Source organism: Thermoanaerobaculum aquaticum, assembly GCF_000687145.1.
GTDB lineage: Bacteria > Acidobacteriota > Thermoanaerobaculia > Thermoanaerobaculales > Thermoanaerobaculaceae > Thermoanaerobaculum > Thermoanaerobaculum aquaticum.
In genome coordinates, this window is sequence record NZ_JMFG01000035.1 from 1 (window position 1) to 55,856 (window position 55,856).

The 55,856-nt window shown below is 61.3% G+C and carries 51 protein-coding genes; 20 read left to right on the plus strand and 31 right to left on the minus strand.

The genetic code is table 11. The annotated features are described in order from the left end of the window. Positions 1–740: 740 nt before the first annotated feature. The 11 genes from cas2 to cas10 all read right to left on the minus strand — a co-directional run bounded on the left by cas2 (position 741) and on the right by cas10 (position 15,022). Positions 741–1,022 (minus strand): CRISPR-associated endonuclease Cas2, encoded by a 282-nt coding sequence (cas2, locus tag EG19_RS10615; protein WP_053335227.1) that lies wholly within the window; start codon positions 1,020–1,022, stop codon positions 741–743. A 27-nt stretch (positions 1,023–1,049) separates the two neighbouring features. Continuing rightward, a complete protein-coding gene (gene cas1 / locus EG19_RS10620; RefSeq protein WP_053335228.1) occupies positions 1,050–2,093 on the minus strand; it encodes a CRISPR-associated endonuclease Cas1 in 1,044 nt (347 codons plus the stop codon). Then, positions 2,086–3,930 (minus strand): CRISPR-associated primase-polymerase type A1, encoded by a 1,845-nt coding sequence (locus tag EG19_RS10625; RefSeq protein ID WP_038050263.1) that lies wholly within the window; start codon positions 3,928–3,930, stop codon positions 2,086–2,088. Before EG19_RS10625 ends, cas1 begins: the two co-directional genes overlap by 8 nt. Positions 3,931–3,993: 63 nt before the next feature. Next, a complete protein-coding gene (locus EG19_RS10630) occupies positions 3,994–5,370 on the minus strand; it encodes a TM1812 family CRISPR-associated protein (RefSeq protein WP_038050264.1) in 1,377 nt (458 codons plus the stop codon). Continuing rightward, positions 5,342–7,219 (minus strand): CRISPR-associated ring nuclease, encoded by a 1,878-nt coding sequence (locus tag EG19_RS10635; RefSeq protein WP_038050266.1) that lies wholly within the window; start codon positions 7,217–7,219, stop codon positions 5,342–5,344. Before EG19_RS10635 ends, EG19_RS10630 begins: the two co-directional genes overlap by 29 nt. Before the next feature lie 120 nt (positions 7,220–7,339). Beyond that, positions 7,340–8,347: a type III-B CRISPR module RAMP protein Cmr1 gene (gene cmr1 / locus EG19_RS10640; RefSeq protein WP_038050267.1), complete on the minus strand. Its 1,008-nt coding sequence runs from the start codon at positions 8,345–8,347 to the stop codon at positions 7,340–7,342. Beyond that, positions 8,344–9,474: a type III-B CRISPR module RAMP protein Cmr6 gene (gene cmr6, locus EG19_RS10645; protein ID WP_161685575.1), complete on the minus strand. Its 1,131-nt coding sequence runs from the start codon at positions 9,472–9,474 to the stop codon at positions 8,344–8,346. Before cmr6 ends, cmr1 begins: the two co-directional genes overlap by 4 nt. A 351-nt stretch (positions 9,475–9,825) precedes the next feature. After that, positions 9,826–10,188 (minus strand): type III-B CRISPR module-associated protein Cmr5, encoded by a 363-nt coding sequence (gene cmr5 / locus EG19_RS10650; protein WP_038050273.1) that lies wholly within the window; start codon positions 10,186–10,188, stop codon positions 9,826–9,828. Positions 10,189–10,199: 11 nt separating this feature from the next. Then, positions 10,200–11,132 carry a type III-B CRISPR module RAMP protein Cmr4 gene (gene cmr4, locus EG19_RS10655; protein ID WP_038050274.1) on the minus strand — a complete coding sequence of 311 codons (933 nt, stop codon included), beginning with the start codon at positions 11,130–11,132 and terminating at the stop codon, positions 10,200–10,202. Positions 11,133–11,144: 12 nt separating this feature from the next. Then, the gene (locus EG19_RS10660) at positions 11,145–12,347 is read right to left on the minus strand and encodes a type III-B CRISPR module-associated Cmr3 family protein (protein WP_038050276.1); all 1,203 of its coding nucleotides are present in this window, start codon (positions 12,345–12,347) and stop codon (positions 11,145–11,147) included. Continuing rightward, positions 12,344–15,022, minus strand: a complete 2,679-nt coding sequence (cas10, locus tag EG19_RS10665; protein WP_161685578.1) for a type III-B CRISPR-associated protein Cas10/Cmr2 — start codon at positions 15,020–15,022, stop codon at positions 12,344–12,346. Before cas10 ends, EG19_RS10660 begins: the two co-directional genes overlap by 4 nt. Positions 15,023–15,103: 81 nt before the next feature. On the opposite strand from cas10, the gene EG19_RS13770 reads away from it, so the two are divergent. Next, on the plus strand, positions 15,104–15,292 hold the full coding sequence (locus EG19_RS13770; RefSeq protein WP_161685581.1) for a hypothetical protein: 189 nt from the start codon (positions 15,104–15,106) through the stop codon (positions 15,290–15,292). Between the two features lie 238 nt (positions 15,293–15,530). Further along, positions 15,531–16,526, plus strand: a complete 996-nt coding sequence (locus EG19_RS10675) for a putative CRISPR-associated protein (RefSeq protein ID WP_081800122.1) — start codon at positions 15,531–15,533, stop codon at positions 16,524–16,526. Positions 16,527–16,535: 9 nt separating this feature from the next. Here the strand turns inward: EG19_RS10675 and cas6 are convergent, their stop codons facing one another. Continuing rightward, complete coding sequence (gene cas6, locus EG19_RS10680) at positions 16,536–17,384, minus strand: CRISPR system precrRNA processing endoribonuclease RAMP protein Cas6 (protein ID WP_038050281.1); 849 nt, start codon at positions 17,382–17,384, stop codon at positions 16,536–16,538. Between the two features lie 90 nt (positions 17,385–17,474). Between cas6 and EG19_RS10685 the strand changes: the two genes are divergently transcribed. Both EG19_RS10685 and EG19_RS10690 read left to right on the plus strand, forming a co-directional pair. Then, positions 17,475–17,939 (plus strand): FKBP-type peptidyl-prolyl cis-trans isomerase, encoded by a 465-nt coding sequence (locus EG19_RS10685; protein WP_038050282.1) that lies wholly within the window; start codon positions 17,475–17,477, stop codon positions 17,937–17,939. Positions 17,940–18,057: 118 nt separating this feature from the next. Further along, positions 18,058–18,825, plus strand: coding sequence for an energy transducer TonB (locus EG19_RS10690; RefSeq protein WP_038050283.1), 768 nt, complete (start codon positions 18,058–18,060; stop codon positions 18,823–18,825). 263 nt (positions 18,826–19,088) lie between these two features. Here EG19_RS10690 and EG19_RS10695 read toward each other — a convergent pair whose 3' ends face one another. Beyond that, positions 19,089–21,137: an alpha/beta hydrolase family protein gene (locus tag EG19_RS10695; protein ID WP_038050284.1), complete on the minus strand. Its 2,049-nt coding sequence runs from the start codon at positions 21,135–21,137 to the stop codon at positions 19,089–19,091. A 92-nt stretch (positions 21,138–21,229) separates the two neighbouring features. Here EG19_RS10695 and EG19_RS10700 point away from each other — a divergent pair, with 92 nt between their 5' ends. Then, a complete protein-coding gene (locus tag EG19_RS10700) occupies positions 21,230–22,354 on the plus strand; it encodes a metallophosphoesterase (protein WP_152544043.1) in 1,125 nt (374 codons plus the stop codon). On the opposite strand, the gene tpx is transcribed toward EG19_RS10700, so the two are convergent. Beyond that, positions 22,351–22,875: a thiol peroxidase gene (gene tpx / locus EG19_RS10705; RefSeq protein WP_038050286.1), complete on the minus strand. Its 525-nt coding sequence runs from the start codon at positions 22,873–22,875 to the stop codon at positions 22,351–22,353. The two genes, EG19_RS10700 and tpx, sit on opposite strands and share 4 nt — an antisense overlap. Positions 22,876–23,141: 266 nt before the next feature. Here tpx and EG19_RS10710 point away from each other — a divergent pair, with 266 nt between their 5' ends. From EG19_RS10710 to EG19_RS10720, 3 genes are read left to right on the plus strand one after another with little or no spacing between them, the layout of a single operon-like run. Further along, positions 23,142–23,795: a succinate dehydrogenase cytochrome b subunit gene (locus EG19_RS10710; protein ID WP_038050287.1), complete on the plus strand. Its 654-nt coding sequence runs from the start codon at positions 23,142–23,144 to the stop codon at positions 23,793–23,795. Positions 23,796–23,808: 13 nt separating this feature from the next. Further along, positions 23,809–25,722: a fumarate reductase/succinate dehydrogenase flavoprotein subunit gene (locus EG19_RS10715; RefSeq protein ID WP_038050288.1), complete on the plus strand. Its 1,914-nt coding sequence runs from the start codon at positions 23,809–23,811 to the stop codon at positions 25,720–25,722. Positions 25,723–25,736: 14 nt separating this feature from the next. Next, a complete protein-coding gene (locus EG19_RS10720) occupies positions 25,737–26,528 on the plus strand; it encodes a succinate dehydrogenase/fumarate reductase iron-sulfur subunit (RefSeq protein WP_038050289.1) in 792 nt (263 codons plus the stop codon). Between the two features lie 62 nt (positions 26,529–26,590). Here EG19_RS10720 and EG19_RS10725 read toward each other — a convergent pair whose 3' ends face one another. Both EG19_RS10725 and EG19_RS10730 read right to left on the minus strand, forming a co-directional pair. Next, a complete protein-coding gene (locus EG19_RS10725; RefSeq protein ID WP_038050291.1) occupies positions 26,591–28,573 on the minus strand; it encodes a hypothetical protein in 1,983 nt (660 codons plus the stop codon). Between the two features lie 176 nt (positions 28,574–28,749). Continuing rightward, positions 28,750–29,232, minus strand: coding sequence for a GAF domain-containing protein (locus EG19_RS10730; protein ID WP_038050293.1), 483 nt, complete (start codon positions 29,230–29,232; stop codon positions 28,750–28,752). An 80-nt stretch (positions 29,233–29,312) separates the two neighbouring features. Here EG19_RS10730 and lpdA point away from each other — a divergent pair, with 80 nt between their 5' ends. Both lpdA and EG19_RS10740 read left to right on the plus strand, forming a co-directional pair. Beyond that, a complete protein-coding gene (lpdA, locus tag EG19_RS10735) occupies positions 29,313–30,716 on the plus strand; it encodes a dihydrolipoyl dehydrogenase (RefSeq protein ID WP_038050295.1) in 1,404 nt (467 codons plus the stop codon). A gap of 36 nt (positions 30,717–30,752) precedes the next feature. Next, entirely contained in the window at positions 30,753–32,156 is a 1,404-nt protein-coding gene (locus EG19_RS10740) for a dihydrolipoamide acetyltransferase family protein (protein ID WP_038050297.1), read from the plus strand. 156 nt (positions 32,157–32,312) lie between these two features. Here the strand turns inward: EG19_RS10740 and EG19_RS10745 are convergent, their stop codons facing one another. Further along, positions 32,313–32,783, minus strand: coding sequence for a DUF6036 family nucleotidyltransferase (locus EG19_RS10745; RefSeq protein WP_038050298.1), 471 nt, complete (start codon positions 32,781–32,783; stop codon positions 32,313–32,315). Positions 32,784–33,092: 309 nt separating this feature from the next. Between EG19_RS10745 and EG19_RS10750 the strand changes: the two genes are divergently transcribed. Together EG19_RS10750 and EG19_RS10755 are read left to right on the plus strand one after the other, a co-directional pair. Beyond that, positions 33,093–34,076: a helix-turn-helix transcriptional regulator gene (locus EG19_RS10750; RefSeq protein WP_038050299.1), complete on the plus strand. Its 984-nt coding sequence runs from the start codon at positions 33,093–33,095 to the stop codon at positions 34,074–34,076. Positions 34,077–34,191: 115 nt separating this feature from the next. Further along, on the plus strand, positions 34,192–35,112 hold the full coding sequence (locus tag EG19_RS10755; protein ID WP_038050300.1) for a hypothetical protein: 921 nt from the start codon (positions 34,192–34,194) through the stop codon (positions 35,110–35,112). A gap of 82 nt (positions 35,113–35,194) precedes the next feature. Here the strand turns inward: EG19_RS10755 and EG19_RS10760 are convergent, their stop codons facing one another. Together EG19_RS10760 and EG19_RS10765 are read right to left on the minus strand one after the other, a co-directional pair. Continuing rightward, positions 35,195–36,442 carry a hypothetical protein gene (locus EG19_RS10760; protein ID WP_038050301.1) on the minus strand — a complete coding sequence of 416 codons (1,248 nt, stop codon included), beginning with the start codon at positions 36,440–36,442 and terminating at the stop codon, positions 35,195–35,197. Positions 36,443–36,703: 261 nt separating this feature from the next. Then, positions 36,704–37,024, minus strand: a complete 321-nt coding sequence (locus EG19_RS10765; protein WP_038050302.1) for a hypothetical protein — start codon at positions 37,022–37,024, stop codon at positions 36,704–36,706. 17 nt (positions 37,025–37,041) lie between these two features. Between EG19_RS10765 and EG19_RS12895 the strand changes: the two genes are divergently transcribed. Both EG19_RS12895 and EG19_RS10775 read left to right on the plus strand, forming a co-directional pair. Beyond that, entirely contained in the window at positions 37,042–37,521 is a 480-nt protein-coding gene (locus EG19_RS12895; protein WP_081800124.1) for a rhodanese-like domain-containing protein, read from the plus strand. Continuing rightward, positions 37,518–37,982 (plus strand): MauE/DoxX family redox-associated membrane protein, encoded by a 465-nt coding sequence (locus EG19_RS10775; RefSeq protein ID WP_053335232.1) that lies wholly within the window; start codon positions 37,518–37,520, stop codon positions 37,980–37,982. The genes EG19_RS12895 and EG19_RS10775 overlap by 4 nt, the downstream gene beginning before the upstream one ends. A gap of 51 nt (positions 37,983–38,033) precedes the next feature. Here the strand turns inward: EG19_RS10775 and EG19_RS10780 are convergent, their stop codons facing one another. Further along, on the minus strand, positions 38,034–39,611 hold the full coding sequence (locus tag EG19_RS10780; RefSeq protein ID WP_152544044.1) for an FAD-dependent thymidylate synthase: 1,578 nt from the start codon (positions 39,609–39,611) through the stop codon (positions 38,034–38,036). 159 nt (positions 39,612–39,770) lie between these two features. On the opposite strand from EG19_RS10780, the gene EG19_RS10785 reads away from it, so the two are divergent. Next, positions 39,771–40,283 carry a hypothetical protein gene (locus tag EG19_RS10785; RefSeq protein WP_038050304.1) on the plus strand — a complete coding sequence of 171 codons (513 nt, stop codon included), beginning with the start codon at positions 39,771–39,773 and terminating at the stop codon, positions 40,281–40,283. A gap of 77 nt (positions 40,284–40,360) precedes the next feature. Here the strand turns inward: EG19_RS10785 and EG19_RS10790 are convergent, their stop codons facing one another. After that, complete coding sequence (locus tag EG19_RS10790; RefSeq protein ID WP_200867152.1) at positions 40,361–41,749, minus strand: PLP-dependent transferase; 1,389 nt, start codon at positions 41,747–41,749, stop codon at positions 40,361–40,363. 236 nt (positions 41,750–41,985) lie between these two features. Between EG19_RS10790 and EG19_RS10795 the strand changes: the two genes are divergently transcribed. Next, positions 41,986–42,474, plus strand: coding sequence for an FmdB family zinc ribbon protein (locus tag EG19_RS10795; RefSeq protein ID WP_053335234.1), 489 nt, complete (start codon positions 41,986–41,988; stop codon positions 42,472–42,474). An 81-nt stretch (positions 42,475–42,555) separates the two neighbouring features. Here the strand turns inward: EG19_RS10795 and EG19_RS10800 are convergent, their stop codons facing one another. Both EG19_RS10800 and EG19_RS10805 read right to left on the minus strand, forming a co-directional pair. Next, entirely contained in the window at positions 42,556–43,431 is an 876-nt protein-coding gene (locus EG19_RS10800) for a cation diffusion facilitator family transporter (protein ID WP_038050305.1), read from the minus strand. Then, positions 43,419–44,030: a hypothetical protein gene (locus tag EG19_RS10805; RefSeq protein WP_152544045.1), complete on the minus strand. Its 612-nt coding sequence runs from the start codon at positions 44,028–44,030 to the stop codon at positions 43,419–43,421. Before EG19_RS10805 ends, EG19_RS10800 begins: the two co-directional genes overlap by 13 nt. 27 nt (positions 44,031–44,057) lie before the next feature. On the opposite strand from EG19_RS10805, the gene EG19_RS10810 reads away from it, so the two are divergent. Continuing rightward, the gene (locus tag EG19_RS10810; protein ID WP_152544046.1) at positions 44,058–44,675 is read left to right on the plus strand and encodes a ribonuclease H-like domain-containing protein; all 618 of its coding nucleotides are present in this window, start codon (positions 44,058–44,060) and stop codon (positions 44,673–44,675) included. A 36-nt stretch (positions 44,676–44,711) separates the two neighbouring features. After that, positions 44,712–45,716, plus strand: a complete 1,005-nt coding sequence (locus EG19_RS10815) for a glucokinase (RefSeq protein ID WP_053335236.1) — start codon at positions 44,712–44,714, stop codon at positions 45,714–45,716. On the opposite strand, the gene EG19_RS10820 is transcribed toward EG19_RS10815, so the two are convergent. From EG19_RS10820 to EG19_RS10840, 5 genes are all read right to left on the minus strand, one after another. Continuing rightward, positions 45,697–46,125, minus strand: coding sequence for a hypothetical protein (locus EG19_RS10820; RefSeq protein WP_038050308.1), 429 nt, complete (start codon positions 46,123–46,125; stop codon positions 45,697–45,699). The genes EG19_RS10815 and EG19_RS10820 overlap by 20 nt on opposite strands. Further along, the gene (locus EG19_RS10825; RefSeq protein WP_038050309.1) at positions 46,122–46,673 is read right to left on the minus strand and encodes a hypothetical protein; all 552 of its coding nucleotides are present in this window, start codon (positions 46,671–46,673) and stop codon (positions 46,122–46,124) included. Before EG19_RS10825 ends, EG19_RS10820 begins: the two co-directional genes overlap by 4 nt. Further along, positions 46,673–48,394 carry a proline--tRNA ligase gene (locus tag EG19_RS10830; RefSeq protein ID WP_038050311.1) on the minus strand — a complete coding sequence of 574 codons (1,722 nt, stop codon included), beginning with the start codon at positions 48,392–48,394 and terminating at the stop codon, positions 46,673–46,675. Before EG19_RS10830 ends, EG19_RS10825 begins: the two co-directional genes overlap by 1 nt. A gap of 3 nt (positions 48,395–48,397) precedes the next feature. Next, positions 48,398–50,191, minus strand: a complete 1,794-nt coding sequence (locus tag EG19_RS10835; RefSeq protein WP_038050312.1) for a tetratricopeptide repeat protein — start codon at positions 50,189–50,191, stop codon at positions 48,398–48,400. A gap of 64 nt (positions 50,192–50,255) precedes the next feature. Continuing rightward, the gene (locus EG19_RS10840) at positions 50,256–51,110 is read right to left on the minus strand and encodes a 3-hydroxybutyryl-CoA dehydrogenase (protein ID WP_038050313.1); all 855 of its coding nucleotides are present in this window, start codon (positions 51,108–51,110) and stop codon (positions 50,256–50,258) included. Positions 51,111–51,233: 123 nt separating this feature from the next. On the opposite strand from EG19_RS10840, the gene EG19_RS10845 reads away from it, so the two are divergent. Both EG19_RS10845 and EG19_RS10850 read left to right on the plus strand, forming a co-directional pair. Continuing rightward, on the plus strand, positions 51,234–53,369 hold the full coding sequence (locus EG19_RS10845; RefSeq protein ID WP_081800126.1) for a prolyl oligopeptidase family serine peptidase: 2,136 nt from the start codon (positions 51,234–51,236) through the stop codon (positions 53,367–53,369). A 65-nt stretch (positions 53,370–53,434) separates the two neighbouring features. After that, positions 53,435–53,659 carry a hypothetical protein gene (locus EG19_RS10850; protein ID WP_038050314.1) on the plus strand — a complete coding sequence of 75 codons (225 nt, stop codon included), beginning with the start codon at positions 53,435–53,437 and terminating at the stop codon, positions 53,657–53,659. 13 nt (positions 53,660–53,672) lie between these two features. Here the strand turns inward: EG19_RS10850 and trmB are convergent, their stop codons facing one another. From trmB to EG19_RS10865, 3 genes are read right to left on the minus strand one after another with little or no spacing between them, the layout of a single operon-like run. Continuing rightward, entirely contained in the window at positions 53,673–54,296 is a 624-nt protein-coding gene (trmB, locus tag EG19_RS10855; protein WP_053335237.1) for a tRNA (guanine(46)-N(7))-methyltransferase TrmB, read from the minus strand. A 4-nt stretch (positions 54,297–54,300) separates the two neighbouring features. Next, positions 54,301–55,425 (minus strand): 6-phosphofructokinase, encoded by a 1,125-nt coding sequence (locus tag EG19_RS10860; RefSeq protein ID WP_200867153.1) that lies wholly within the window; start codon positions 55,423–55,425, stop codon positions 54,301–54,303. Continuing rightward, complete coding sequence (locus tag EG19_RS10865; protein WP_081800127.1) at positions 55,422–55,853, minus strand: deoxycytidylate deaminase; 432 nt, start codon at positions 55,851–55,853, stop codon at positions 55,422–55,424. Before EG19_RS10865 ends, EG19_RS10860 begins: the two co-directional genes overlap by 4 nt. Positions 55,854–55,856: the final 3 nt, after the last annotated feature.

Below are 55,856 nucleotides of genomic sequence, written 5' to 3' on the forward strand. Positions count from 1 at the left end.
GAGGCGGTGATTCCTACCCGGCGAGCCCTTCGAACCCGGCCGGTGGAGATTTAGTCGTAATCCTCTTTTAAGCGAGGCGGTGATTCCTACTAGTTTGGGCGCACTGCGCCCAGGACTCCCAGGGCTGGTCGTAATCCTCTTTTAAGCGAGGCGGTGATTCCTACAGCGGCCGCGAAAACGCCGGCCACCATTGGCCCGTTTGGGCCCGTTCTGCAAACCCGGGAGGGGGTCCAGGCCACCATCGGCCGTCACCCCCGCCGTTCTCGCGTAAGCCATTGCGAATCAACACGTTCATTTTCATCAAACCGCCTGCCATTTTGGCGTGTCAAAGATCGCTGCCGCTCCTCTGGTGAGGATAAAACCTTTGTTTGCGGAAGGCAAGGGAGCGTTCGCACATTGACGGATGTGCGGCGCACGGCGGCAACTTCCCTGGACGATTCACAGGCATCATGTGCGCCTAGACACGGTCGGCGTGAAGTGGGGCTTGGAATGCTAAGGAGGCAAATGGCGCGGAGGCCGCCGCGGAGCGGCGGCCCCACAAGCAGCAGCGGCGGCCCCACAAGCCGGAGCGGTCACAACACGACCAGGAGGAGCGGCGGACGCGCAGAGAGAAATTTGCCGGCAGCCGGCGCAGGAGCGCCGGCCCCACAGAGAAAGATGTGCCGGTAGCCGCCGCGGAGCGGCGGACGCACGGGGACAGCGGCGGCGACACCGGTAAAGCGTGGCGCCAGGGGTGCGCGTTAAATGACCTCATCTTCATTGGAACCTCCGGCAAAGTGCTTCGCAACCCCCAGGTAGTCTATGCTGGCCAAGCAGTGCCCGCAGAGGCGAAGCACCAAGACGCTATCCTCGCTGAGGTTTGTCTCCTGATGAATGCGCTCGTAAATTTGCTCGAGGGTTCGAGCGTCTACCTCGCCCTGGAATACCGACTTTTGGACGCGGTGCAAGAGTTCGGTAAGCCTCTGGGCAAGCCGCACCCGCCGCCGATCGTCCACCACGTCGTAAGCCACGAGAACGTGCATGTGCTCCCCCACTCCGTGCCTAGAGCATCACCGTTGTACAAAGGCTACGTACGGCCCTTCGCCCTTAATGGCGCGGGCAAAACGATAAACCTGACCGCGAATGATGCCCCGCCAGTCGGTATGGATTCCCTCCCGCGGGTCAAAAACTTCCTCCCGCAACCGCGCCAGGAACTCACGGATGAAGATCTTCCGACCGCGTTCAAGCAGGTAGACAGCGCCGCTATCATCTGCATCAGCAATGAGCTGGTCTTGCCCCAAAGCTTCGGAAGGGGAACCAAAATCCGCGGGAACGAGTTGCCGCCGGTTGATGAGGCGGATGGTCACAGCATCCACGATGAGCGCCCGGAACTCCTCGACAATGTCCAGGGCCAAGGAGGGCCGGCCGTACTCCGGCTGATGAAATGCACCCAACATAGGATCGAGGCCGGCAGCCGCCACTTCCCCCTCCACCAAGGTGGTGAGCATCACGTACCCGAAAGAAAGGCAAGCGTTGACGGGGTCACGGGGGGGTCGCCTGGTGCGCTGCGAAAAGCTAAACAACGGATTCTTGATGAGCTTGCCGAAAATGCCGAAGTAAACCCTTGCCGCCGATCCTTCAAGGCCCAGGAGCTCTTCTCGGGTGGCCACCTGCGGCACCTGGTTGGCCAGGACACGCAGCTCCCCCAGCGCTTCGCTCAGGGATTCATCCCCCAGGGTGGCTTGCGCACGAAGGGCCAAATGGCGCTGGTTTTTAATTTTGGCCTCGACGATGTTTTTGGCAATTTCCAGGGAAAATTCGGGGCGGGATAAGTTCCGGTACTGACAGGCCCGCAACTCCACATGGCGGGAAGCACGCCCTAAAAGCCTTCCCCGGAAGGAGCCGCCTTTGGTAAGAAGGACCACGTCCACGCCGCGTTCAAGAAGCGCCATGAGCGCGGCATGGGTTATTTCCACCTGACCAAAAAGCCAAAGCTGCTCCAACTCGGCAAGCTTGAGTGTGCGAGCAAGCTTGCCTGCCCGCCGCAGTTCCAAGACTTCGCCTTTCTGGTGAATTTCGTGGCCGGTTTCGGTAATGGCAACGATCTTACTCATGGGTGGGCGCTTTTTCGATGACCAAATGGTCCACACCGTCCTTGGTTTCCAGACGCAGCGTGACTCCCGCCACCTCCACGAACGGCTGGGTTTCCAACCGCAAGCGTTCGACAATGGCCCGCCGCAGCTCTGCACTGTCCCGAGCCAAGGCAGCCATGCGCGCCTCGAGGCCTAAGAGACGGCGCACCAAGGCCTCAAGTTCGCCCGAAGGCGGTGGACCTGGTGGGGACTGGGCCTCCGGCTGCACGTGAAGCAAAGGGGTGGGATAGAGGTCCTGGGTTTGGGTAAACACGCAGTTACACGGAAGCCGGGAGGTCACCGCCGGAATGCGTGCGCGAATCTTAACGCAAGAGACGGGGTTACCCCTGAGCGGGGATTTTAAGCGGAGGTGCTGGGGCACAGTACCGACCAACGAAAAGAGGTAATTGGCCGCGTTGACCCCGGAGGGAAGGTGGCCAAAGGTGTGAGCAATGATGATGGCTTCGTCATAGCTCAGGCGCCGTTCTTCAATGGCTTTTTGGGTCAGCGTACGCAAAACCGCGCAACCGCCCAGGAGCTGGCGAAAGACCGGCGAGGTTTCAAAGTCGTGAGCGGTCCATGGGGGTGCAGGTGCAGGAGCGGGCGGACTGTCTTTCTCTTTAACCTCCTCGGGCACTGGAAGTTCGGCGGCATCTTCGGATTGGGTGGCCAGCCGGTGCCGATCCAAAACCGCCAGGATGGTCTCCCGGGTGAGCAAGGGAACCGAGCGCAGGTATTCGAACGGCTTCTTTATGGGGGCGCCCTGGGAGTCGAGGAAACAGGATCGCCGACCGGTACGACGGTGAATTCCCAAGGGCAATTTGATCAAGTTGCCCAAACCTTTGGTCCCGGGACGGGAAGCCTTGGGAAACCACTCACAGGCAAAATGCTCGCCTAAAAGTGGTTGGACTAAAGCAATCACCGCTCTCCCCAGGGCCACTAAGGTTGATGCATGCTCCGGGGCAGCAAGCGGAAACCAGAAGTGCCGGCCTTTGTAACCGGAGTCCTCGACGATGGGGGTAAGCCCGGCTTCCTTAAGACGCTGTTCAATCTTAGCGGTGAGCTCCTGCAACTCGCTTTTAAGAAGGGTAGCCAGCGCCTGGCTGCGGCGTGCTTCTTCCAACGCGGATTTTTGAACGTCCACGTCCAGCGCGGCAAAAAGGCAGGTGCCATCGAGGCGGATGGGGTACACGCCGAGGGTAACCTCGCCGAGCAAATGGGCGCGCAGCTCCCGGGGGGTGAGGGGCTGGCGTACCGGGGAGTAGCCTCCCTCACCTTTGCTGGGGGAAAACCACTGGCGGGCGTAAACGTCTTCACGCCCTCCAAAGAGCGCCAAGAAACGAAACAGGTCGGCGTCCTGGGGGATGACGGGTTCTTCGGAGACTGCCGGTTCTTCAAACTTTTTGGTCCGGGGCAAAGGGATGCCCAAGGCTCGGCACTTTTCGGCAAGCTCCAACGCTTTTGGTTCGGCGCCCATTTCCTGGTAGAGGGTGTAAAGGCGCAGTGCGGTTTCGGCTGAGGGTGCAAGCTCGAAGAGCCTGACCAGGAGGTTGACGGCCCTCTCCACCGCCCCTTTTTCTTCAGCAAACTCCACCAAATGTTGAAGCGCCACCACATCGCCGGGGTCATCCCGGAGCGCCAAGTTGAATTCCCGCTCGGCAAGGCCGAAAAGGCCCAACTCTTCCGCCGCCAGCGCCCATTCCCGGTGACCACCCCGCACCTGAACGCGAGACTCGGCACGGCTGCGAAAGAGCGCCCTGGCCTGTTCCAGGTCCCCCTGGGCAGCCAGGTTTCGAATTTCAGTGAGCTCTTCGAACATGGGCGTGCCACCGTTTTATGCCGGAAGCCCGTCCGCAGCCGTCCCGGGAGAAGCCCTTTTCCTTCACGCTTTGCCCTCCCCGCTGGTGCTCAGCTGGCGTGCCAGCTCTTGCCAAGGCTCGTCCAGCTCCAGCAGAGCCTCCAGCTTTTCCACAAGCTCCTCTACGGCCTCTGAAAGCTGCCCCACATCCACCTCGCTTTTACACATGCCGGCATGGGCCAAAGGGTTTCGGCGGTTGGTGATTTCGCGCCACAATGAGCGCAGGACTTTAAGTTCAGGGCTTGAGGGAAGAGGAGGTTCTTCGGGGCGGAAGACGTCGTTCAGTACGGTTTCCGCCTGTTCCCGAATCCCGTGCTCAAGCCAGCTTTCGGGATTCGCGGCAAGCAAAAGGCGGTTAATGACCACCTCCCGGAGTACCAGCAACGCCCTTTCGGGCAAACCAGCCTGTAACCAAAGCTTCAGCAACCGCATCTGGCGGGCGAGTTCCTGCTTGTCCAAAACCAAGGAGGCCTTCGCCGATTTTTTAGCGACCTGCCCGGGGGTTAGCGGATGCAAAGCATCAAACAGCTCCAAGACCAGGCTCTGCTGCGCGGCCACCAGCTTCGTTGCTGCTTTTTCCAGGCTTTCCCTTGTGGTTTGACCCAGCGTTTGGCCCACGTGAACGCCCAGCTCCAGGGGCAATCCGGCGGCAAAATAAGGGCCTGCCAAGCGCGCCGCGCTGATGAGCCGTCGCACCTCGGGAGGCGGGATCATCCCGCTCTGTACAGCCGCGTGGCGTGCTTCCCTTTCGTACTGCTCTAGCAAACCAGCAAGACCGGTGGTGTCGAACCTTTCCCGGAAGGAACGGACGGCCTGCGCCCAGCGCGCCAGGTGCAGGAGGTGGGAAAGGTCAATGTAGGGGGTTTCGGCCTGGCCCTCCTGGAAGACCCCGTAGCCGCACACACCCACGGTGGCCAAGCCCCGTTCCTGAAAGTACAAAGCAATGAGCAAATGGGCCAGGGGGATGGCCCGGAAAGCGTGGGTGAGGTCCAAGTGGAGGACCGGGCCTGCAGCATCGTGATACGCCCTCAAGCGGCTTTCCATGGGTTCAATCATGGCCCACACGTCCTCCAGCGTTTGTGGAAGACCCAAGATCACCGGCGGCGAGATCTTAGAAGGCTCAAGCCCCAGCTCAGCGGCGTGCTTTCTGAGGGCTTCCTGCTTTTGGTTCCAGGCGCTTTCGGTGCAGGCGAACACCACCGCCACCGGTGAGCGCCCTGTGGCGTCCAGCCACTTCCAGAGGGCAAAGCCAGCAAGGGACGTGGGGTACCTGGAGCCATCGGGCATGAGGTAGGTGGTTTCGGCGTAACCCAGGGGGCCTCTTTTGTCCTGCCCCAGCCCAAGGTTGACCAGCAAAAGGTGCGGGCCCCGTTCACCGAGGTTGATGGCTTGCCTTGGCATCGTTTCCATTTTTTTGCTCCGTGTCCGTGGGCACGGGCACCTGCGCCAGCCGCGCCCAAAGGGCCTTGCGCTCGGCCTGGTTGGCAAAGGCCGCCTGCGCTGCGAAAACCTGAGTTTTAAGCACCTCCAGGCGGGTGATGCCCGGACACAGCCGCGCGGTGAGAAGCAGGTTGTCCGTCAAGCTGGCCTGGGAGATGCCCAGGTTGTCGGTGTTAAGCGTGACCGCGACCCCCGCGGCCAAGTATCCCCGCAAGGGGTAGGTCTCGCTCCCCTCCTGTTCTTCATCCAGAGGAAAGCCTTTAATTTGCAGGTTGGCGTAGGGGCAAAGCTCCACCGCAATGCCCCGCTCCGCCACCACGCGCAAGAGGTCCGGGGAACGGGAAAGGTGCAGAGCATGCCCAAGACGGCGGGCGCTGAGCTTGAAAACCGCTTGCCAAATGCCCTCCACATCGTCGTTTTCCCCGGCGTGAACGGTCACCGCCAAACCCACCCGATGCACCGGCTCGAAGTCCGTGGCAAACATCGCCGCCCGGGTGGTGCGATCCTCAAAGCCGGCCAGGTCCACGCCCACCACGCGACAGCCGTTCTTCCAGTGCTCGGCAGCGGTAATGGCCAGAGCCAGGTGTCTAGCAATGCGGGACCGGTCTCCCCCTTCTTCCCGGGTGGCGGTAAGCAGGAGGTTGACGTGGCAACGGCGGTCTTCCGGCGTCTCTTCCATGGCTTGCTGGAAGTGGTTGCGGATTTCCTGGAGGACCACCCACGGCGAGCGGGAGGCGCTGGCGTAATTGGCAGGAGAGCAGCGAATTTCCGCGTAGGCCACATGGTCCGCCAGCAATGCCTCATAAAGCAGGCGGCACTGAGCTCGCAAACAGCCCGGGTCTTTGAGGAGCGCCGATCCGTTGTTGTCCCCCAGGCGCATGTAGCGCTCAAGGCCAATGGGTTCTTCCGGAATTGGCCAGCCCGGTGGCAGGGGAATGGCGCGGACAGGGGGCAAGCTCTCAGGGTTGGCGGCCTCCTGCCTTACCTTGTGGAGAAGTTCTCCATGGGTGGCAAAGCCACCCAGGTGGCAGTGAAGCTCCACCTTCGGAAGGGCTTGCACCCAGGCCTTATCCTGCACCGGGTCCAGGGGCTCGTGGAGCCAGCGGAGGTGGGAGGGTGGCCAGGCGGCCAAAGCGGGGATGGGCAACTCGGAAATCCCCTCCCAGGCGGCGAGGATGTGGCGCGATCGCTCCAGTACGCCCTCCACGTGCTGCCGCAAACGCATGTCGCTTGCCCGCACCCAATGCACGGGCCCTTGGAGCGTGCTTTCCAACGGAAACGAGGGCGCGGAGAGCAGGCGCAATTGCGGCCAACCGGGTTCAGGCCCCAGCCGGACAAAGCGCAAAGCGTTGGTGGCGATGGCCTGTTCCACCTCCTCGAGGGTGGAAGCCTCACGGTTGCCCTGGGGGCCAAAGCGCGGCTCACAAAGCACGTGGAAAACCTCACAAGCCCCGAAAAGCGCTGCAGCTCGCTGCATGGCGGCGGAAATGGTCTTGTAGCCACCGGCAAGGCATATGTAACGGTGGGCTGCCTGGGGAGCCCGCTGCAAGAGCCACCGCCACAGGACTTCCTCAAAGAGCATGTGGTCCTGCTCGCTTCGCAGGTCTTCAAAGTCCTGAACCCGCGAAATGGAAAAGCGGGGGCCCGGATGCATTTCGAAATAGCGAAGCAGCTGCTCCACACCCGGCGATATTTTGGAGCTCGCGGTGGTCAGCACATGCACCTCATCAAACCCCTGGGAGCCTAAAAGCTGCATGGCCTCCGGCACCACCGCCCACGATGTCCCCACCGAACAAAGAAGGATGCGCATTTCGCTATCTCCTTAACCCCAGAGGAGCCGTCATAACCCCCACTCCAAATTTCTCCCGAGACCACACGCCCTTTACGGTAACACCGACGCTATTTTCCAAATCCGTTGGTTTCGTGGACTTCACACCCAGCGCAAGGACTGGAAGAAGCAATTCCACTCCTTTTGCCCTTTCGATGTTTCACTGGAATTACAGATGAAGACTCCAAGAACCCCTTCTATTATCTGGCTTTCGCTTTCCTGAGGCCGCACTTTCAAGATTATGGAAGAGGCTCGTCGGGGGGCTGCAGCGTCACTTCGAGACGACGGCTTCAAAGCTTTGTATTTTTCCCCCAACCGGCCAAGCGTTTCCTTCCAGTCCGATCCTGTCACCTTTCCGATCAAACGGAAACTCGCGAGAGAGGGCCACGGTGTAGGACTAACAGCTGCCGTCGGCTGTGTATCCATCGCCCGCAATTCTCGTCGAGCCTCGTCGAACACCTTCGTGAGCTCGTCCGGCATCTCTCCATCTCTGAAACACACACTGCCCCATCCTTTACGAGATCGGGAACCAATGCCACCTAATTCTAACCACGCTGCAACGGCGCGGACAAGGCCTTGCTCTTGTTTTTTGCCTAAAGATCCCGAACGCCAGGAGAGCCCCAGAACGAACCGTGAACCGGGTTCGAGGGCAGGCCTTTTGAGCAACAAGCCTGTCTTTGCCCTCCCAGTTTGCTCATCGTTGAATTTGGGGTTGTATGCCCGTCCGTCGTTGTCCTTTTCCTTCCTGCTCACAGTGGCTACCGGCCCGTACGCGAGATATTCCAGGGCATCAACTTCGAACTTACCGGACTTAACTTTCAAACCGCTTGCATACGGGCGCTGACCCTGATCCCTGAACGTGGAGCGTTCACACTTCAGAGTAACTGCCACGTTCGAACGAACTCTGATCTCCTTTGCGGCAAAGCCAAAAATGGAGGCCTCCTCCTCTTTTAGTTTGTCGACAGTTAAATTCGCATTTTCGGGGAGAGCCCGCCACCACCAACGGAGAAGGCCCTTGATAGTTTGTGGCCCGAGCTCAGCTGCGTTTTGATCCGCAGTGCTCACAAAGGCGGGAGTTGCCAACTCAAAAACAATTTGGGCATGCCTCATACGCTTATTCCCCCTTTTCTGAGGAGGTCCTTAAAAATAGGGTTCGCTTTGAGCAACCTAGCAAAGAACTCACTGTCTTTGACCAATTCCCAAAGCTGCTTTGCTAGCGCAGCCGCCTCCTCTGCCCGATAGTTTTTGGAGATTTCGTTTGCCACGGACTCAACGTCCTGACGTGAGAAGGGACCACCTCTCGCTAGTCTTGCCGCAACCGGTGCCAGTTTCGAATTGACAACGCCCTGTTGTTCTTGGTTGTAACGGTCTCCGTTCGCGAAAGGACCAGGTTGAGCTTCTTTTTTGCCATCGGCCAGCAAAAAACGCCCATAGCCGATGGAGGTTTTAGCGCCAAAGCCCTGCCACTCCCAGGCAAAGGTAAGCGCTTCAACCACGAGCCGCTTCCATCGTGGTTCCCCATCTACCTTCTCCAGGAAGTGGCTTCGGATTGCTTGGGGCCAGGTAGTCGGGGGCTGAAACCCAACAAAAAAGTTGAACGTCGTCCCAGCAGGCAGTGTGAGGAAAAAAATGGGAACAGGGTCACCCCAATCTCCTGGGACCTGGTTCTTTTGATAGTAATGCCCGTAATGCGGGTTCATGATGTCAACCTTTAGGCCGTCCGCGCAATAAGGCACTACGTCAAAAAAATGAAGGGCACCTTTAACGTGGAGTTGCCTAATTACGCTGCGCTCTGAGTTCTGAGTAAGAGCCCTTTCAATCTTTTCCCGGGGAAGTTTCAGGGCTGTGAGCATAGCACAGAATTCCTTAAAAAGCAGCGCATCCTGGTCACTTAGAGAAGTGAGACGGGTTCTATAGGCCTCTTGCCAACGTTGTCTTTCTTCCCCAATTGTTCCCGCCTCTCTCTCTTTGCGTTTTGCAAAGTACGCCGAATTCTCATCGAACCCGAAAAGCCACCAGACGGTAGGAATCGCCCAGCCGTGGCTGTCTGACTCAAAAAGCGCCAGCTCCTCCGCGGCGCGCCTGACAGAGCCTTTCACCCCGCTACCGGGGAGGTAGGGAATGCCATACGGGTCGAGGAAAGCAAAGCCGTTTTCTAAGGGGTGCTCGTAACCCAATCCGGTGGTAAAAGGCGACGCAGTCACACAGCACACATGCAAGATATCCCTTTTCTTCAAAGCACGCTCCTGCCGTGCAATGATGCTTTTGATTTGGCTTCTCACCTGGGACGAAAGGCCAGCTACGCCGTCCAAGACGTCCTTCCGTTGCGTCTTTGTTAAGCTCCAGGTGCTGTCGTCCCACCCTGCGAAGTAAAGGCGAAAGGTGTGACCTGGAGGGCACTCCTTAAGCGCATCCTGGAACCTTGCAATGTAATTTGGAGCACCCACCCGAAGTCCGGGGCGAAGGCCACGTGTGGGCAGCTGAGGCGTGGCACCACCGCCTCTGCTTTGTCCTGGAGGTCTCTGGCTTCCAGCACCCCTGGGGGCTCGATTACCGGGTGAACAAGGTTGGTTTGGCATAACTACCTCCTACTCACTCCGATCTTTTGCCTGTGCGGCTGCCAGTTGGCGAATCCACTTCAAAATAGCCAAGGCCTCTTCGGTGGCTGATAGGTACTGCTCCGAGCTCATATTCGCCAGCTCATCCATGGCTTCTGAGAAAGAGTTTTTTGTCACCAGGTTTCGCGCAGAAAGCCAAGCGAGCACATGCTGCAAAAGAATAGCGTGATGGCCTTCTTCGCCCTTGGATTTAAGAAAAGCCAGGGTTTGCATTAGCCCGTTACCCATGACGAATGCCGGTGCTGCTTTAGCTAAATTAACGTAGTCAGTGGACTGGCCCTTAACCACCTTCCAAGCAAATGCAGCCCGTTCTTGCTCTAAGCTCTGGGTCATGGTTCACCTCCTCACGACTTTGACACCACACTTAGTGCCACCAAGCCCCGGCCAGTGGTGGCATCCCCCCCAATTTGCACCACCTCGCCGTGAAGCGTCTCCACAAGGGCTTTGAGAACCTCTGAGCTCGTCAATAATTGATCCTCCTCTGCTCCTTTTTTCACTCGTTCCCGCGAAGCCAACACGAGGGAAACAAATAAGGCCTCGGGAGGAACGTTCTCCGTGTAGAAAAGCCCGCCATCATCGGCAGTGCCCGACTCGTCGTTGATTCGTACGTGCGGCTCGACAATTGTTCCGTTTTCTACGTAATATTTAAATCGGGTATCGGAAAGGACGACCAAGTCCTTCTTCAACTTTTCCCTGAAGTAGTGAAAGCCGTCTTCACTCAAGATGGCGCGGTTGGCAAGCCAGGCGGCAACTTTTGCCACTTCGTCGTCGGCTTCCACTTGAAACTCAAATGTTTCAAGAACCAGGCTTTGGCCGGCGCCCTGCCCGCCGCTCCCGAATAGCAACTTGGATTGTGACGAGGTGACCAAACACTGAGAATCGTTGGAGACCTCTGGCACCTGCCAATCAAGGTCGAGCTCACACAGTTGGGCAGCACGTCTTAGCCGGGCTAAAGCAGTTGGAGAGGTTACGTATGCATACGACTCGCGCAAAGAACGCACTGGAAAGAGCACAACCCCGGCATCAGAAAAAGAGACGGCTCCCGCGTGGTCGGAGGCGCTGGCCTCAGGGCCAAAAATTCTTCCCGTCAGTTCGTCACCTTCTTTGGCTTGAAAAACGTCTCGCAGCGCCCCCTTAAGCCCCGAGCCTGCAAAGATGGGGTGGTTCGTATGTCTTTCTCGTTGAATGGGGTTATCCACGACCCCGATGGCTTGCCCGGCGCCCATGTGGACCGGGCTTATGGCGTAAAGGAACATCAAAGCGCGCTTTTCAAACATGATTCACCTCCTTTAATTGTGTTTTGGCCACACCCCGATGAGGGTAAGGTTAAATCCTTCCGCAAGACGTTGCCGCCAAACGTACTCAGCAGGTTTCGGGTCTTTTTCCCAGGCAAGCCACGCCTCTAACCCGGCCATGAACGGCTGACGTGCAGGAACCGGGCCCCGAAAGCAAAAGACTGAACCCTGGGGAATTGCCGGTTGAGCGGGCTTCGGCTGGTGGGCAGCTAAATCCCACCCGGATACAACCTGGGGTCGGGCTACCCGGCAAGCCAGAAGCCGCGGGCCCCCATTGCCTTGCGGCCCTGCCCAACTGGTGGGAAGGGGCGGCAGCCACCCCAGAGGTGAGATACATGGGGTAACGCATAGCGCCAGCCAACCCTCAGCAGGTGGGTTGATCTCAGGCAACTCGCCCTGCCAACGGCGAACTTCCGCGCCGCGACCATCACCGCCGAGACGCACCACGCTGCCCAAGGGCAAAAGCGACGCTTCCACGCCCTCCACACCCACCACAAACCCCAGATCTGGCTTCAGCGCGATGGCCACTGCGGTATAGATCCTTCCCTCCTCGGCGGTATAGCTTTCCCGGGAACGAGCAATACCCAGGCGAAAGTCTGCGGACCAAAGCTCAGCGGAGTGAATGAGATCTGCTGGTTCCGGTGTTTCGCCACGAAGGTAGGTTTCAAGCGCTTTTTGTTTGAGCCACCAGCCCGAGCCCGGCTTGCCCCTGGGAAGCCTGCCAATGAAAACATGGCTAAGCTCTCGGGGAAAAGAAAACGGCAAGCCCTCGGAGTGTTCCCTGCCAAGTGTAAGCTCTGAACGTGCAACCGGCACAAGACGCCGCACGGTCTTTACGACCTTCCTGCCACCGCTTCCCTCTTCTTCCCAAACCAGCAGATCCGCGGGAGCAGGAACAAAAACCTCCCTTTCCGTTCCAAGGGCAACGAAATTAACCCTGAAAGAACCCGGTTTTCGCGGCGTTCCGATAACCTGCCTCATTGTTGGTGACGGCACGTCGTCTTCACGGGTTTTTTCGGTGAAAAACCCAAGGTGAATTTGAGGATCGGATGCAAGGATAGCTGAGCGCAAAGCCCCAGAGAACACCGATGGCCACGGTGGCATGAGGGCCTCGCCGTGTTGGCCGGTATCGCCGAAGGCCTCGTTGCCGCGAAAGTAGAGAACATCCAACGGCTTAAGGAAAAGGAACGTGGTCATTGTCCTCCCCCTTTTCCAGAGTTTCCCAGGGCGCGCCCCTCCCGAGCAAGGAACTCTGCTACTTGAAGCATGTGTGAAAGGTGCTCCGTGACCGATCGCCACCCATCACGGTCGGTATGGGGTCGGCACTGCCCCAAGGCAACGTTCACAAGTGTGTGGGCGATCCTTGTGGCCGGGTCCTCATTGGCCTCCCAATGAATTCCGGCTTTCCTGAACGTTTCGGACCTCATACCTTGTCGCTTGAACTGGTACGCCAAAAGGTCCTCCAGCATGCGTTGGTACTCCTCAGGCTCGAGCTTTCCCGCTTCTGGGTTAGGCGGCATCCCGTTTAACCAAACTAGGGCGTTATACACGGCTCGGCGGGAAACGCCGGGGATGGCCAGGGCATCCCGCAGCTCAAAGAGTGCGCTCATGGGTGAGCGCTCCCTTGCCGAGTAGCTTTTGAAGTTTTCTGGGTCGTAAGGTACGTCGGGGCCGCTGCCGTTGATGCCCCCGAAGCCCCAACGAGCGGTATAGGACAGTGCACCACCGGCCCGTTTGAGGATGCGGATGGAAAATGAATTTCTGCCGTTTGATTTTGCCGCTTTCTCTGCAGCCCGCAGTTGCCGGAGCACGGAAGAAAGCGGCGACATGTGGTGCGCCACCACAGCGCCCATGGAAGCCGTAGCCCGACCACCCATTACCCTCAGAATCGAGCTTTTCCCTTTCCGCACATACCCGCGAGCGATAACGTCGCCTTCCGCCCCCATTTCGTCCTGAATGGCCTTAAGCTGCTCGTAAAGGCTCCACACCGCGTTCCTGTCTCCTGTCGGGAAAATGCCGGAAAAGGCGCACCGAAGCATGAACATGCAGGGCAACAGATCATCCACACTGACCATCGCTAGAAGATCATCGCCACCGCAGTAAATGAGCCGGCCCAAAAACAGTTCCTCCACCACCCAAGGAGCCACCTGTAATGCAAAGGTGTTAAGAGCTCCCGAAAGCGCCTGGTGATGCGACGCTGAGCCCGGCCGAGGACAGTTCAGGAGGTCGAGACCACCCTGAAGCCCCTGCACGTAATTTGCCAGCTTGCTATGCCAGCACTTTTTCAGCGGGATCATGACCTGTGGGTCCCCGGAAACCCATTGACCCATACGGTCACCGTCCATGAGGATCAAGGCGTAGTAGCGTTCGGGCGAGCGGCCCAATAGCGACGTCATTTGCCTCAGGATTTCCCTCTGCCGTTCGCTGGGTTTCTCCTCCTCCCGTTCTTCCAGCAGAGCAGGAAGCCGGCGCACCAACCTTTCCACTTCCCCTTTTCCCTGGAGCTCAACGGCGAGGCTTCTGGGAAGGGCCACCGGCGAGACTCCCTCTGTCGCTTGAACAATGGCTTCCCATGCCCGTTTTTGCTCGGAATCGAGCTTGCTCCATCGTTCCTCGAGAGCTTGCAAATCCCTGGCCAAAGCCATGGTATGAGTGGAAACCACGAAGCGGTGCATCCGCCTGCCAGCCTCTTCCCCACCCTGCCATCGGGCCACCTGCTCCGAAAAATACGCGGGCCAGAAACGCTTAAGGGCACAGCGTCCGCAAAGGTGTTCGCCTTTTCTGCCCCAGATGGGCTTATCTTCCAGCCTCAACCAAATGGTCTTGTTGGCACTGCGTCTTTTACCAGGCGGGACCCCGCGAGTGTGTTCTTCCTCTGGGAGGGATAGCCATTGGCGTTCACCGCAAAGATCACACCGGAAGCCTTCGTGCACCTGCGGGTTAAAATCTCGAACCGACTTGGCCATGGCCAGGTAGTCGTCGGCGAGCTCCCGCAGGGCGGGATAAAGGCTTCCGGGGTTTGGCTGGTACCGAACCGAAAAACCTGTATTCACGTCGGAAATCGCCCACTCCCCGGGACAGCGCGAATCCTTTTTCTCGAGCTTGTCCTCGAGCACTTTCCAGAACGGATGGTCTAAGAAGCTCGATGGCTTACCTTCCTGGATTTCTCGAAACTTTCCGATAAGCTCTTTTAGCCTCTGATACCCTTCGGGATTAATGGACTCCCCCCCGTTCGTGATTGGTGAGAAAGGAACCAGCGCGTATTTCAGCTCGGGAAAGCCTTCAAGGTGCTCCTTTACCTGTACAGCAAGGTAGTTGGTTTTTTCTTCGCTTAATGGTTCTCCGGCATCCTCCAGCAGCCTTTGGACCATGGCCTGAACTATTTCGTCTAACGCTTTGGCCACACTAGCCTGAACTCTGTGCAAGACGGCGTTGCCTTCCTTCTCCGGTACCAACGCCACAAAGACGTTGGGAAGCGCCGCCCGGAACAGCGGGTTGGCGTCGGACTGCATTTCCCACCACGGCAATTCCAGGGGGATCCCTTTTTCGTTTTGCAGCCATACGTCCACCAGCGGTACCCCCCAAAGCGAGGGGTAGATCACGACGTCGGGCCCAAACGCCTCGGCAATGGGCTTTACGGCATACCAGGCCAAATACGAGAGGAGATGGGAGCCGGCCCACAAGTCCGAAAGCGTGCGGGCCTGCTCGATGAAGCTTTGCACGGGCCCGAGACTTACGTGAAGCAGCGCCGGTACGTTGCCGGTGGCGAAAGAGGTGGCGATGGCCGAGGTGAGGGCGAGGTGTTCCCAGATGGAATGGTCGGGGACCCGGCTGTCCGCGGGCAACAACCGCCACAGGTGACCCAATTTCAATTGAGTTGGTCCTTTTTCTGGCGCCAGACGCCAGAGGGCAAGAAACGCTTTCTCATCACTCAGAGGCTCTTTGTGGTTAGGATGAACCTCATTCAGCAGTTTCAAAAGGTGCACGAAAGTGGTCAGCTCGATCCACTCACGGGAATCCTCCCAAAGTTCAGACAAACGGTAGCGATCGCCGGCAAGCGGATGGACCAGTTCCGGTTCTTTCCAAAAATGCACTTCGGGCGGCCAATGCCCGAGTTCCTGAGGGTGCTGGGGGCGGTCTAGCGCCGAGGCCCAATGATCTGCCCGTATGGCAAGTTCCAGCTCCTTTTGGGGAACGTCGTCCAAGTGCAACACCTGCCGCAAATCTTTAACTGCTTCCTCGTGTGGATCGGGGCCACGCATGAGGATAAGAGCCTTTTCGGCAGGGTCATGAGTCCAGGCAACGAGCTTTATGCGCCAAATGTTGCTATTTCCTCCCATCATGGCCTCCTAACGGTTATAAGTTCCAATAGAGCCGTTCATGCCAGTCCTAACCTCCTTTCTCGTTGTTGCCGCAAGCGGGGGCGGCCAAAAGCGGGCTTGGAAACGAACCACTTGGTGGGACACAGACTATAATAGTAGGTGGATGGACAAACGTCAAGGGGGTGACATGCGGGATACATTGGTGGCCACGATTGGAACTTCCGTACTTACGAACTTTCAACAGCTTGCGTCAGCTCAGAAATTTGAGACGTGGGCATCCTTCCAGCCGGCAGGCGAGCAACCAGGCTTGCGGGAGGCTGAAAGCCTGCTGAAAGAAGCCGCCCACGACTTGGCCAAAGAACGACCCGAGAATGCGGCAAAGACGCTAAATAACCTCAGATTTCTTCCAAGGGTGCTGGGGGCAGAGGTGGCAAGCCTCTCCGCGCTGCTGCAGGAGCCCCCCTACGGCGGCCTTAAGCAAGCGATTCTCCTTCATTCCGACACCCATGACGGTGCCTTAGCCGCAGAGTTTCTTGCCCACTTCTTCCATATTCGCTTTGGCCTCCATGTCCAGCCTCGCCGAGTGTTGGAACTTAGGGACGACGTACCCGGGGTTTTTCGCACGTTCGGGCTTCGTAACCTGGTGAAGGAGTTTGCCCGGACCGTTCAGGATTTTGGCGCTGGCCGCTTGGTTTTCGATGCCACAGGCGGTTACAAAGCGCAGGTCGCCCTGGCGGTGGTGGTTGGTCAGGCTTTTGGGGTTCCGGTGGTCTACCGATTTGAGCGGTTTTCAGAAATTATTGAGCTTCCGCCTCTTCCTTTCACTTTGGATTTGGAGTTTTTCTCTTCCGTGAGAGCTCTGCTGGAAAAGGACAAGATAACCAGCCACGATTTAGCCAGCGCCCTGGGTCAACCGCTCACCGATGCCAACCCTGCCTTTGCGCGGCTGTCCGTGGCTTTAGCCGGGCCGGATGGCAACAACGAATACACCCTTTCGCCCATGGGCCAACTCATCCTAGAACTTTTCAAGCTGCGGGAACGAAATGTCTTATGACGGTAGGGCTTAAGCTTCAGGAGTTGGTTCCCAGGCGACTTCCCCAAACCCCATGGTGGTGAGCTTTCCCAAACCCAAAGCCGGCAAAAACCGCAGCCAGGGCCAGGCAAAACTCCATTCCCCGGCAAATTTCAGGGCGCCTTGCAGACCGCCCAGGCGCATAAAGCGTTGCTGTCTTTGAGAGTAGCGTCCCATTTCCACCCAACGGACCGAGGCCGAAGCCACCGTTACGTGGCGGGCCATGTACATTTGCTGTTGGGGAAATGAAAGCTCCACCCCGCACCACGAACGTGCCGCCAAGCGAACTTTGCGCTGAGCGGAGGCAAACACCTGGGAAAAGCTGGGGGCTTGGGTAATGATCGTGCCGCGCTCCTGCAAACGCACGGGGCTTTTGAGCTCCAGCGTGAGGTTCGAGTCCCACCGATCCGGGGCTAGCCTTTCAAACGCGGTCTCATCTTTTCCCAAGACCGTAACCCGGAACCTTTGCCGCCCCAGGCCGCGAAACGCCGCGCTCTCAAGCGCCAAAAGGAACGCCTCCGTAAACTCAGTAGCTTCCCCGAACAGCCGGAAATTTGCCTGTAAATGCGAATCGGCCACATTCACCGTCAGCCGCCAGGGTGGGAGCATCCCGGAGTCCCCTCCCTCCTCAGCTGCAGGGGCAAAAAGCCGGGCAAAAACGCAGCCGGGAAGGTGGGAGCGTTCGCGGCAACGACAGAGAAGAAAACGAAGCGCTCTCCCCAGGCCACCCCTGATGGTGCTTGCCCACCACCGTTCTTCTAAGGCCCGGAAGTCTCTAGGGACGAGCTGGGTGCGTAGGGTCACCACAGGTAAGGCCAACAGCCGCTCCCAGTCCTCCATGCCGGAAGTATACGGGCCTACCAGGGTGTGTGCTACACTCAGCGAGACCTGCTCGGGAAAAAAGCCCAGGTGGGTTAGGAAGGGTGAAGTATGAAGATTGCACAAGATATGGCGGTAACCTTGCATTACACGGTCAAGGGCCCGGACGGGCAGGTCCTGGATTCCAGCTTGGACCGGGAGCCTTTGCAGTACCTGCACGGGCATGGGCAGATCATCCCGGGCTTAGAACAGCAGCTGGAGGGGGCAGAAGTCGGCAGCAGCTTGGAAATCCACGTACCTGCGGATCAGGCCTATGGGCCCAAGCATCCCGAGCTGGTTTTCCCTGTCCCGCGGGCGCAGTTTGACCCCGAGGTCTCGCTGGAGCCGGGAACCCAGGTGATGACCCAGGGCGAGCATGGGCCTCTGGTGCTCACCATCGTTGGCGTCCAGGACGATAGCGTGCTTTTGGATGCCAACCACCCCCTGGCGGGCATGGACCTGGATTTCTCCATTCAGGTGGTTTCGGTGCGGGCCGCAACTCCTGAAGAGCTTGCCCACGGCCACGTGCACGGATAAAGGCAAGACGCCATCACCTGCTCAGTGGGATCTTTTTTGACTGAAGCCGTGAGGGCGCGGCTTTAGTAAAAAGTTGAGGTTTAGCTTTCGCTGTTAAAATGACTGGCGGGAGCTGCGTATGGCACGTTTCCTTTCGGCCTTTTTGGCGATTCTCGTTTTCATTTTGTGGTCGCAGGGGCCAGCTTCTGCCGAAGATCCCAACGCATGGTTTTCGCGGTACCGAAACGAACTCGAGGAGCTGGCCGCGTTGAGTCGGGAGCCGGGAAAGGCGGAGGACGGTCTTTCCCGGGCACAGTCGTTCATCCGGCGCCTCATGGCACAGGAAGCCGGACAGGGCCCGCAGTGTCTCGTTTATGCCCGGGTGCTGCTGCTTAAGGCCATTTTTGAAGGCGAGCTGGACCGATGGGATGAGGCGGTGTGGGATTATCAGGTGGCGGTGAATTTGGATCCAGCCGTGGCTGACTTTCAATTCACCGATTACCCCAACTTAGCTTCCCGCTTTTTCCAGGCTCGAGACGAGCAGGCAAAAATTCGCAATGCGGTTTCCTCCGGCTCCGAGCTCGTGGTTCTTCGGCCGGAGGGTGTGAGCAGTGTGCCTGCGTTAACGTTTCGAAAGGCCAAGCACGTGGACCCCGAATACCCCGTGGCGTTTCGGAAAGCAAACCTCGGAGCTTCCGTTGAGATTCACATCGTCATTGATGAAAACGGCGCCCCTGGTACGCCTGTTTTTTCCGGCGACTGCGCCGTGGCTCCTTTCTACGTAGCTGCCGCGGAAGCTCTCCGCCAATGGCGTTACCACCCGATCACCATCGAAGGGCAAAAAGCCGCGGTCCTCACGAAAACGCGTACGGAGTTTTCGCTGCATCCCGGCGGCGATTTGCCATAGCGGCAACGTCGCAGAAGTGAAAAACCGAAAACGCGGGAGCTGCACTCCGGCACCGCTTTTGCAATAAGCGGGGATAGCCGCCGCGGGAGCGGCGGCCCCACATCTGACGCGGGGGGCCGCTCGCACCCACCCAACCCTCCGCTCGCTTAGCCCCNNCGGGAGCGGCGGCCCCACATTATTCCCGGCGGTACCCCATTAATTGTGGAGGCCCCGCATTTTCCGCGGGGCCTCACATTTCTTGCGGTAAGCGGAAATTTGCTGCGCTACCGCTTCAACCACTGGTCAAGCCAGCCGAGGACCGTTTCGTGCCAGAGGATGGAGTTGTGGGGCTTCAAGACCCAGTGGTTTTCGTCCGGGAAGTACAAGAATTTCGAGGGAATGCCCTTGCGCTGCAACAGGGTGAAGGTGGAAATTCCCTGGGTATCAACGACCCGGTAGTCTCTTCCGCCGTGAATGACCAGCATGGGCGTTTTCCAGTTGGCGGCCAGCTCAATGGGGTTGTGCTTGCGGTAGCTCTCGGGGTTTTCCCAGGGTGTGCCGCGGTGGTCCCACTCGGGAAACCACAGCTCCTCGGTGTCAAAGTAGGCCATGCGCTCGTCCAGGTTGCCGTCGTGGCACACCAGGCACTTGAAGCGATCGGGAGCCTTGCCGGCAATCCAGTTGATCATGTAACCGCCATAGGACGCACCGAGAGCACCCACGCGGTTTCCATCCAGAAAAGGGTACTTTTTAAGCGCAAAATCCAGGCCAATCATGAGGTCTTCAAAAGGCTTGCCGCCCCAATCGTCGTTGATGGAGTCGGTAAACGCCTGGCCGTAACCGGTGGAACCGTGAAAGTCAATCATCACCGCGGCGTAACCGGCACCGGCGTAGGCCTGGGGGTTCCAGCGGTAGTGGAAGTCGTTGCCAAAGGAGCCCTGGGGCCCGCCGTGAATCAGGAAGGCAACCGGGTATTTCTTGTTGGGGTCAAAGTCCACGGGGTACACGATGTAGCCGTAAACCTCATCGCCGTTGGCCCCGGTGAACTTGAACTGCTCCGGTTTGCCGAAACGGGCCTTGGCAACTTTGGCGTCGTTGAGGCGTGTAACCCTCTGAATATCGCTGCCGTCGGCTTTTACGGTGTAAAGCTCGGTGGGACCCAAAAGCGAGTTCATGCCGTAAAGCAGACGGCCATTGCCCAGATCTTGAACATCGGAACAGGTGCCCTCCCCCACCACGATGCGGCTTTGCCCGGTGAGGATGTCCACGGCAAAAACAGCCTTTTGCCCCAGGTGATCGGCGGTGCAGTACAGGGTGCGGCCGTCCCTGGACCAGCGAAGCTCAGCCGGGGAGCGATCGCCCCGGGGTGTGTCGTCCACCCGCACCACGATGCGCTTTTCCCGCTGCGTGACCAGATCCCGCAGCACAATGTCGAAGCGATCGGCTTCGTAGCCCGCCCGGCTCATGGCCAGGTAAGCCAGGGCCTTGCCGTGAGGGGCAAAGCGGGGCTGGGTATCCCACGCCGGATTGGTGGTGATTTTCTTGGGCTTGCCAGGGTTGGCCAGGTCAACCCAGAAGAGGTCAAAGTTGGTGGACCAGGCTTCTTCCCGACCCACGTCCTTGGCTGAAAACACCAGCACCTTGCCGTCGGGGGAAATCGCGAATTCTTCGCTGCCCCCAAAGGGGCGGGATGGGCAGTCGGCGTCCATGTCCTTCATGACATCCCAAAGCGACCCATCCGCCAGCCGGTAGACGAAAAGGTGGTTGCGGCGACCATCCTCCCAGGAATCCCAGTGACGGATGAACAGGCGATCAAAGATCATGCCGGTGGCTTTTCGCTTTTCCTTTTCCTCCAGGCGCTTTTGGGTTTCTTCCGGCGTGGTGCCCGGAAACACCATCATGGAAAACACCAGAAAATCGCCGGTGGGGGAAACCTCCAGGGCGTCCACATCCAAAGGCGCGTTGGTCACCTGCTCGGCCTCCCCGCCCTCCACCGAGATCTTCCAAACCTGCTGGGAGCCCGATCGCGAGGAGACAAAGTAAATCCACTTGCCGTCGGGGCTCCACCGCGGTTGGCTGTCAGACGCGGGATGGGTGGTGAGCCGCCGGTGAAAGGTGCCGTCAGTGGCGGCCAGATGAATATCCGTGCGACGCTTGTTGTTTTCCAGGTCGGTGACGGAAACGGTGAAGGCCACGAGCCGCCCATCCGGGGAAACTCGCGGATCGGAAATGCGATCCATGGCGAGCATGTCGTGAACCGAAAAAGGATGCGTGGCTTCAGCGCTTGCCATGGTCACCCCCAGGGTTGCCGCAAACAAGAGTCCCAGCCACATGAACACCTCCCGCCCGCTGTGGGGCGTCTCCATCCTAGCGCAGGGAGGGGTGAAGCGGAACACTCAAGTATGCGGCCCGTAAGATAGGGCGTATGACGAGCGGGAGGATTGCCGTGTTTTTGCTGACGGTTTTGACGGTCTGGAGCTTCATGCACCTTTACACCTTCTGGCGGCTGGCCAAGCTGCCGTGGCTGGCCACGGTCCCCCGTTGGGCCTGGTGGGCGGCCGGTTTGCTCCTCTGGTTTTCCTACCCCTTTGCCCGTTACCTGGACCGCAACGGCATGAGCTCGGAGTTTGCCCGCCTTCTGGAGCTTTCGGGCGCGGTGTGGCTGGGAACGCTTTTCTTGCTGGTCACCGCGCTTTTGGCCAGCGAGCTCCTCACGGCCTTTGGCCTGTGGAAGGCGGCGGTGGTGCCGGTCCGCACCGGATCTCTGGCGCTTGCGGCACTGCTTTCGGTGGTGGGTATCGTGCAGGGAAACCGCACGCCCCGGGTGGAAAGCCTGGAGGTGCAGTTACCCCAGCTTCCGCGAGAGCTGGATGGGCTGCGGGTGGTGCAGCTTTCCGATTTGCATTTGGGAACCATCCTGCGGGAGGGCTGGCTTTCCGCTCGTCTGGCGCAAGTCCAGGCGCTCAAACCCGACCTGGTGGTGGTAACCGGCGATCTCATTGACGGCAACGCCCGGCACGTGGAGCGTCTCCTGCCGCTTTTGAAAGAACTCAAGGCTCCTCTGGGCGTGTACGCGGTGACAGGCAACCACGAGTTTTACGCGGGGCTTGAAGCGAGCGTTCAGCTCTTCCGGGATGCGGGTTTTACCGTGCTCCGCGACCAAAACGTGGAGGTACGGCCGGGCCTGGTGGTGGCCGGTGTGGACGATCTCACCGCCCGCCGCCAGTACGGCATTAACCATCGTGCTGTGGAAAAGGCGTTGGCGGGGCGACCGCCGGGAGCGTGCGTTTTTCTTTCCCATACGCCCTGGCAGGTGGAGGAAGCCGCGCGTCTGGGCGCCGGGCTCATGCTTTCGGGTCACACCCACGACGGGCAGATCTGGCCGTTTTCTTACCTGGTGCGGCTTTCCTACCCTTACGTGGGCGGCACCTACCAGGTGAAGGGGCTCACCCTTCACGTCAGCCGCGGCACCGGCACATGGGGGCCCCGGCTTCGCCTGTGGAAGCCCGGGGAGATCACGCTCATAACCCTGCGTTCGCCCTCCAGCTAGGAAGCCAGAGCCCGACGGGCGGCTTCTAACGCCGCGTCGTAGTTGGGTTCGTGGCTGGTGTCGGGCACGAGCTCCTGATAGACGATGTCCCCATGGCGGTTGATAACCAAAACCGCCCGCGCCAAAAGCCGCGTTTCCTTGACCAGCAAGCCGTAAGCCAAGCCGAAGCTGGCATCGCGGTGGTCGGATAGGACCTCGAGGTTGGCAATGCCCTCGGTGGTGCAAAAGCGGCTCTGGGCAAAGGGCAGGTCCATGGAAATCACCAGGATCCTGGCGTCTTCCCCCAGCTCGCTGGCCCGCTGGTTGAAGGTGCGCGCTTGCGTGGCGCACACCGAGGTGTCGAGAGAGGGCACCGAATTGATGACCACCACCTTGCCGGCCACATCCCGCAAGCTAAAGGGGCTTAAATCCCGGCGGAGAACCGTGAAGTCCGGGGCCTTTTCCCCCACCTGAACGCGATGTCCAAGCAAGGTTAAAGGTTTGCCTCTCGATGTAATCAAGCCAACGTGTTCTTCTGCCATGGCAGCTCCTCCGCTATTAAGTCTACCCACTCCAAGACGCACAACCCGTCCCCGCCAACGGTTCATTCCTTGGCGCTGCCAACGCAAAACCTTGGACAAGGAACCCGGGGCTTCGTGGCGCGCTGCTGACGGTGCACTTGTGAAAGTTCTTGCTTTGTCGTGGAAGCGGGCTATACTGTACGGCCATGCGGGGAACCGCGTCTCCCACCATTCCAAACAACGTCGTATCGGCACCCTCTGCGCTGGGGGCTGAGGAAGGAGCCATCATGAAGGTCTTGAGCTTTTACTCCACCACCGTGGGCAAAAAGCTGGTCATGGCCGTCACCGGGCTCATCCTGGCCGTGTTTGTGCTGGGTCACATGGCCGGGAACCTGCAAATCTATCAGGGCCCGGAGAAGCTCAACCACTACGCCCAGCTCTTGCGCGTGTCCATGCCGTTGCTGTGGACCGTGCGTTTGATCCTGCTGGTGTCGGTGGTGCTCCATATTGTGGCCGCGGTGCAAGTCACGCTGCAGAATTGGCGCTCCCGGCCGCAAAAGTACGCGGTGAGCGCCTACCAAGAGGCCGACATCGCCTCACGAACGATGATCTGGGGCGGATTGGTGGTGGCGGCGTTTGTGGTGTACCACCTCCTGCACCTAACTTTTGGAACGGCGCACGGTGATTTCAAACCGGGAGACGTCTACCACAACGTGGTGAGCGGCTTCCAGGTGCCCTTGGTGTCGCTTTTTTACATTCTGGCCAATATCTTCTTGGCCCTCCATCTCTACCACGGCATGTGGAGCTGGTTCCAAACGCTGGGGTTTTCCCACCCCAAGTACAACCGTGCCCGCCGCGTGTTTGCCACGGTTTACGCGGTGGTGATTGCGGTGGGCAACATTTCCATCCCGGTTTCGGTGCTGGCCGGCTGGGTGAAGTGAGGGAGGCACTGCCATGAAACTGGATCCGCGCATTCCCGCAGGACCCCTGGAACAAAAATGGACCCGTTACAAGAACACCTGCAAGCTGGTAAGCCCGGCCAACAAGCGCAAGTACTCCATCATCGTGGTGGGAACCGGGCTGGCTGGCGCTTCCGCGGCCGCTTCTTTGGCCGAGCTTGGGTACAACGTTAAGGCCTTCTGCTACCAGGACTCCCCCCGCCGCGCCCACTCCATTGCCGCTCAGGGTGGCATCAACGCCGCCAAGAACTACCAAAACGACGGGGACAGCGTCTATCGGCTGTTTTACGAAACCATCAAAGGCGGCGACTTCCGCTCCCGGGAAGCCAACGTTTACCGCCTGGCTGAGGTTTCGGCCAACATCATTGACCAGTGCGTGGCGCAAGGGGTGCCTTTTGCCCGGGAGTACTCGGGGTACCTGGCCAACCGCTCTTTTGGTGGTGCTCTGGTGTCCCGCACCTTTTACGCCCGCGGGCAAACCGGCCAGCAGCTCCTGTTAGGCGCCTATTCCGCCTTGATGCGGCAGGTGGGTCTGGGGCAAGTCAAGCTTTACCCCCGCACCGAGATGCTCGATTTAGTGGTGGTCAACGGCCAGGCCCGGGGCATCATCGTTCGCGATTTGGTAACCGGAGAGATTTCCGCCCACGCCGCCGATGCGGTAATTTTGGCCACCGGCGGCTATGCCAACGTGTTTTACCTTTCCACCAACGCCAAGGGAAGCAACGCCACCGCCATCTGGCGGGCCTACAAGCGCGGGGCCGGCTTTGCCAACCCCTGCTTCATGCAGATTCACCCCACCTGCATTCCGCAATCGGGGGAATACCAGTCCAAGCTGGTGCTGATGTCGGAATCGCTGCGCAACGATGGTCGCGTTTGGGTTCCCAAAAAGAAAGGCGACACCAGAAAACCTGCGGATATCCCCGAAGACGAGCGCGATTACTACCTGGAGCGCATGTACCCCTCCTACGGTAACTTAGCCCCCCGGGACATCGCCTCCCGGGCCGCCAAACGCATGTGCGATGAGGGCTACGGCGTGGGCCCCGGCGGTCGCGGGGTTTATCTGGACTTTTCCGATTCCATCCGCCGGTTGGGCAAGCACGTGATTGAAGAGCGCTACGGTAACCTCTTCGAAATGTACGAGCGCATTACCGGCGAAAACGCCTACGAAACCCCCATGCGCATTTACCCGGCGCCCCACTACACCATGGGTGGGTTGTGGGTGGACTACGAGCTGATGTCCACCATTCCCGGCTTGTTTGTGGGCGGCGAGGCCAACTTCTCCGACCACGGGGCCAACCGCTTGGGTGCTTCCGCGCTCATGCAGGGTTTGGCCGATGGCTACTTCATCCTCCCCTACACCGTGGGCAACTACCTGGCCAACACCAAGCTGGAAAAGGTAGACACCTCGCACCCGGCTTTCCGCGACGTGCAAAAAGAGGTGGAAGAGCGCGTCAAGAAGCTCCTGGCGGTCAACGGCAAGCGCACCGTGGATGAGTTCCACCGCGCTCTGGGCAAGATCATGTGGGACCTGGTGGGGATGTCCCGTAATGAAGCTGGCCTCAAGGAAGCCCTGGTGAAGATCCGGGCCCTGCGGGAGGAGTTCTGGCAGGACGTGCGGGTACCCGGGGATGCGGCCGATCTCAACCAGGAGCTGGAAAAGGCCGGCCGGGTGGCCGATTTCTTTGAGCTCGCGGAGCTCATTGCCCTGGACGCCCTGGAACGGCGGGAGTCCTGCGGTGGCCACTTCCGCGAGGAGTTCCAAACCCCAGACGGCGAAGCGCAACGGGATGACGCCAACTTCGCCCACGTGGCGGTTTGGGAGTTCACCGGTGATGACAAGCCCCCACTTCGCCACACCGAGCCCTTGGTGTTTGAGGTGGTGGAGCCGGCGCAGCGCAGCTACAAGTGAGGGAGGGAGGTACCATGAAGCTCATCTTGCACGTTTGGCGACAGAAGGGACCAAACCAGCCTGGAAAGTTCGAAAAGTACGAGCTTGACGATGTCAACGAGCACATGAGTTTTCTGGAAATGCTCGATGTGTTGAACCAAAAGCTCATTGCCCAGGGGCAGAAGCCAGTTGCTTTTGATCACGACTGCCGGGAGGGCATTTGCGGGGCCTGCAGCATGGTCATCAACGGCATTGCCCATGGACCGCAGCGGGCCACCACCACCTGCCAGCTCCACATGCGCCACTTCAAAGACGGCGACGTGATTTACATTGAGCCCTGGCGCGCCAAAGCCTTCCCCATCATCAAGGACCTCATCGTGGACCGCTCGGCCTTTGACCGCATCATTTCCGCCGGCGGCTTTATTTCCGTACGCACTGGCTCCGCTCCCGAGGCCAACAGCGTTCCCGTGCCCAAGGATGTGGCGGAGCTGGCCATGGATGCCGCCGAGTGCATTGGCTGCGGTGCCTGTGTCGCCGCCTGCCCCAACGGCGCCGCCATGCTGTTCGTGGCCGCCAAGGTTTCCCACCTGAACTTGCTGCCCCAGGGGCAACCGGAGCGCTTCACCCGCGTAAAGGCCATGGTGGAAGCCATGGAGCGCGAGCAGTTTGGTTCCTGCTCCAACCACCGGGAGTGCGAAGCCGCCTGCCCCAAGGGCATTTCCATTTCCTTCATTGCCCGCATGAACCGCGACTACCGCAAAGCCCTGTGGAAGACCGTGGAGCACCAGGGGGGAAAGGCCGAGGGCATTTCGCAATTTCGGGGCTAAAGCTTTTTCGGCAAAGCGATGCGTTCGCAAAGCACCGGTCCACCATCGGGCCGGTGCTTTTGCTAAGGGCCTTCCCCATGCCTGGGACGTAAGAGCCTGCGGGGTGGGTTGGCAAGCGAAAGCTCAAAAACACCTCCACCCTCCGTGGCAGCCAGGAGGGAGAGAGGCCGTTGCGGCTCAGCCAAGAGCTTTTTGACGTTCCGGCAAGTCAAACCCGCGTTCAGGCCCACCCAGGTTTGCCCGCCATCGAAGCTGATCGCTACCCCGGCGTCAAAAGTGCCGACCACAACCAGCTCTCCGCGATTGCCTGCCAAAACCACCGAGCTCAAGCGGGCGTTTCCCAGGCCCGGCACCAGGGTAAAGCTCTGGCCACCGTCGTTGCTGACCCAAAGCCCCCAAGCTGTGGCCGCGTAAATCCGCTCGGGGTCTTCTGGGCTAAAAACGATAGAGCTCACCGCGCCCCGCTCCCCGGGCAACTGCGCGGCAATCCAACTGCTCCCGCCGTTGGTGCTGCGAAAGATCTCACCGTTGGTACCGCCGGCAAGCAACAGGTGTGGCCTCTGGGGGTGGACGGCCAGCACGCTAACCTCCGGGACCAATGGGCCACCTTCGTACCACTCCAGTGGCACCTCCGAAAGCTCCACCCAGCTCTCGCCGCCATCGCCACTGGCGAAAAGGGTCATTCCCCGGGCCAGGTACACCTTGTTCCCATCCTGCGGGTCCAGGGCCGCAGCGGTGATGTGGACAAACTCCGCCGGGGTCTTGATAGACCAGGAGCTACCGCCATCCACGCTTTTCAGGAGGCCAAGCCCCTGCACCGCAGCGTAAATCGTGCGGCTGTTGTCCGGATCCAGCAGCAATTCCACGCCTGTCCGTTGCCAGTCCAACGGCCGAACTGGGGTCCACGACCGTCCGCGATCGTCGGTCTTCCAAATCGCTCCTTTACCGTAAGGGTCTTCCCGGGCGATGCAGTAAATCGTCTGGGGGTTCTGGGGGTCCACCGCCACCGCATCCACTGTGGTCGCCGACAGGCCTTCAACGGCCAGTGTCCAGGACTTCCCGCCGTTGGTGGTTCGATAGAAGCCCGTTTGGGTGCCCGCATAAACGGTATCCGGCCGCCCAGGGTCCACCGCTAGCGCTTTTACCCAAATGCCTTGCATCCCCAGGTTGGCCCGCTGCCAGTAGCTCCCCGCGTTTTCCGTCTTGTAAACGCCTCGCACTGTTCCGGCGTAAAGGATGTCCGGTTTTTTGGGGCTTTGCGCCAGACACCAGACGGTCTCCCAGCCCAGACCATCGGTGGCAGCAAACCAGGTTTGGCCGCCATCGGTGGACTTCTTCACCCCGCTGTACCCCCCAACGTAAACCACATTGGCGTTCCTCGGATCCACTACCAAAGCCCAATTGGCCGGGCTGGTCAGCGCTGTAATTTGCCAGCTCCACCCGCCGTCCACGCTTTTCGCCACCCCGCTCACGCTTGCGGCGTACACCACCCGGGGGTCCGAGGGTGCAAACGCGAGCCCTTCCAATGACCACCACTGAAACCAACTGGGGACCTTCAGCCAGGAGGCGCCAGCGTCGTTGCTCCAAAAGATACCGGTATTGTTACCGGCAAGAAGGTGGGCGCTTTGCCATGGATCCACCGCCACCGCATCGATCGCCTCCCGGCCTAAGCCTTCGCCAACGGAAAACCAGGTTTTGCCCCCATCGGCAGACTTGAAAAGCCCCGCCACGGTGGCTGCGTACATAACCCCGGGGTTCTCGGGATCGAAAACCAAACCTCGGATGTTCCCGGCCTCAAGCCCAGAGGAGGAAGGTCGCCACGAACGGCCCCCATCCACGCTTTTGAAGATGCCGCCGTTCTCGGTGCCGGCAAAGACCACCTGGGGGTTCCACGGATCCACGGCCACCGTCGTCACCACCCCACCAAAGGGCCCCAGGGGTTTCCACTGGGGCGAGGCAGCGAAAGCCCCCTGGCAAGCTGCCAGAAAGCACAAGGGAGAAAGCCAGCTTTTCGTCCAGCGAGCAGCCAGGTTTCGCGTCACCATCGGCGTCCCCAACCTCACTGGATGTACGACCGAAACCCGCGGCTCGTTTATCCCCGCAGCGTGCACGTACTAAGCGCGCCCCGCGGAGATGCATCCGCACAGGGGTTTTTATTGCCCCTGGATCACGGCCTGCCAAGACCCAACGCGCAGTCTTTCGGGCTTTCTCAGTCAGGGACTTACTGGTAAATCATGGCCACCAGGCGGGAGAGCCACTCCCCGTCCACCTCGTCGAAGTTCGCGGGTTTCCAGGAGTCCACATCCAGGACCCCCACCACCCGGCCGCTTCCGTCGCGGAGCGGCACCACGATTTCCGACCGGGAACGCGGGTCGCAGGCAATGTGTCCGGGAAAGGCGTGAACATCGGGAACAATGACCACCTCCCCGCGATCCACCCCGGCCCAGCATACCCCCTGATGAGGGGGAAGCCAGAGGCAGGCCAGGGGGCCCTGATAGGGGCCTACCACCAGGTCCGGTTCAGCTCCAGGCTGCTGGGGCTCGCGCAGCAGGTAAAAGCCGGTCCAGGAAAAACCGGGCATCTTGTGGTGTACCAGAGCCACCAAAGTGGCCATCCGGGCAATGGGGTCTTTGGTTTTAACGAAAAGCTCGGAAAGCTGCTGAGCGATGCGGCGGTAGCGTTTTTCCTTGCTCTCTGCGTCCATCCGTCCCTCCCGACACCGAGTCTCAAGGCCTGTTAGAATACCTTGCCTCCGCCGGAAGCGGAAGGTGGAAGGAGACGGTTATGCCTGAAGGCTCGTGGGACGTGGTGGTCATTGGGGCAGGACCGGGGGGTTACGTGGCAGCCATTCGCGCCGCCCAGCTCGGCTTAAAAACCCTAGTGGTGGAAAAGGACCCGTTTCTGGGCGGTACCTGCCTGCATCGCGGTTGCATCCCCACCAAAGCCCTGCTCCACACCGCCGATCTCCTGCAAAAGGCGCGAGAAGGGGAAAGCTTTGGCGTGCGCTGCCAAAACGTGGAGCTGGACCTGGGCGCCGCCCACGCCCACAAGCGCAAGGTGGTGAGCAAAAACGCCAAAGGCATTGAAGGGCTCTTCAAGAAAAACCGCGTGCAATGGGTGCAGGGCACCGGCAAGATCCTGGGGCCGGGTCGGGTGGAGGTGCAAAAGGGAGACGGCAGCAGGGAAACCCTGGAAAGCCGCTTCGTTCTGCTGGCCACCGGCTCCCGCTGTGGCGATCTTCCCCACGTGAAGGCCGACGGCGAGCGCATCATCAACTCCGACCACGCCCTGGAGCTCGCCGAGGTTCCCGCGAGGCTCCTGGTGCTGGGTGCCGGCGCGGTCGGCATGGAGTTCGCTTCGATTTTTTCCCGTTTTGGTTCAAAGGTCACGGTCATCGAGCTTCTGGATAGGGTCCTGCCCCTGGAAGACCCCGATGTTTCCAAGGAAGTGGAGCGGGCCTTCCGCAAGCAAGGCATTGCCTGCCATACCGCCACCCGCGTGGAAGCCGTGGAGACCGGCGAGTTTGGTGTGCGCCTGTGGGCTAAGAACGCTGCCGGTGAAGAGGTTCAGTTTGAAGGGGACAAGCTGCTCCTGGCCGTGGGCCGCCAAGCGGTCATTGACGGTGTGGGTCTGGAAAACACCCAGGCCAAAGTGGAAAAGGGCCGCGTGCAGGTTGATGCTTACTATCGGGCGGATGCCCCCTGGCTTTACGCCATTGGCGACTTGATCCCTACCCCCTGGCTGGCGCACGTGGCTTCCATGGAAGGGGTGCTGGCGGTGGAGCACATGGCCGGGAAAAACCCGCCCACCATCAACTACAACCAGGTCCCCAGCTGCACCTACTGCTACCCGGAAGTGGGCTCCATTGGCCTCACTGAACCACAGGCCAGGGAAAAGGGCTACGAGGTGCGGGTGGGCCGTTTCCCCTTTAGCGCTTCGGGCAAGGCCGCCATTCTCGGGGAGAGCCTCGGCTTTGTGAAGATCGTGGCCGATGCGCGCTACGATGAGATCCTCGGCGTGCACATCGTGGGTCCCCACGCCACCGAGCTCATCGCTGAAGCTGAAGCGGCGCTCCGTGGTGAGCTCACCGCCGAGGAGCTGGCCTGGACCATCCACGCCCACCCCACCCTGCACGAAGCCATTCACGAGGCCGCCGAGGGGGTCCACGGAATGACGATTCACATTTAGGGGTTTGGGCAGAGGGGCAAAAAACGGGAGGTTTGTATGCCGGTCAACGTCGTCATGCCACAAATGGGCGAATCCATTGCCGAAGGAACCATCGTGAAGTGGTTCAAAAACGAAGGCGAGCCCGTCAAAAAGGACGAGCCGCTTCTGGAGATATCCACCGACAAGGTGGACGCCGAAGTTCCAGCGCCAGCGAGCGGCGTCCTGGCCAAAATTCACTACGGTCCCGGTGCCACCGTCCCGGTGGAAACGGTGATTGCCGAAATTGCCGCGGAAGGTGAGGCGGTGGCTGCTACCCCGCAGCCTGCGGCTGCCCCTGAGGCAACGCCAGCGGCAGTGCCGAAAGCCCAAGCTGAAGCTCCCGCCCCTGCGCCACCGGCTGAAGAGCCCTTTGCCCGCGAGCTAACACCGGCCCCTGCGGCCCCAGAAGGGGAGGTTTTCCCGGCAGCAGCGCCGGTTCCGGCTGAGCCGGAAGCCAGCGAGGCCGCGCTTTTGCGCCGTCGCTCCTCGCCGCTGGTTCGGCGCATTGCCGCGGAGCACGGCATTGATCTGGCCCAGGTCCCAGGAACGGGCCTACACGGTCGGGTCACCAAGGAGGACATCCTCAGCTACATCGAAAAGCAAAAGGCAAAGCCAGCCGCGCCTCCGGCTCCACCGGCGGCAGCACCCACACCGGCGCCCGCCCCGGCCGCTCCCCGTCCGGCTCCCACCGTACCCGCCGCACCCACCTTTGCCGGCGAGGAGTACCGCGAGCCCATGAGCATCATGCGCCAGCGCATTGCCGAGCACATGGTGGCCTCCCGCCGCACTTCGGCCCACGTGCAAACGGTGTTTGAGGTGGACGTGAGCCACATCGTGCGGCTGCGGGAAAAGTACAAGGACGAGTGGGAACGGCAGTACGGGGTCAAGCTTACCTACACGCCGTTCTTCCTGGAAGCGGCCATTGATGCCCTCAAAGCCTTCCCCGTTTTGAACGCCTCCATTGACGGCAACGACATCGTTTACCACCGGCACATCAACCTGGGCGTGGCCGTGGCTCTGCCCCACGGGCTGATCGTTCCGGTGATTAAGCACGCCGAGGAGCTCTCGCTGTTGGGTTTGCAGCGGGCCCTGACCGATCTTGCCACCCGCGCTCGCAACAAGCAGCTCAAGCCCGAAGAGGTGCAGGGCTCCACCTTTTCCGTCACCAACCCCGGTCCTTACGGCAACCTCTTCGGCTTGCCCATCATCAACCAGCCCAACGTGGCCATTCTCTCCATCGGCAACATCCAGCGCCGACCGGTGGTAATTCGCGATGCCATGGGGCGTGAGGGTATCGGTATTTCCGATGTGGTTTACCTCGCCCTGTCCTTCGACCATCGGCTCATTGACGGGGCCGTGGCGGACCAGTTCATGGCACACATCAAGGCCTTCATCCAGGAGGGCAGGTTCTCGCTGGCGTAAAGGGGGTCAGGACTCTGCCGGAACGCCAGGAAGGGCTTGCCCTCAGCCCTGGCCAGAGGCACCGGGTGGGCGCCGGAAGGGCAGCGGTTACGCCCACCTGGAGCCGAGTAACCTCTGAAAGGCGCCCGAGCAAGTAAAAAAAGCGTTGGCCTTGGCTTAGCGTGACGGCTTTTTGGGGCCCTGTCTTTGCAGCAAGCGCTCTAACCGCTTAAGGTCCGGCAGGTCTTTGTCCGCGCGCCCCGTGGCTCTTTTCATGGCAACAAGGTCCTCCACGCTAGCAAAGAACGTGGGCACACCTGCAAAAGTGCCGGGTACTTTGCGCGCGAAGACCTCCTCCCAGCTTACTCCAGGCACCCTGGAATGGACTTCCACTCGCAAAAGGCCACCAAAGGAAAAGATATCGCCGCTTATAAGCTCTTCGGGGGAAAACTCGCAGCGAAACCCGCCCCATTTTTCCAGGGCCCTGTGAACCTTTTGCGCGTTTTCCAGCGTAGGCTCGATAAGCACGTCAATGTCACGGGTGGTCCGGTACGGCACGTGAAAAACCACGGCCATGCCGCCGATGACCACGTAAGCCGCGCCTTCGCTGTTGAGCGCAGCCAGGAAATCGGCAAAGTCTTGCACCATCGGCGAATCCTCTTTCCACCCAGAGTTGCCACACCGCCTGGCAGAGGGCTAAAGCCGCTGCCATCCGTTCCTCAGGCCCGGCATTGAGGGCATCTTCAACCTCCCGGTTGATGATTTCCTCCTCGCTGGTCTCCAGCGCAAAACGCCGCTGACCAGCTCGAAGAGAAGCTTTCCCCGTCGGATCAGTGGCCATACGGGTACGTTACCACAGGAGCGGGGGTTTCGCTGCCCTGCGAAAACCGCATCCCCGCAAGCCCGCGTGAAAAGCTCGCGGTAAACTTCAACGCCATTTCAGCGCATAATAGCGCCGTGGTGTTTGCCGATGCGCTGAGCAAAGCCTCCCGCCTGGTGGAGCTGCAAATCCTCTTTGCCCGCTCCCCGCAAAAGACCTTCCGTACCAAAGAGCTCGCGGGCCGGTTAGGGGTGGCCCCCCGCACCGTGCGCCAGTACCTCACCGAGCTTTCCACCACCGGTAAGCTACCCATCTTCCACGACGGCCGTGGCTGGCGCCTGGTACCCCACGCCCGCCTGGAGGTGGGGCCGCTGAAGTTTGAGCTTTCCGAGGCCACCGCCGTGTACCTGGCGGCGCGCTTGCTCCTCCGGCACAGCGATGAGCCCAACCCGGCGGTGCGGGAAGCGGTGCGAAGGCTTTCGGTGGTGGTTCCCGAAGATCTCGGCCGCTTCATGGAACACCTGGCGGAACGGACCTCCGCCGACCCCCAGCACCCCTTTGCCGCGGCTTTCCGGGCTTTCGCGTACGGTTGGGCGCTGCGACGGGTGGTGGACTGCGTGTACCACCCGCTGGGTCGTCCAGAGCCCTTCCGCTGCCGTTTTCACCCCTACCTTCTGGAACCGGCCCTTTGGGGCCTTTCCCTTTACGCTGTGGGCTTTTCCGAGCTGCACGGGGCCATCCGCATCTTCAAGCTGGAAAGAGTTCAGGCTGCCACCGTTACGGAGGAGAACTTCCCCACCGTGGAAATGAAGGCGCTTTTGGACAAGCTGGAGCAATCCTGGGACGTCTGGCTTGCCGATGAAAGCGACGTGGTGGTGAGGCTCCGCTTCGATCCCGAGGTTTCCCGGATCGTCGAGGAAACCCGCTGGCATCCCAGCCAGGAAAACCGCCTGCTCCCCGACGGCTCGGTGGAGGTGAGCTTCTTCCTCACGCCTTCGGTGCCGTTTGTGAACTGGATCCTCTCCTGGGGTGCCCACTGCCAGGTCCTGGAGCCTCCAAGCCTGCGAGAGGAACTCGCCAGCACCCTCCGCCAGGCCGCCAAGCTCTACGAAGCCCCGTAACAGGGCATTCCCCTGCCCTCCCCAATCTGTCTTCAAGCTGAACGCCAACACCGAAGAAACCGGGCACGTATTATGCCCCGCCTGCGCTCACATTAACACCCGAAAGGAGGGCAGCATGAGAGCTTACGGCCGTTTCCTTTGCTTGCTTTTTTCCCTTTCCCCGGGCCTTCTCGCCAGCACCAGCCTGGCGAGCACCTACCTTTTCAATTTCCACTATTTCCCCATTGTCGCCTTCGGGGCGGGGAAAGGCGGCAGTCAGTGGGTCACGGAGGTGAGCATCACCAACCCGCAAAGGGTGCCCATCACCGTGGCTCATCGCCTGTCCTACAACGGTTACTACTACGAGCGGTTTGATACCGTGCCGGCGGGCAAAACCGTCCGATGGGATAACTACCTCCAGCAGTTCTGGGGCCTTACCGGGAACGCCGGCTTGTACCTCAAGGCCGACCCTAGCTTCAACGGCAACCTAGATTCCGACTGCTTGGCCTTTGCCGCTTCGGTGAAGATCTCCAACGTTGGCAGCCCCAGCGGCTCGTTCAACATGGACGTTCCTTCGGTGGACGTGCTGGCGGATTTCCTGGGCAGGTGGGTGGCGTATTTTTCCGGCATCCGCCACTTCGGACAAGCCGGAGTAAGCGGGTACCGAACCAACGTGGGCATCTGGAACATCGGTTCCACTGCAACCCTCAGGGCCACCCTTTACGACAACGAAGGCAACATGCGGTGGCAGCAGTACATCACCGCCGAACGCCATAAGTCGTTGCTCATTCCCCTGCCCGACGGCATCAGCCTGGATTCCGGGACCCTGGTGGTAGATCCCATGGGGCAGTTTGTGGACGCGGTGGTGTACGTTTCGGTGGTGGACAACAAGACCTCCGACGGCCTGGTCCGCACCCCTCAGACCCAAAGCCCCGATGACATAGCTAAGTGTGGGGGCGTACGACTGCAGTCGCTGGCAACAGGTCCCGAACGCCCCACAACTCCAGCGGAAGCCGACCGGCGTTTGGAAGCCGTGTTCTTCTTCGGAAATCCGTAAGGCGCTAACACGTCAGGGCAACCCGCGGGGAGGTGGAGGCACAACACCTCCCCGGTTTTTTTCATCGCAGAAAAAAGCGGTTTCAGCGTAAAGTTGCAGCCAAGGGTAGCCACGCCTCGGGAAGCTCCGGCTCCTTCCCCGTCCACCTCCAGCTCCAGGAGCTCCCCGCCTGCGTGACCTCCAGGGGCAGGCCACGGCAGGGCCCGCGGTCAAACGTTATCGTGCCCGCCGCTGGCCTTTTTCGCCCCAGGCGCGCCAGGAGCACCTCCCGGGTGAGGCTGGCGTGGACGTGGAGGGCTTGCAGACGGGTCAGGGCGCTCCGGAGGTTGGGGACAAACCAGGTGGATTCGGGATTTTCCATCCAGCCGGGTGCACGCAAAGGCTCTTCCGCCTGAGACCCGCCTAAGCAGGGCTTTTCACGAGCGATCCTGGCAAAGGCCAGAAAAAGCTGGCTGCCCTGGGCGCAACGGGATTTTTGCCAGGGGTCAAAGAAGCTTTTCCGTTCCTCTTCCGGGAACGGCGGGCACCTGAAGGCAAAAAGGTACGCCTCGGAGACGAAGGATCGCTCCAGCTTGGGCGCGACGTCGAGCCCTTCAAGCCAGTCCAACCAGGAAGTATCGGGGTTGGCTAGCTGGCGAATGCCGGTGACCACCAGGCGGGTCATGTGCATGCCCACGAGCACCGAAATGAGCTCCGAACGGTCAATGAGCGTTTGCGCCAGCCGCCGCACGGCCAGAAGATCCTGTTGCGCCACGGTTTGGTTGTTTTGCTGGATGTTCCACAACACATCGGCAGCCAGAATGCGGACCACCGCCAGCGAGGTGAGCAGGTTGGGCACCGGTGCCGCCCAGCCGGCGGATAGGTCCTCTTCCCAATGGGGAGCGGGGTCGTTCAACAGCAGATGGCGAAGCGTGGCGATGTGGTCTTGATGGCTTTGCAGAAAAGCCGCCACCTCTTGGGGCGCAACCCCCTCATCACCCCGAGAAGCCCCCAGCTGCTTTTCCACCCATTTTGAAAGCGCGGGCCGTACCGCCGAAAACTGCTTTTCTGCTTCTTCAGGAATGCTCTTCGCAAGCTCCGAAAAGCGTGGAGAGCTCTTGGGAGCCCAGTTGAGCCCCAAAAGCGCCGCTTCCCTTTCAAGCTTTAAAGCGGTTTCGTTGGCCGGCGAGGCCAATCGCCTGGACATTTCGCCCGCCAACTGTGGGTAGGCTTCGAGCCAGGCACGCCGGGCTTTGGAAAGCTGCCAGGAGCTCCAAATCCACCAGCAAACCACGGCTCCCACCAGCAAAACCAACAAAACCGTTGCAATCCACCGCAAGCTCCGTGTCATCCTCTTCTCCTTTCCCGTTTTTCGCCTTTCCTTCACGAGCAGCTGCTCTTGCCAAAGATTTTACTGGTGCCAGCGTCAATCCGTTGGTCAGCGGGACTTTGAGGGCCTACGGGTCGGGGGCTGCAGGGAGACGGGCTTCATCAAAAAAGGACCACCCGCTTGACCCGGACGGGCAGTTGCGTTTGGCCTGGCCCGCCGTAAAAAACCGTCCGGTTGCTTCTGGACGTCAGGAACCCGCGGAGAAAGGAGTGGCGAAAACCCCTAGCGAGCGCCCTTGGCGAGGAGGCGGGGGTCGTCCCGCCACCCCCCGGGCAGGCTGGTGGGGGCGTCCCAGCGGGGGTGCAGCTTGCCCTGGGCGTCGCGGTGGCAGGAAAAGCAGTCGTCGCGCAACGGGTGGTCCTCGGGACGGGGGTGTTTTTGTCCGTAGCCGTGGCAGGAAAGACAGCGGATCTCGGGCAGGTCTATCCCGTGATCGGGGTCGCTGGGCATTTTGGGCGCGCGGTCGGAAGCCAGCAGCAACACCGCAAAGACTCCCAAAAGCCCTAAAAACAACGCCAGACCCCAGCGTCCGCGCTCAGGCATGTGCTAACCTCTCCCCCATGCGACGGGTGTTGCGGGAAGCAGCCTTGATTCTGGCGGCGGTGGCGGTGGTGGGCACCGTGGCAAACCTCCTCCCCGCCCGGCGTATCGCCTGGTGGGGCCAAGGGCAAGAACCACCCCGCGCCGGCCAAGATTTCCAGCTGCTCGATGTGGACAGCGCCCACGTCATGTGGGAAAGCTTACCCGGAGTGCTTTTCGTGGATACCCGCACGCCAGCGGAGTTCCAGGCCGGGCATCTCCCTGGGGCCGTTCGGCTGGAGCTCACGTCGCTTAAGGAGATGTTGACCCCCGAGCTCCGGGAGAAGCTTTCGCAAGCGCAAGCGGTAATCCTCTACGGAAGCTCGGCGGAAGCCGACATCGAGCAGCTTTTGGCCCAGGCGTTGCGCCGGGAGCTGCCTTCCCTGCCGGTTCCTTACGTGCTTACTGGCGGCTTTCCGCTTTGGCAGGCGGCCGGTTTCCCAGTGGAGGAAGGGTCATGAGGTTTTTCCGAAACCCCTGGGTTCACCGTGTTCTCGCTTGGGTTTTGGGGGGGATTTTTCTTTACGCGGCGGTGCCCAAGGTGCTGGACCCCCGCCCGTTGCTCACGATCATTTGGGGTTACCGCATTCTCCCGGCCGGGCCCATTAACCTCGTGGCCATTTACATGCCGTGGCTGGAGCTTTTTGTGGGGCTGGGGCTTTTGACGGGCTTTTTGCGGCGAGGGGCGGCGTTCTGGGCGTTTTTCCTGCTTTCGCTTTTTGAAGTGGCGCTTTTGGTGAACGCCTTTCGCGGCGTGAACGTGGCCTGCGGCTGCTTTTCCCAATCGGCCGAGGACGTGCACAACGCCTGGTTTCTGGTGCTGCGCGACCTCCCCATGTGGCTTGCCGCTGGGGTTTTGCTCTTTTTCGAGCCAAAAGCCAGCGAATCACCGGCAACGGCCGAAGGCCAATTGGCCGGCTAAAAAGGCCGGAACGGAAATTTCAAAGCTCGAAAAGCCCACCGTGGAGGGCAGCTAAATGAGCCGGCGGTAGTCCTTCCGCTGCAGCCGCCATACGGGAATCCCGCAGAAACGATCCCCCTCCGGGCAAATGGGGGTTTTGCCGGCGGCTTTGCGAACCGCACAGGGTGGCAAAAGGAAGCGGCCAATTTCCGGGTCCACCGCGGCAATTTGCTCCGCTTCCTCCCACGAAGCTTGCCAGATTTCCTCCTGGGCGTTGTAGCAGAGGCGCATGCGGTGCTTGTGGTGGAGGTTTAAGAGATCGGCAGACTCCACAAAGCGGATGGCCAGGGCGTTGGGCAAAAGGTAAAGCGCGTGCTCACGGCTTGCCCCCGCCCGCAAGAGCTTTTGCGCACCTTCCCAGGCGCGGCTGACGGCATCCTCAAAGAGGGAAAGAGCCTTCCCCCCAGCGTGCTGCACGAGCTTGGGCACCACCACATCCGGTTCTTCATCCACCACAGCCCAGAGCAGCGGGCGGGCGGCGGGCGTCATGCGATGGCGCTGGTCCTGGGAGTCGGCGGCGTGGGAGAGCTTCTTGGCAAAGGTGTAATGGGCGTGGTGCAGGGCCCGGGAGAGCTTGGAAAGCGTGGTGAGGTTCAGCTCCTCGCCCAGCAAGGTGTTGCGGCTGGGGTCCAGCACCAGGCGGATGGCCTCCGTGGTGGGAAGCTGCGCTTCCGTAACCCCCAGCACCGCCCGCACCGCAGCCGCTACGGCTTCCTGGTTTCGCTGTCCCCAGCTCATCAGGCGGGAGGAAAGCCCGCCCAGCTGGCGGTCAAACTCCTCCCGAAACGCCGCCGGTTGCGGGCTTGCGCTGTGAAACTCCAAAAAGCAGCGGTACTCCGGGGTTTCTTCCAGGGCAATGGGCTCCTGGAAAAGCTTCTCCAGTGTGGGATCCCACCGGAGGGCTTCCGCCACCATGGCTTCAACCACCGCGCGGGTTTCCTCCGGGACATCGGCCTGGGCGCACAGGCGGCGGTAGCGGAACAACGTAAGGCAGGAAATGGTGTGGTAAAGCGAGGTGAGGGTGGCCAGGGGCAAAACCGCCCGCGCCACCTCCTGGGCTTTCCGCTGGGTTTGCCGGGCTAGCCTCTCCGGGTGTCGCTTCCAAGTGGGAAAGCGGGCGAGAAGCTCTGCTTCGGCAATGGGCGAAAGCGCTTCCACCAGCTGCCGGTAAGCCGCATGCAGGTGGGCCACGGTGCTCTGGTATTCGGCTTTGGCATTTTCCGGCAGCGTGGGCGGCTCGTAAACTGCGTCCTCCGCCACCGGCACGTACCTCTGGGACACCTGCTCGGAGTTGGCAAAGGGATGGGCGTGCAGGAAGGACCACACGAACTGCCGGGAAACCCCTTCAATGGCAAACAAGAAGTGCGCGTGCTGAAAGGTGGTGTGGTGGCCGGCCAGGTAAAGGGATTGGGCCAGCTTGTCCCGCCGGGCTAACGCCGCCTGCCGGGCCTCTTCCTCGGCCAGGTGCTCCCCGGGCACTTTTGCCGGCGGCACCAGCTGCGGCGAGTAGCAACTGCGAGCCGCCGCCACCGCCACATCCACAGGACGGGGGAACGCGGCCACCAACCTCACTTGCGCGGGTATCGGCACCGGCGGATTGTACAACGCTCCCCGAGGTACCCGCTCAAACTTTCGTTTCCAGGGAAAAGCCGTGCTTGTTCGGCAATCTTCACAAATAGTTCGGAAACAATACCTGTGTTTGACACCACTTGGCTAGCTTCGTAAACTCCAATCGGGAGGGGTCGTTTCATGGAGCTGGAACAGGCTTTGGCCGTCGCGATTGACTACGAAACCAGGGTGCGAGACCACTACGCCAATGGGGAAAAGGAAATTATGAGCCCCGAAGGCAAGAAGATCTTCCGGGTGATGGCGGCGGAGGAGCAGCGGCACCTGGAGTATTTGCTTTCCCGCCTGGAGGAATGGAAGAAAACCGGCCACATTGCCAGCCCCGAGCTTTCCACCGATATCCCCTCGCTGGACATCCTCGAACAGGCGAAGATGAAGCTTGCCAGCGCGCAAAAAGGGCACGTGGCCACCCAGGGCGAGCTTGAGCTATTGAAAACGGCTCTGGAGCTGGAAAGAACCACCTCCGGTTTTTACCAGGACCTGGTCGCCAAGCTTCCACCGCAGTACCAGCCGCTGTTTTCGCGGTTTCTGGATATCGAGCGCGGGCATCTGGCCATCGTGCAGGCGGAAATTGACGCCATTGCCGGTCACGGCCACTGGTTCGACTTTATGGAGTTCGATCTGGAAGCGGGATAGTTTTCGTTTTTTCTGCCAAAAGACCAAAGGCCCGCGGGCAGCGCGGGCCTTTTGCTTGCGGTCAAGGCGTTGCTTGCTTAAACCCGCGCTAACGCCTGGTCCAAATCGGCAATGATGTCGTCCGGGTGCTCGGCCCCCACCGAAAGGCGGATGAGGTTGTCGGGGATGGAGGCCAGCTTGCGGCCTTCCTCCCCCTGCTGCTGGTGGGTGGAGATGGCAGGGATGGTGGCCACCGACTTAATTCGCCCCAGGTCCGTGGCCCGGAAGATGCGCTGCAAACCGTCCAGAACCCGCCGTGCCGCCTCATGGCCCCCTTTCACGCAGAAGGAAAGCAGGTGACCGTAGCGGTTGACCTTTTCCCGGTAGCGCTGATCGTGCTCGCTGTCCACCAGCCACATGTAGCGCCGGGCCAGGTGGTGCAGCGGGTAGGACTTAAGCCCGGGGTAGCTGACCTTTTCCACTTTCGGATGGCTCTCCAGGAACTCCGCCACCAAAAGCGCGTTTTCGGACAGCATATCCATGCGGCTGCGCAGCGTGCGGAGGTCGTTCAGGGTGAGTGCCGCCTGCATGGGCGAAAGGTTGGGGCCGTTGTCGCGGTTGGGCAAAAACTTGATGTAGCTGGCGAAGTCCTCGCGCAACTGCTCGTTGGGGATGTTGGTGACGATGGGCTTTCGGGCAATGACCGCGCCGGCAATGCCGAACCCCGAGGCGGTCATGCTCTTGGTCACCGAGTGCACCACGATATCGGCCCCGTGTTGCAGAGGGCGCAGCAACGCTGGCGTGGCCACTGTGGAGTCCACGATGAGAGGGATTTGATGTTTGTGCGCCAGCTCAGCCACCGCAGCAATGTCGAAAAACGCCAGGGTGGGGTTTGAGGGGAGCTCCCCGTACAAGAAGCGCGTGTGCTCATCAATGAGCTCGGCCCATTCCTCCACCCGCTCCGGGTGCTGCACCCACCGCACCTCGATGCCCTTTTCCCTTTGGCGCACCGAAAACTGCTGGAACGTGCCCCCGTACACGTGAGCGGAGGCCACGAAGTTGATGGGCTCACTTTCCTTTCCCGGCAAACGCACCAAAAACGGTTCAATGGCGGACATGATCGCCGACATGCCGGAAGAGGTGGCACAGCAGGCCGTTTCAAAATCGCAGCCGTACCCTTCCAGAAGCGCCAGCGTCCATTCCAGGTAGTAAACCGAAGGGTTGGCAATGCGCGCGTAGCACCAGGTGGGGATCAGGTACGCCAGGGCCGCTTCCAGCTCGTCGCTGTCGCGGTAGGCCTGGGAAGTGGCGAGGTAAATGGGCTCGATAATTGCCCCCTGGTTGCGCTGGATGGCCTCTTCCACCGTGTAAAGCCCGTGCACCGCCACGGTGTCGAAACGCCATTTCTTGGCTTCCTGCCAGGCCCGCCGCCGCGCTGCTTGCTCCTCGTGGGCCATTGCCACGTACCGTGCCACACCGTCACGCATGGTTTTGCCCTCCCTGACAACTCTTTTACCCGGCCACGGAAATACTACCAGAAGAAGGGCAGCGGTGGCACCAACTCAAAATCTTTTTCGGAAAACGCTTGTTAGTGCCTTCAGTTTTTTGCTATGTGAAGCATTTCACGTGATTTTGGCTAAAAACCCTCAGGTGCGCTCACACCTCCCGTGTCAGCTGACGCAGCTAGAATTACGGCGAAAGGCGAAAGCCGAGGAGGTGCCCCGTGCCGATCTTCGAGTACCTTTGCGCCCATTGCAATCGCATTTACAGCTTTCTCTCTTTTTCGCTCACCCCCAAGCGCCAGCCCACCTGCCCCAAATGCGGAAGCCAGGAATTGACCCGCGTGCCTTCGTCTTTTGCCGTGGCGGGAACAGCCCGGAAGAGCCAGGAGAGCGAAGAAAAAGCGTCTGAGCCCACGCCCGATATTCCCCCGGGTTTGGAGCGGGAACTGGAGAGCCTGGCGGAAAACCTGGACGAAAAGGACATGGAGGACCCCAGGACCATGGGCCGTCTCATGCGCCGGCTGGCGGAGGCCTCGGGAGAGCCCATGCCCCCCACCCTGGAGGAAATGATCCGCCGGATGGAAGCGGGAGAGGACCCGGAAAAGCTGGAAGAGGAGCTCGGTGACCAGCTGGAAGAAGAGCTGGGGGCGGAGGAAGAGGGCGGAGAATCCCCAACGCCCGAGAGAGACCCCGGCCTTTACAGCTTTTAAGCGGGATCGCAGGACCGCTTTGTTACGCGCCCTGCGGAGGCGCAGCCAAGACCATTTCCCGAGCCCGGCAGGCAAGCTTGGCTAAACCGGGTCGGTGTCCACCATGACCTGGGTGTCGGGGCCGTGTTTGTCGCGGATGCGCTTGATGGCCTCTTCGGCAATTTCGTGGGAGCGCTCGAAGGACGTACTGCGGTCCACCAAAAGGCGAAACTCAAAAAACGGCACCCGCCCGGCCCGGCGGGAGCGGAAGGCCCGGTACCCGCGGACCTCCGGCGCCAGGTTGCTGATCATGGCTTTGACTTCCTCCTCCACCTGGCGGGGAAGCCCTCGATCCAAAAGCTCGTCAGCGGCATCGCGGTAAATGCCCCAAACACCGCGGAGGATGAGCAGGGCAATCACCACGGTAGCCAGAGGGTCGGCGGCATGCCAATCAAAGACCTCAAAGGCCAGGATCCCCAGTGCGGCCACACCGTTGGAGGCCAGGTCGGTGGCGTAGTGGAAAGCATCGGCGCGGAGCGCCACAGAGTGGGTGGCTTCCGCCTCCCGCCGCAGAAAGGCCGTGAGGGCCAGGGAAACCACCAGCGATACCGCCATCATGGCCAGCGCCACTGCGGTTTTCTCCAGGGGCTTGGGGAACAAAAGGCGCTCCACCGACTTACCTATGAGCCAAAGCCCACCCATGGCCACCACCGTGGCTTGAATGACCGCGGAAAGCGCTTCCGCTTTGCCATGACCAAAGGCGTGTTTTTCGTCCGGTGGTTCCGAGGCCATCCGCAGGTACACGGCGTTGAGCCCCGAGCAAAAGAGGTCCATGAGCGAGTCCACAGCGGCGGCCAGCACCGCCAGCGAATGGGTTTGCCAGCCCACAACCGCCTTGGCCACCGCCAGGAGGCCAGCGGCTCCGGCAGCCAGGCGGGCCGCCCGAACCTTGCGCCGATCCTCCCCTACCCTCGCCAACCCTTCCCTCCTTCAATCATGAGGTTTTCCGAGGGCAGCGAAGGTTCCCTGCCCTCCGGGTAAAAGGCAAAGCCGACCCGGGCTTCCAGCAGCTGGCGCTCTTCGGGGGCCAGGGTTTTGCGCTCGATGCCGTCTATCACCTGCGCCACCACTTGCGCCGCCGCCGGATCCCGACGCAGGAGGCCCTCCTGCACGGTGCGGGCTACAGCTTTCAGGCAGCGGTGACGGAAAGCCGAAAAGCTCTCGTCAAAAGCCGAAACCAAACCCAAAGCCGGCTGGTGGTACATCTCCCCGGGCAAAAGCTCCATGACTTCCCGCACCACGCTCTCGGCCTCAGCAACACTCAGAGAGACCTCATCCACGCCCTCGGGCATTCCCGAAAGGGCCGCCCACCGCCCGGGCTCAAAGCGTCGCCAGGCGAGCCCTGCGGTTTTCCCCTCCCAGGGCGCCGCCCAGTGGGCAAAGGCCAGCTCCTCCATGCCCCACTCCGGCAGGGAGAGCCGAAGCACAAGCGTCACCTCCAGCCAACAGGACAGGTTTTGCCGCGCTCCCTCGCCACTGGGGGCAACGGTTCGCGGGGGCAACAACACGACCTTCACGCTTGCCGATGGTACACTAGCTCACCAGTGGAGGCACACTTGTCGGGCAATCAGGAAACCTGGGATGGACAGCTGGGGCTTTTTGAAGACCCCTCCCTCCGGGAAGCGCCGGTGGGCCGACCGGTTTTGGTTTTCGATTTGGAAACCCAGAAGAGCTTCGAAGAAGTGGCCGGGAGAAATACCCGGCAGCTGGGGATGTCGGTGGGTGTGGTGTACTCCTTTGCCGACGACCGTTTTCACGTTTTTTACGAAAACGAGGTGCACCGCCTCATTGACACCCTGGCCAACGCCGAGCTGGTGGTTGGCTACAACCTCTTAAGTTTCGACTATGAGGTGCTCCGGGGGTACGGGGAGTTCCCCAAGGGAACGCCGCACACCCTGGACATCATGGTGGAGCTGCAGCAGAAGCTTTCCTTCCGCCCCAAGCTGGAATCGGTGGTGCAGGCGACCTTAGGTGAGGGCAAGATCGGAGACGGGTTGCAGGCGCTCCGCTGGTACCGGGAGGGACGGCTGGACGAGATTGCCAAGTACTGCCAGGAGGACGTGCGGCTTACGCGCGACCTTTACCTTTACGGCAAGCGCAACCGCCACGTGTTGGTGGCGCGCTATTCCGGCTCTCCCATCAAGGTGGAAGTGGACTGGTAGCTTCCCGGGAAAGCCACCAAAACCCGAGGTCACCCCATGCCTTCGCCCCCCTCCACCCTGCTGGTTGGCGACGTGGGCGGCACCAAAACCGTGCTGGCCCTGGCTTCCGTGGGTCCCCAGGGCGTTGAGCTCCACCGGGAAAGCGTTGCCCGCCTGGAAAGCCCCGCGTTCCCCCACCTTCGCGAGTTGGTGGCCCACTACCTGGCTACCCAATCTGGTCCTCGACCCCAGGGGGCTTGCTTTGGGGTTCCCGGACCGGTGCTGGGAGGGTCCTGCCGAACCACCAACCTCCCCTGGGAGCTCGAACCCGGTGAGCTTGCGGCCTCCTTGGGCCTGGAGAAGGTGCTCCTCATCAACGACGTGGCCGCCCTGGCCTGGGCCCTGGCGCGGCCACCCCTGCCCTCCCACCGCGTGCTGCGGCCGGGAAGCCCCATGGCCGGCACTCCCAAGCTGGTGGCGGCGGTGGGCACCGGGCTCGGCGCTGCCGTGGTGGCGGAAGGGCCAGAGGGCCCGGTTGTCCTTCCCACCGAGGCGGGTCACTGCGATTTTTCCCCTAAGACCCCCGAGGACTGGGAACTTGCCGTCTGGCTTCGCGCCCAGGTGGGCAACGTCAGCTACGAGCACCTGGTTTCCGGGCCGGGGTTGAGCCGGCTTTACCGCTACCTCGCCGGGGAAAGCCCGGACCCTGGCTTTGTTCAAGCGCCGGACCCGGCCGCCTGGGTGGTCCACCGCGCCGACCGCGATCCCACTTGTGACCGAGCGGTGCGCTTGGGCGTGCGGTACTTGGGCTCCGCTCTGGGCGACCTGGCGCTGGTAAGCCTGCCGCTTTCCGGGGTTTTCCTGGCCGGGTCGGTGGCTTCCGGCCTGGCTCCATGGCTTGGGTCGCCGCAGTTTTCCCAGGCTTTCCAGGAAAAAGGCGCCCATCAGGAGCTTCTCGCCCGGGTTCCCGTGTATTTGCTGGAAGATCCCCTGGCACCCCTGCTGGGGTGCGCTTACGCTTGGCTGTTTGGTGAAACGGCCTCTACTGCAGAACGACCGTAACTTCGAAGCTCCCGTCGTTGTTTTCGGCGTCCAGGTCGTTGATCCCCAGGTAAAGCTCGCCCCCGCGCACGGTGGTGCCGGAAAACTCCTTCCCCACCAGGAACGGATCGCCGTCCTCACCCACCTTGCCGATGACCGCCAGGTGCGGCCACTCCGGCACCAGGCTGTAGCGGGCCCACTCGGGGTGCTCGGCGGTTCCCTCGGGACCAAAGAGCCACTGTCCCCCGCGCAGCTCACCCCGCACCGTAAGACTCAACTTTTGCCCGGGTTTGACGACGATGTCTGTTTTAGTCCACGTTACCGAGCACGGCAGCTTGACCGTCTTGCCGCTCTTCTCCTTCTTTCCGCCACAGCCCCCGAGAACCAGCAAAGCAATAAAAGCACACGCCAGCGTTCCCTTTCGGCTCATGGGGTACCTCCCTCCGCCAGCTCCTTGGCCAGCTGGCCCGCCAGGTCAAGAGCGGTTTGCCGCAGGAACTGATCCTGCGCTGGCCCTACCCGCAAAAAAAGCCCCCCCAGGTCCTCGAAGCGCTCCCGGCCAAAGGCCTTCAGCTCCCCCAGCTGCCGTTGGCACTCGGCTTTGGCCTCCTCGCAGGGGGCACAGGCCAGCTCCCCGGAGGCGGTGGTGTCTTCGATGATGTCCACAGCAGGAGCCTGGGGTTTGGCTTCTTCTTTTTCTGCCCCTCCCGGCCACTGGGGGGAAAGCTTGAGCCTGCGGGAAAAGCGAGCTGCCACCGCCCATCCGGTGGTGGTTTTCCCGGTGGCGATGGGCACCGCCACCACCTCCAGACAAACCGGCGTTTCCCGGCAGCTCCAGCGGGTTTCGGGACCCAGCTGCCTTTCCAGGCTCTCGCGCAGGACCAATCGGGCTCCCGGGTCGTCCACCGCCAAGATCACCCCCACCTGCGGGGTTGCGGTGGCCACGGCGGTTTGCAGCAGCACCAGCGCCAGAACCACTACCGCACCTCGCCGCGGGCCAAGATCTCCCGCACTGTGCCACAGGCCTCGGCAATGCCCACGGCCCGGCGGCTTTTGTCCCGCCGCAGAGAGATCTCCACCCGCCCTTGCTCAACGCCCTTTTTGCCCACCACAACCCGCACCGGAAAGCCAATGAGGTCCGCGTCCTTGAACTTCACACCGCCGCGCTCGTCGCGGTCGTCGTAAAGCACCTCCACCCCTGCGGCCAAAAGCTCACCGTATAGCCTTTCCGCCACCTCGCCCACCTGCGGCAGGTCGGGGTTCACGTTGAGCACCTCCACGGCGTAAGGGGCTAGCGGCAGCGGCCAAATGATGCCGTCCTCGTCGTGGTTTTGCTCCACCGCTGCGGCCACCGTGCGGCCAATCCCCAGACCGTAACACCCCATGATCATGGGTTGCTCCTCACCCTTTTCGTCCAGGTAGGTGCACCCCATGGGTTTGGAGTACTTGGTGCCCAGCTTGAAGATGTGCCCCACCTCGATGCCCCGCTTGACCTCCAGGGGCTTGTGGCAGCGCGGACAGGGGTCTTGCGCCCGCACCAGGCGAATGTCAGCCACCAAATCGGGGTTGAAGTCCCGCCCCGGTACCACACCCACCAGGTGGAAATCGTCCCGGTTGGCGCCGGTGGCGGCCACGGTAAGCCTCATGACCTCGGGATCGGCCACCACCCGCACACCGGAAAGGCCCACCGGACCGGCAAAGCCCACGGTGGCGTGGGTCACCCGCTGCACCTTTTCTGCGGAGGCCAGCTGCAAATGGGTGGCACCTAAAGCGTTCTTGAGCTTCACCTCGTTGAGCTCATCATCCCCGCGCACCAAGGCCACGGCAAACTCCCGATCGGTTTCCACCACCATGGTCTTGACGAAGTGCGCAGGCAGAAGGCCGAGAAAAGCCGCCACTTCCGGCACAGAGGTGAGCCCCGGGGTATGCACCGCTTGCGGTTTTTCCGGCACCTGCCCCGGCCAGGGGGGAGCCTCCGGGAGGCGCCCCGCTTCGGCCTTTTCCACGTTGGCCCCGTACCCGCAGGCGCAGGCCACCACCGCATCCTCGCCGGTTTCGGCCAACACCATGAACTCGTGGGATTCGCTGCCGCCGATGTTTCCGGTATCCGCTTCCACGGCGGTGAAGGAAAGCCCGCAGCGTTCAAAGATGCGGCGGTAGGCTTGCTCCATGGCGCGGTACGCTTCGTCCAAGCTCTCGTAAGACGAGTGGAAGGAGTAGGCGTCCTTCATGAGAAACTCGCGGCCCCGCATGAGGCCGAAGCGCGGACGGATTTCGTCCCGGAACTTGGTCTGGATTTGGAAGAGGTTCACCGGCAGCTGACGGTAGGAGTTCACCCGCCGCCGAACCACATCGGTGATGACCTCCTCGTGGGTGGGCCCAAAGCAGAAGTCCCGCTCGTGCCGGTCCTTAAACCGCAGGAGCTCCTTACCGTAGGCAAACCACCGCCCCGACTCCTGCCACAGCTCCGCCGGCTGTACGCACGGCATGGCCAGCTCCACCGAGCCGGCCCGCGCCATTTCCTCCCGCACGATGGTGCAGAGCTTTTCGATGCTCCGCCAGCCCAACGGGAGGTACGTGTAAATGCCCGCCGCCAGCTTGTCAATCATCCCCGCCCGGGCCATGAGCTTGTGGGAGATGACTTCGGCGTCTTGGGGGTTTTCCCGCAGTGTGTAAATGAACGCTTGAGAAAAACGCATGCTTTAGCTCCTCCGCGTGGACAGCCACGCCACCCGCACCAGGTGGTCCAGGACGTCGGTCTTCAAATCCGCGCCCCCCTCCACCCGCGCCCTTTGCAGCACCTGGCGCGCGTGCTGCTTTTCCCCCACCCCCAGCAAAGCCAACCCCAACTGCGTGAGGATTTGCGGGGAAGGAGCAGCCGAGGCTGCCGGTTGCAGGTAGTCTAGCGCATCCTGGTAGCGCTCCTGGGCCAGGTAAACCCTTCCCACCGCAGCTTGGGCGTAGGGTTGCAGCTCCGAAGGGAACAAGACCAAAGCCTGGTGGGCCAGCTCCTCCGCCTGTTGCATGTCCCGGCCCTGCTCCACCAGGGCCAGGGCCAGCTCGTAGGCGGCCAGCCCCCTTTCCAAGCTGCTTTCGCCGGCGGAAAGGAGGTTGCGCGCCAGCTTTTGCAAAACCCCATACCTCCCCTTGCCCCGGAGGGTTTCCAAAAGCGCCGTCCAGGCGGCAATGCGCGGTGGCCCGCCAATGTCTTGTTTCAAAACCTGGCGGGCCCACCGCACCGCTTCCCGGCCCTTGCCCAGCGCTGAGGCCACCAGTGCCGCAGCCGCCTGCAGGCTGGGGTGAGGGTGGGCCGAGCAGGCCTGGGACAGGGCCTCCCAGGCAGCTGTGAGCTCCCCCCGCTCGGACGCCGATGCCGCCTGATCCAAAGCGCGGGAAACCTCGGGGGGAAGCTTGAGCGGGGGCTTTCCCCCCACCAGCAGGCGGACCGCCTCCTGGTACCGCAGCCGCTGGGGGTCAAGCTCCAGCACCTGGCGGAAACACGACAGAGCTTTGCGGGTGTAACCCCGCTCCAGGTACGCCAGGCCCAGGGTGTAAATGGCTTCCTCCAAATCAGGGGCCAGCTCCACCGCCCTTTCCAAAAGCTTGATGGCCTTTGCTGGCCGTCCCAGCCGCAGCTCCACCAAGCCTAAGAGAAAAAGCGGCACAGGAGCTTCCTCGCGGTTTACGGCCCGCAGCAAATGCTTGCGGGCCGCCAGAAGGTCGTCCTGGGCGATCTTCAAGGCCCCCAGGGCAAAGCTGGGGAGGAAGCTTTCCTTGGCCACCCGGGTGGCTTTCCGCAGGAGCCGCTCCGCTTCCCGCATTTGCCCCTCGTCGGCCAAAAGCGTGGCCAGGGAAACCAAGCCGTCGGCATCGCTGGGGTCCAGGGCCACCAGGATTTGAAACGCCTCCCGGGCCATGGCCAGCTCCCCTTGCTCCATGGCCAGCTCACCCACCAGCTTGGCCATTTCCGGGTGCCGGGGGTAGCGCTTCAGCACCGCGAAGAGCTTGCCGATGGCCTGTCGCACCTTGCCCGAGGCCAGAAGCAGCTCGGCGGTGTCCAGAGCGCGCTCAAAGGCGCGGGCGGCCCGGCTCCCCAGGGTGCGCGCCCGGGCCAGAAGCAGCTCCCGCCGGGAGTTGAGGTCCTCCACCACCTCGTGACGGGCCGCCTCTTCCGCCGCCTCCCGCTCCCAGGCGGCAAAAAGCTCGGCCTCTCGCACCACCTTGCGCCGGTCCAAAAGCTGGGACAGGGCACGAAGCCCGGCGTCCACAATGGCCACCGAGCCTTCCAGCTCCCCAACCCGCTCCCGCAGCTCCTGCAACGCTTCTTGCAGCTTGGCAATTTGCTTTTCCTGCAGGGTGAGGCGCTCCAGGACGTCCTCAGAAAACGCACCGGCAAGCTGCTCCGCCTTTTCCAGCTCCTCTTCCGGGGTGATTTCCTCGCCCACTTCCGCCAGGCCGGAAACCACCAGAAGCGGCGAGCCGCAACGGGCGCACACCTCGCTCCCTTCGGGGTTGATCGCCCCGCACCACTGGCACAGGACTTTCGCGCCTGGCCCGTTGTTACTGGTTGTACTGGTAGAACCCTCGCCCACTCTTACGCCCCAACCACCCCGCGTCCACCATCTTCACCAGCAGCGGACAGGGCCGGTACTTGGGATCGCCAAACCCCTCGTACAGCACCTTGAGGATGGCAAGACAGGTATCCAGCCCAATGAAATCGGCAAGCTGCAACGGGCCCATGGGGTGGTTCATCCCCAGCTTCATCACCGCGTCCACCGCTTCCGGGGTTGCCACGCCTTCGTAAACCGCGTAAATGGCCTCGTTAATCATGGGCATGAGCACGCGGTTGGAAACAAAGCCCGGGAAATCGTTCACCTCCACCGGCGTCTTTCCCATCCTCTTGGCCAGCGCTTCCACGGTTTGGAAGGTCTCCGCCGATGTGGCAATCCCCCGCACGATTTCCACCAGCTGCATCACCGGTACCGGGTTGAAGAAGTGCATGCCAATGAAGCGGTCCGGTCGGCCCGTGACCCCAGCCAGTTTGGTTATAGAAATGGAGGAGGTATTGGACGCGAGAATGGCCGATTCCGGAAGCAAGCCATCCAGCTTGCGGAACACCTCGGCCTTGACCGCAAAGTCCTCCACCACTGCTTCCACCACCAGTTGACAGCCGGCAAAAGCCTCCAGGCTCGTGGTGGTGGTGATACGAGCCAGAGCTTCGTCCTTTTGGGCCGCCGAAACGGTGCCTTTGGCCACCTGGCGGTCCATGTTTTTGGCAATGGTGGCCATGGCCTTTTGCAGGACCCCTTCCGCCACGTCGGAAAGCACCACCTCCAGGCCGGCCAATGCCGCCACATGGGCGATGCCGTTCCCCATTTGCCCCGCACCCACCACACCAAACTTAGTAACCTCCATAGCAACCTCCCATCGGCGCGAGACTAAGAACCGCAAGCACCGCTGTCAAGGCGTAAAGACCACCCGGGGGCCTTGCGAAAACCCAAAAGCCCACCGGCGCGTAGCATACTCGCGGAGGGAGCCATGAAGCGACGGGATTGCCTCGGACTTGTTTTGCTTTTGGTTGTTGCTCTTTCGTGCCGCAGCGCGGCGGTTGCCCCAAAGAAGGCAGCGTTTTCCTACCCCCAGACCAAAAAAGTGGCGGTGGTGGAGGACTACCACGGGGTCAAGGTGGCGGATCCCTACCGCTGGCTGGAGGATTTGGACTCGGCCGAGACCAAAGCCTGGGTGGAAGCGCAAAACCGCGTGACTTTTGCTTTTCTGGAGCAAATCCCCGCACGGCAGAGGATTTACCGTCGGCTTCAAGAGCTGTGGGATTACGAGAAGTACTCGGTTCCCTTTGCCCGCGGCAGCCACTACTTCTTTTTCCACAACTCCGGGCTGCAGCCGCAAAGCGTTCTTTACGTCACCACCAACCTGCGCGGCGAGCGGCGGGTTCTCATTGACCCTAACAGGCTTTCCGCCGACGGAACGGTGGCGCTTTCCGGGGTTTCCCCCTCCTTCGATGGCCGCTTCCTGGCGTATTCCCTTTCGGAAGCCGGCTCCGACTGGCAAACCTGGAAGGTGCGTCGGGTGGATACCGGCGAGGATTTGCCGGACACCATCCGCTGGGCCAAGTTCACCTCCGCCGCCTGGCTTCCCGATGCTTCAGGGTTTTACTACGGCCGCTACGACGAGCCCGAGCCGGGCAAAGAAAAAGTGGCTGCCAACTACAACCAAAAGCTGTTCTTCCACAAGCTGGGCACGCCCCAGGAAGCGGATACCCTGGTTTACGCTCGACCGGACCACCCGGATTGGAGCTTCGCCCCGGAAGTCACCGACGACGGCGCCTATCTGGTCATTTCCGTGCGGGTGGGGACCGACCGCCGCAACCGCATTTACTACCAGGACCTGAAAAAGCCCGGCAGTGAGGTGACCCCGCTTCTGGACGCCTTCGACGCTTCTTACGAGTTTGTGGACAACCAAGGGGATACCTTCTTCTTCCTCACCGACAAGGATGCCCCCCGCGGGCGGGTGGTGGCCGTAAAGCTGGGCAACCCCGCCCCTGAACATTGGCAAACGGTCATTCCGGAAGCCAGCGAAAGCCTGCAAAACGTCACAAGGGTGGGTGATTTCCTCTTTGCCCGCTACCTCAAGGACGTGGTCACCCAGGTCAAGGTCTTCACCCTCCAGGGAGAGCTGGTGAAGGTGCTGGCCTTGCCAGGGCTGGGAACGGCCAGCGGGTTTGGTGGCGACCGCTTCCAAAAGGAAACCTTCTTTTCCTTCACCTCCTTCCTCACCCCCGGCACCGTGTACCGGCTGGACCTGGCCACCCTGGAGCCGGAAAAGCTGTTTGAACCCAAGCTGGCTTTTGACGCTTCCCGCTTTACCGCTCAGCAGGTGTTTGTAACCTCCAAAGACGGCACGAAGGTGCCGATGTTTTTGGTACACAGGAAAGAGCTCCGCCGGAACGGCCAGAACCCCACGCTTTTGTACGGCTACGGCGGCTTCAACATTGCGGTAACGCCCAGCTTTTCCCCGCGCACCGTTGCTTGGCTGGAGCTGGGTGGTGTGTATGCGGTGGCCAACCTGCGGGGGGGCAGCGAGTACGGCGAAGCGTGGCACCAGGCGGGGATGCTCAAAAACAAGCAAAACGTTTTCGATGACTTCATTGCCTGTGCGCAGTGGCTCATTGCCAACGGCTACACCTCTCCCGCCCGGCTCGCCATCAACGGCGGCTCCAACGGCGGTTTGCTGGTGGGGGCAGCCATGACGCAAAGGCCTGACCTCTTTGCCGCGGCGGTACCGGCGGTAGGGGTCATGGACATGCTGCGCTTCCACAAGTTCACCATTGGCTGGGCGTGGGTTTCCGAGTACGGCAGCGCCGACGATCCCGACATGTTCCCCGTGCTCTACCGCTATTCCCCCTTGCACAACCTCAAGGACGGGGTGTGCTACCCCGCCACCCTGGTCACCACCGCCGACCACGACGACCGGGTGGTGCCTTCCCACTCCTTCAAGTTTGCCGCCAGTTTGCAGGAAGCCCGGGGCTGCGACAAACCGGCACTCATCCGCATCGAAACCCGCGCCGGCCACGGAGCGGGCAAGCCCACCACCAAGCAAATCGAGGAAACCACCGACGTGCTGGCGTTCCTGGTGAAGGTACTGGGCATGAGCTAATGGAGTTGCCTGGCAAAAGCAGGCGAAGCCGCAAAAAACCAGGCAAAATGCGGTAAAATTCAAGCGTGCGTAGCGAACAAAGGCGGAAGCTGGCAAGGAAACGCTGGCCCATCCGGCGGTACGCGCTGGGTGAAGAACCCGGGGAGGATTTGAGCGCAACAACCACGCCGGAGGAGAGGGTGGCCATGATGTGGGAGCTCGCGGCCACCGCCTGGCGTCTTTCCGGCAAGAAGTTTCCCAACTACCCCCGGCGGAAGGCGCCGATCAAGATCATCCGCCTCCCCCGGTGAGGCTCTTGCAGGCTTAAAACTGCGATACCCGCCGCCAGGCCATGAGGTGCACCGGTCGCCCCTGCCCCTGGTACTTGATTTCGAAATGGGTGGGCGGGACCTCGGCAAACGCCTCGGGAGCGGACACCGGAACAAAGCGCCTATCGGCGCCCACCACCTCCCGGATCACCTGCGCGTACTCCGGGTGGTCGGTTTTCACCCGTAAAAGCGCCCCCTCCTCCATGACCTCGGCCAGGCGCGAAACGTTTTCCGGGCGAAAGAAACGGCGCTTGTGGTGGCGTTTCTTGGGCCAGGGATCGGGGAAGTAAACGTGCACGGCTGCCAGCGAGCCCTCCCGCAAGCAACGGAACAGCAAATCCTCGGCGGTGGTGTGCACCAACCGCAAGTTGCTTACCCCCGCCCGGGCTGCCCGCAGGGCCGCAAGCTCCAGGTACTTGCGGGCCCGTTCCACACCAAGAAGGCCAATTTCTGGGTGGGCCTGAGCCCAGGCAATGGCAAAGCGCCCTTTGCCCACGCCCAGTTCCAGCTCGAAAGGACACCGCCGGCCAAAAAGAGCTTCGGCGGTAAGCGGTAGCGGCACCTCGTCCAGCGCCACCACGAGGCTTTCCGGGCGGGGCACGGTGAGCACCTGGCTCATGGCCTCACCCTTCCGAGGCTTCCACCATTTCGGGGTCCTCGTCGCCGAAGACGATGCCAATGGCGCGGGCGGCCTTAACCAGCTGCGAGTTTACGGGTACCCGCTTGAGGTGGCCCACCGCTTCCGAAAGCGGCACCGAAACGATTTCCCCACACTGCAACGCCACCATGGTGCCAAACTGCCCCTCCACGGCCAGGCGGGTGGCCTCCACGCCAAAGCGGGTGGCCAAGATGCGGTCCACGGGCACAGGCGAGCCGCCCCGCTGGATGTGGCCCAGCACCGTGACCCGCACTTCGTACCCCGAGCGCTCGGCAATTTCCTGCGCCACCAGGTAGGAAATCCCGCCCAATCGCTTCCAACCGGTGACCTTGTCCTCCGCCTGAAACACCTGTGAGCCGCCCTGGGGCGCTGCGCCTTCCGCCACCACCACCAGGGAAAACGGTCGTCCCCGGCGTTCCCGGGCCCGGAATTTGGCAATCACCGGTTCAAAGCGGAAGGGGATCTCCGGGATGAGGATCACATCGGCGCCGCCGGCAAGGCCAGCGTGAAGGGCAATCCAACCGGCATCCCGGCCCATCACCTCCAGGAGCATGACCCGATGGTGGGCCTCGGCGGTGGTGTGGAGGCGGTCCAAAGCGTCGGCGGCGGCCTCCATGGCGGTGGCAAAGCCAAAGGTCACCTCGGTGGCGGAGATGTCGTTGTCAATGGTCTTGGGCACCCCCACCACCGGCAGCCCCAGCTCCCGGTGCATGCGCTCGGCAATGGCCAGCGAGCCGTCACCGCCAATGACCACCAAGGCATCCAAACCCAGCTTTTCAAAGTTGCGTACCACCGCCTGGGAGGCGTCCACGATTTCCTCCACCCCGTCCGGTCGCCGGAAGGGGTAGCGGAAGGGGTTGTGGCGGTTGGTGGTGCCCAGGATCGTGCCGCCCCGGGGCAGGATGCCCCAAATGTCGTCCAGCTCCAGCTCTTTGGCCTTCCCTTCCACCAAACCGGAAAAGCCATCGTAAATGCCCACCGGCGTCACCCGGTGGGAAAACAAGCAGCTCTTGACCACCGCGCGGATCACCGCGTTAAGCCCCGGGGCGTCCCCGCCACCGGTCAAAACCCCTAAGCGTCGAACCTTCACCTTGCGTCCTCCCAACCCAGCTCCACGAGCTCAATGCCCGCTTGCCGGGCAAACTCCCAAATCTTCTCATCCCGGTAAAACTCGGCAAAGACGATGCGGCGAACCCCAGCGTTGGCCAGAAGCTTGAAGCAGTCCCAGCAGGGAGAGGCGGTCACGTAGCAGTCCGCCCCCTCAATGCGCACCCCGTGACGGGCCGCCTGGATGAGGGCGTTGGCCTCGGCGTGCACGGTGCGCACGCAGTGGCCGTTTTCGATCATACACCCCACCTCGGTGCAATGGGCAAGCCCCCTGATGGAACCGTTGTAGCCGGTGGCCAGCACCGCTTTATCCCGTACTAGCACCGCTCCTACCGCCTTTCGCGGGCAGGTGGAGCGGGTGGCCGCTTCCCTCGCCAAGTTCATGAAGTAGCGGTCCCAGGAAACCCTCATGGC

What these genes read in the sequence shown, in the direction of transcription:
- cas2 (WP_053335227.1), bottom strand. Translation starts at nt 1,022, where the DNA reads ATGCACGTTCTCGTGGCTTACGACGTGGTGGACGATCGGCGGCGGGTG.
- cas1 (WP_053335228.1), bottom strand. Translation starts at nt 2,093, where the DNA reads ATGAGTAAGATCGTTGCCATTACCGAAACCGGCCACGAAATTCACCAG.
- EG19_RS10625 (WP_038050263.1), bottom strand. Translation starts at nt 3,930, where the DNA reads ATGTTCGAAGAGCTCACTGAAATTCGAAACCTGGCTGCCCAGGGGGAC.
- EG19_RS10630 (WP_038050264.1), bottom strand. Translation starts at nt 5,370, where the DNA reads ATGCCAAGGCAAGCCATCAACCTCGGTGAACGGGGCCCGCACCTTTTG.
- EG19_RS10635 (WP_038050266.1), bottom strand. Translation starts at nt 7,219, where the DNA reads ATGCGCATCCTTCTTTGTTCGGTGGGGACATCGTGGGCGGTGGTGCCG.
- cmr1 (WP_038050267.1), bottom strand. Translation starts at nt 8,347, where the DNA reads ATGAGGCATGCCCAAATTGTTTTTGAGTTGGCAACTCCCGCCTTTGTG.
- cmr5 (WP_038050273.1), bottom strand. Translation starts at nt 10,188, where the DNA reads ATGACCCAGAGCTTAGAGCAAGAACGGGCTGCATTTGCTTGGAAGGTG.
- cmr4 (WP_038050274.1), bottom strand. Translation starts at nt 11,132, where the DNA reads ATGTTTGAAAAGCGCGCTTTGATGTTCCTTTACGCCATAAGCCCGGTC.
- EG19_RS10660 (WP_038050276.1), bottom strand. Translation starts at nt 12,347, where the DNA reads ATGACCACGTTCCTTTTCCTTAAGCCGTTGGATGTTCTCTACTTTCGC.
- EG19_RS13770 (WP_161685581.1), top strand. Translation starts at nt 15,104, where the DNA reads ATGAACCTCATTCAGCAGTTTCAAAAGGTGCACGAAAGTGGTCAGCTC.
- EG19_RS10675 (WP_081800122.1), top strand. Translation starts at nt 15,531, where the DNA reads ATGCCAGTCCTAACCTCCTTTCTCGTTGTTGCCGCAAGCGGGGGCGGC.
- cas6 (WP_038050281.1), bottom strand. Translation starts at nt 17,384, where the DNA reads ATGGAGGACTGGGAGCGGCTGTTGGCCTTACCTGTGGTGACCCTACGC.
- EG19_RS10685 (WP_038050282.1), top strand. Translation starts at nt 17,475, where the DNA reads ATGAAGATTGCACAAGATATGGCGGTAACCTTGCATTACACGGTCAAG.
- EG19_RS10690 (WP_038050283.1), top strand. Translation starts at nt 18,058, where the DNA reads ATGGCACGTTTCCTTTCGGCCTTTTTGGCGATTCTCGTTTTCATTTTG.
- EG19_RS10695 (WP_038050284.1), bottom strand. Translation starts at nt 21,137, where the DNA reads ATGTGGCTGGGACTCTTGTTTGCGGCAACCCTGGGGGTGACCATGGCA.
- EG19_RS10700 (WP_152544043.1), top strand. Translation starts at nt 21,230, where the DNA reads ATGACGAGCGGGAGGATTGCCGTGTTTTTGCTGACGGTTTTGACGGTC.
- tpx (WP_038050286.1), bottom strand. Translation starts at nt 22,875, where the DNA reads ATGGCAGAAGAACACGTTGGCTTGATTACATCGAGAGGCAAACCTTTA.
- EG19_RS10710 (WP_038050287.1), top strand. Translation starts at nt 23,142, where the DNA reads ATGAAGGTCTTGAGCTTTTACTCCACCACCGTGGGCAAAAAGCTGGTC.
- EG19_RS10715 (WP_038050288.1), top strand. Translation starts at nt 23,809, where the DNA reads ATGAAACTGGATCCGCGCATTCCCGCAGGACCCCTGGAACAAAAATGG.
- EG19_RS10720 (WP_038050289.1), top strand. Translation starts at nt 25,737, where the DNA reads ATGAAGCTCATCTTGCACGTTTGGCGACAGAAGGGACCAAACCAGCCT.
- EG19_RS10725 (WP_038050291.1), bottom strand. Translation starts at nt 28,573, where the DNA reads ATGGTGACGCGAAACCTGGCTGCTCGCTGGACGAAAAGCTGGCTTTCT.
- EG19_RS10730 (WP_038050293.1), bottom strand. Translation starts at nt 29,232, where the DNA reads ATGGACGCAGAGAGCAAGGAAAAACGCTACCGCCGCATCGCTCAGCAG.
- lpdA (WP_038050295.1), top strand. Translation starts at nt 29,313, where the DNA reads ATGCCTGAAGGCTCGTGGGACGTGGTGGTCATTGGGGCAGGACCGGGG.
- EG19_RS10740 (WP_038050297.1), top strand. Translation starts at nt 30,753, where the DNA reads ATGCCGGTCAACGTCGTCATGCCACAAATGGGCGAATCCATTGCCGAA.
- EG19_RS10745 (WP_038050298.1), bottom strand. Translation starts at nt 32,783, where the DNA reads ATGGTGCAAGACTTTGCCGATTTCCTGGCTGCGCTCAACAGCGAAGGC.
- EG19_RS10755 (WP_038050300.1), top strand. Translation starts at nt 34,192, where the DNA reads ATGAGAGCTTACGGCCGTTTCCTTTGCTTGCTTTTTTCCCTTTCCCCG.
- EG19_RS10760 (WP_038050301.1), bottom strand. Translation starts at nt 36,442, where the DNA reads ATGACACGGAGCTTGCGGTGGATTGCAACGGTTTTGTTGGTTTTGCTG.
- EG19_RS10765 (WP_038050302.1), bottom strand. Translation starts at nt 37,024, where the DNA reads ATGCCTGAGCGCGGACGCTGGGGTCTGGCGTTGTTTTTAGGGCTTTTG.
- EG19_RS12895 (WP_081800124.1), top strand. Translation starts at nt 37,042, where the DNA reads ATGCGACGGGTGTTGCGGGAAGCAGCCTTGATTCTGGCGGCGGTGGCG.
- EG19_RS10775 (WP_053335232.1), top strand. Translation starts at nt 37,518, where the DNA reads ATGAGGTTTTTCCGAAACCCCTGGGTTCACCGTGTTCTCGCTTGGGTT.
- EG19_RS10785 (WP_038050304.1), top strand. Translation starts at nt 39,771, where the DNA reads ATGGAGCTGGAACAGGCTTTGGCCGTCGCGATTGACTACGAAACCAGG.
- EG19_RS10790 (WP_200867152.1), bottom strand. Translation starts at nt 41,749, where the DNA reads ATGCGTGACGGTGTGGCACGGTACGTGGCAATGGCCCACGAGGAGCAA.
- EG19_RS10815 (WP_053335236.1), top strand. Translation starts at nt 44,712, where the DNA reads ATGCCTTCGCCCCCCTCCACCCTGCTGGTTGGCGACGTGGGCGGCACC.
- EG19_RS10820 (WP_038050308.1), bottom strand. Translation starts at nt 46,125, where the DNA reads ATGAGCCGAAAGGGAACGCTGGCGTGTGCTTTTATTGCTTTGCTGGTT.
- EG19_RS10830 (WP_038050311.1), bottom strand. Translation starts at nt 48,394, where the DNA reads ATGCGTTTTTCTCAAGCGTTCATTTACACACTGCGGGAAAACCCCCAA.
- EG19_RS10840 (WP_038050313.1), bottom strand. Translation starts at nt 51,110, where the DNA reads ATGGAGGTTACTAAGTTTGGTGTGGTGGGTGCGGGGCAAATGGGGAAC.
- EG19_RS10845 (WP_081800126.1), top strand. Translation starts at nt 51,234, where the DNA reads ATGAAGCGACGGGATTGCCTCGGACTTGTTTTGCTTTTGGTTGTTGCT.
- trmB (WP_053335237.1), bottom strand. Translation starts at nt 54,296, where the DNA reads ATGAGCCAGGTGCTCACCGTGCCCCGCCCGGAAAGCCTCGTGGTGGCG.
- EG19_RS10865 (WP_081800127.1), bottom strand. Translation starts at nt 55,853, where the DNA reads ATGAGGGTTTCCTGGGACCGCTACTTCATGAACTTGGCGAGGGAAGCG.